Source organism: Thermomonas carbonis (genome assembly GCF_014396975.1).
Taxonomy (GTDB): Bacteria; Pseudomonadota; Gammaproteobacteria; order Xanthomonadales; family Xanthomonadaceae; genus Thermomonas; species Thermomonas carbonis.
The window spans coordinates 3,230,888-3,287,227 of sequence record NZ_CP060719.1; the positions used below are offsets into that span (position 1 = coordinate 3,230,888).

Consider the following 56,340-nt stretch of genomic DNA (forward strand, 5'->3'; position numbering starts at 1 on the left):
CCGATCGATGGTGCGATCAGGCCACCAGGCCCTGACGCAACGCGCCTGCATCCGGCTGCGCGTTGCGCAACGCGGCGATGCGCTCCTCCAGCGGCGGGTGGCTCATCAGCAGACGCTTGAGGCCGTTGCCCACCCCCCCGCTGATGCCGAAGGCCGCGACCTGCTTGGGCAGGGTGCTCTGGCCATGGGTCTGCGCCAGCCGCTCCAGCGCGGCGATCATCTTCTGCTTGCCGGCCAGCGCGGCACCACCGGCATCGGCGCGGAACTCGCGATGGCGCGAGAACCACATGGCGATCATCGAGGCGAAGATGCCGAAGATCATGTCCAGCACGAACACGCCCAAGTAGTAGCCGATGCCGTAGCCGTCGCGGTTGCCCAGGTAGCCATCGATCGCGCGGCCGATGACCCGCGACAGCACGATCACGAAGGTGTTCAGCACGCCCTGCAGCAACGCCATCGTCACCATGTCGCCGTTGGCGACGTGACTGACTTCGTGGGCCAGCACGGCCTCGGCCTCGTCGCGGCTCATCGCCCGCAGCAGGCCGGTGGACACCGCGACCAGCGCGTTGTTGCGGTTGGCGCCGGTGGCGAAGGCGTTGATCTCCGGGGCGTCGTAGATCGCGACCTCGGGCATGCCGATGCCGGCGGCCTCCGCCTGGCGGCGCACCGTGCTCAGCAGCCATTGTTCGGCCTCGTTGCGCGGGGTTTCGATCACATGCGCGCCGGTCGCGCGCTTGGCCATCCATTTGGACACCAGCAACGAAATGATCGAACCGCCGAAGCCGAACAGCGCTGCCATGATCAGCAAGCCGCCGAACTGCTGCGGGTTCACGCCGAGGATCGACATCACGATACTGACCAGCGCCAGCACCGCCATGTTGGTTGCAAGGAACAGGAATCCGCGCTTGAACATCGATCTGCCATCCTGCCGCAGGGGAGGCGCGGCCTGTTCCGGAAGTGTGGCCACGCGCCTGTAAATTCAATCTGAAGACAGACCGACCCACGATGACCCTGCCCGCCTATCGCGGCCGTTTCGCGCCCTCGCCCACCGGCCCGCTGCATGCGGGTTCGCTGCTGGCCGCCTTGGGCAGCTGGCTGCTGGCGCGGCAGGCCAGCGGTGGATGGCTCCTGCGGATCGAAGATGTGGATCCGCCGCGCGAAATCGCCGGCGCGGCCGACGGACAGCGTGCCGCACTGGCCGCCTTCGGGCTGCACCACGACGGCCCGGTCGAATACCAGAGCCGGCATGGCCATCTCTACCTGACCGCGCTGGACCGGTTGCTGACGGATGGACTGGCGTTTGAATGTCATTGCAGCCGCAGCGACCTAGCGGCGACCGGTGGCATCCATCGCCGCTGCGTTGCCGGTGCGCGGCGGCCCGATCCGGCGATCCGCCTGCGCGTGCCGGATGGTTGCGAGATCGCTTTCGACGATCTGGTGCATGGACGCGTAGTGCAGAGGGTGGATGTCGAAGTCGGCGACTTCGTCCTGCGCCGCACCGATGGCCTGTGGGCCTATCAGCTCGCTGTGGTGGTGGACGATGCCGACCAGGGCATCACCGATGTGGTCCGAGGTGCCGACCTGCTGGACTCCACGCCACGGCAACTCCTGTTGCAGCGCGCGTTGGGAGTGCCGACACCGCGCTACGCCCACCTGCCGCTCCTGCTGGGTGCCGACGGCCGCAAGCTGTCGAAGTCCTGCGCAGCGATGCCGGTCGATCCCACGGGTCCGCTGCCTGCCTTGCGAGCGTGCTGGGCCGCGCTTGGGCAAGTCGCGTTGCCGGCATCGATCGAGTCGCCTGCCGGCTTCCTCATCGCTGCGACCGATGCCTTCCGCATCGATCGGGTACCGCGCAACGCCTTGCCCGCATCCGCCGCAGCGCACAACGCTGATGCAACATCGCGCCGTTAGAATCCCGCTTCACATCTGCCACTTTTCAGGAGTTCCCCCCATGACTTCCCGCGTCGCACTCGTCACCGGTGGTACCGGCGGCATCGGCACCGCCATCGTCAAGCGGCTGGCCGACATGGGCCACAAGGTCGCCACCAACTACCGCAACGAGGAAAAGGCGCGCGCCTGGCAGGACAAGATGAAGGCCGACGGCTACGACGTGGCCCTGGTCAAGGGCGACGTGACCTCGCCCGAGGAAGCCGAGGCGATGGTGCGCGAAGTCGAATCCACGCTGGGGCCGGTCGACATCCTGGTCAACAACGCCGGTATCACCCGCGACGGCACCTTCCACAAGATGAAGGCCGACCAGTGGGGCGACGTGATCAACACCAACCTCAACTCGGTGTTCAACGTCACCCGCCCGGTGATCGAAGGCATGCGCGAGCGCAAGTGGGGCCGTGTCATCCAGATCAGCTCGATCAACGGCCTGAAGGGCCAGTACGGCCAGGCCAACTACGCCGCGGCCAAGGCCGGCATGCACGGCTTCACCATTTCGCTGGCGCGCGAGAACGCCCGCAACGGCGTCACCGTCAACACGATCTCGCCGGGCTACATCGCCACCGACATGGTGATGGCGGTGCCGGAAGAAGTGCGCGCGAAGATCGTCGCCGACATCCCAACCGGTCGCCTCGGCACCCCGGAGGAGATCGCGTATGGCGTCGGCTTCCTTGCCGATGAGCAGGCGAGCTGGATCACCGGCTCCAACCTAGATATCAACGGCGGCCACCATATGGGCTGGTGAGGGCGACGGCAGGAATCGGTCACCGGTTCCTGCCTGTGCTTGCCTGTGACAAGATCGACCCGAACCCTCAGCCGAACGCCACGGAGCCGCCATGTCCGACGCCGACCCGAACCGCCGACCGTCCAATGCCGGCCGCTACCTTTTTCTCTTCTTGTTCGGCCTGGCGCTGGGTGCAATCGGCGTGGTGATGCTTCTGCGCAGTCTGGAATCCCGCAAGACACCGCAGGATCTCTTGCCGGATGCCTTGATGCACGTGCAGCAGTGGCACATGGCGCAATTGAAGGGCGACATGGACGCGAATCGCTGCAACGCGACCGACATCCTGCCGCACCTGCAGGCGCTGCGGGTCACCGCGAATGATCTGGATGCCGCGTTCCCCGACTTGCGCGACGACACCCGCTTCACTGCCGCGAGTTCGGCGATGCGCGCCGCCACCGACAAGGCGATCGCCAACCCGCCGCTGACCTGCGATGGCCTGGGCGCGACGATGAAATCCATTGGCGAAACCTGCAAGGCCTGCCACCAGGATTTCCGCGGCTGAATCCATTGCCATGCGATACCACAAGGCCGCCTCCGGGCGGCCTTGTCGTTGGAGACTGCCGGCCATCGCATGTTGACGCCGCGTCGACGTGGGTGAATCGGCGGTGAGGACGATGCGCCTGCACCGCGCGATTGTCGGCTTCGGTTCATGCGCGGGCTCACAGGATCGGCTCGTCGCTGCAACCGCTCGACGCCCATCACCCGCTCGCCGGGAGGAGACCCAATCATGACCACTCGCAATCCTTATCTCCGCAGCATCGGCGCGGCTACGCTCGGCCTGGCCATGGCAGCCAGCATCGGCTGCGCCAGCACCGGCTCGTCCGGCTACTCCGGCGGATCCAGCTACGGCAACAACTACGGCAACACCTGCCAGAACTGCGGCACGGTCACCCGGATCAGCGTCGGCGGAAGTTCGGGCACGGCAGGCGCGGTGATCGGCGGTATCATCGGCGCGGTTGCGGGCCATGAGGTTTCCGCACAGACCGGCGGCAGCAAGGGTAATCAGAACATCTCTGCAGCAGCGGGTGCCGTCGCCGGTGCTGCCGCCGGCAACGCGATCCAGAAGAATCGCAGCGATGGTTACACCGTGCACGTGCGCATGGACGACGGACGCACCACCACGGTCACCCAGGGCGACGTGTCGGGCTTCCGCGAGGGCTCGCGCGTTCGGGTCTCCGACGGCCGCGCGTATCTGCAGTAACCCGACAACACATCTCTAACGCAGCACCGGAACGGCCCGCATTGCGGGCCGTTCGCTTGTCCGGACTCGCGTCCTTGCCGCTGCATTCCTGCAAAATGATTCCGCCCTTTCGCTGGATACATCATGGAACCGACCACCCTGTACTACGTGCTTGCCGTCCTGTTGGTCGTCATCGGCATCGCCGGGACGATCTTGCCGGCCTTGCCCGGCCTGCCACTGGTGTTCGCCGGCATGTTGCTGGCCGCGTGGGCCGGCGATTTCCAGCAGGTCGGCGTGCCGATGCTGGTGGTGTTGGGATTGTTGACCGTGTTCTCGCTGGCGGTGGACTTCTGGGCGACCGCACTCGGTGCAAGGCGCGTGGGGGCGAGCAAGCTTGCGATCATCGGTGCGATGGTCGGCACGGTCGCCGGCCTGTTCTTCGGGCCGATCGGATTGCTGATGGGCCCGTTCGCCGGTGCCATCGGCGGTGAGCTGATCCATCGACGCAGCCTGCAGAAGCAGGACCTGGGACAGGCCGCCAAGATCGGCATTGGCACGTGGTTCGGCATTCTGTTCGGCACCGTGCTCAAGCTGGCGCTGGCGTTCACGATGCTGGGCCTGTTCGCACTGGCCTGGTGGCTGTAGCGACGCGGCTTTCACGCCACGCTGAACGGATTCAGGCCAAGCTGCGCGCCCACTGGATCCCGCACGGATCGCCGCAATGCCACGACGCTGGAGCCGCAAACGCATGGCTTGGACGATTGCCATTACCGCCCTCGTGACCCTGCTCGTGGTCACCTTGGCGATGAACTTCAAGACTTCTGAAAAGACCCTGGAGCGCAAGATCGAGCATCGCTATGCGGTGGCCGATCCGCAGTTCCGCCGCGAGATGGGCGTCCTGCTCGGCCCCGGCATCATCCCCGGCAACCGGGTCGGCGACTTGCAGAACGGCGACGAGATCTTCCCGGCGATGCTGGAGGCGATCCGCGGTGCGACCACGACGATCACCTTCGAGACTTACATCTACTGGTCCGGCGATATCGGTGCGAAGTTCGCCGAGGCGTTGGCCGAGCGCGCGCGCGCCGGGGTCAAGGTGAAGGTGATGGTCGACTGGGTCGGCAGCATCAAGATGGAGGACGACCTGCTGAAGCGGATGCAGGACGCGGGCGTGGAGATCCACAAGTACCGCCCGCTCAAGTGGTACAACCTCGGCCGCCTCAACAACCGCACCCATCGCAAGTTGCTGGTGATCGACGGGCGCATCGGTTTCACCGGTGGCGTCGGCATCGCCGACCAGTGGGAAGGCCATGCGCAGGACACCGACCACTGGCGCGACCTGCATTTCCGCATCGAAGGCCCGGTGGTGGCGCAGGTGCAGTCGGCATTCAACGACAACTGGATCAAGACCACCGGCGTGGTCCTCAACGGCGCGGACTATTTCCCGCCGCTGGAACCCGTCGGCGCGATGGACGCGCACATGTTCGTGGCCTCGCCCGCCGGCGGCAGCGAGAGCATGCACCTGATGTACCTGATGGCGATCGCCGCGGCCGAGCGCAGCATCGACCTGGAGGCCGCCTATTTCGTGCCCGATCCGCTGATGATCCAGGCCCTGCAGGCGGCACGCCATCGCGGCGTGCGCGTGCGCGTGATCGTGCCGGGCAAGCACATCGACTCGGAAACGGTGCGGCTGGCCTCCAAGGCGCACTGGGGCGAGTTGCTGCTGGCCGGCGTGGAAATCCACGAATACCAGCCGACGATGATGCACAACAAGTTGCTGATCGTGGATGGATTGATGACATCGGTGGGCTCGACCAATTTCGACATCCGTTCGTTCCGGCTCAACGACGAGGCCAGCCTCAATGTCTACGACGCCGAGTTCGCCGCGCGCATGACCGAGGTGTTCGAAGCGGACCTCAAGCCGACCGTGCTGTACACCTACCAGATGTGGAAAGATCGCCCGCTGCGGCAGAAACTGGCCGAGAAGTTCATCCTTCCGATCAAGTCCCAACTCTGACGCGAGCCGATGCCGATCCTCGATCCCGACAAGCTTCCCACCGCCAGCAGCCTCGGGGAGCGCTTCATGCAGGCGCTCGAACAAGTCCAGGACAAGCTGCTGCATCTGGTCGCCAGCATCCCGCTGTTGCTGATCGCGCTGCTGATCGTGCTGTTCGCCAGCTGGCTGGGCGGCTTCGCCAGCCGGCACATGCGCATGGTGAAGCGCCTCAGCAGCAGCAATCCCTACATGGAAGGCCTGCTGCGCAGCACGGTTCGCACGTTGATCGTGCTGGCAGGCGTCGTGATTGCGCTCGACCTGCTCAATGCGACCTCGCTGGTCGGCGCGGTGCTGGGTTCGGCCGGCGTGATCGGCCTGGTGCTCGGCTTCGGCTTCAAGGACATCGCCGAGAACTACATCGCCGGCGTGCTGCTCAGCCTGCGCAAGCCGTTCTCGCCGGGCGACACCGTGCGCATCGACAGCTTCGAGGGAAAAGTGGTCGCACTCACCGCGCGCGCGACGATCCTGATGACCGCCGACGGCAACCACCTGCAGCTGCCGAACAGCGTGGTGTTCAAGTCGGTGCTGCTCAACTACAGCCGCAATCCCAAGCGCCGCTTCGATTTCGAGACCAGCGTCGACAATCGCGCCTCCTGGCATGACGCGATGGACGCCGGCATCGCCGCGATCGCGGCGATCGAGGGCGTACTGGCGGACCCGCCGCCCGGCGCGCTGATCCGGACGCTGTCCAACGATGGCGCGATCCTGCAGTTCAGCGGCTGGATCGACCAGCGCGGCAACGACCTGGCCCGGACCCGCAGCGAGGCGATGCGACAGGTACGCAACGCATTACGCAAGATCGGCATCGTCCCGCCGGAAAGCGTGCAGAAAGTCGTACTGCAACGCGGCGAGACCGACGAGCCGCACGCCCACGAAACCGCGCGGGCACGCGACACCTCGGTGGATCGCGCGCTGGATGCGCAGGTGGGCAATGCGCGGCGGTTGGAAGACGGCGGCGACCTGTTGCAGCCGCAGCCGCAGCCAGCCGCCCTGCCGCCCTGAATCAGCTGCCGTACAACAGCCAGTGTCGCGCTTCGTTCTCGTTGGAGAAGATGCGGATGGTGATGCCGCGTTCCTGCAGCATGATTTCGCCGAGTTCGCTGCCCTGGATGTCGTCGCGCAGTTCCACGAACGCGCTGCGGAAGCGGCCCATGCCGGCGGCCTCGATCCCGTCGATCACCTTCCCAAGATCCTCCAGGCCCACGGTCGAGACGAGATCCTCGAGGATCAGCATCTTGGTCGCCCCGACCGCTGCGCCCTCGGCCGCGAGCATGCGCCACATCGCGATCGAGGTGTCGACCGAGTCCGTGCCGTCGAACACGTAGGCGCGCAGGTAGCCGGGTTCGTCCTCATAGCAGACCTTGAAGTCCGGCCCGTTGACGACGCGGGTATTGCTCACGCCAGCACAACCGGGATGTTGCCGATGCTGCCCGCGGAAATCCGCGCCTGCCACTCCTTCGGACCGGTCACATGCACCGACGTGCCGCGTGCATCCACGGCCACGGTCACCGGCATGTCCTTGACCTCGAATTCGTAGATCGCCTCCATGCCGAGGTCGGCGAATCCGACCACCCGCGCCGCCTTGATCGCCTTCGACACCAGGTAGGCCGAGCCGCCGACCGCCATCAGGTACACGGACTGGTGCTTCTTGATGGCCTCCAGCGCGACCGGGCCGCGCTCGGCCTTGCCGATCATGCCCAGCAAGCCGGTCTGCGCCAGTACCTGCTCGGTGAACTTGTCCATGCGGGTGGCAGTGGTCGGGCCGGCCGGGCCGACCACTTCATCGCGCACAGGATCGACCGGGCCGACGTAGTAGATGAAGCGCCCGGCGAGGTCGACCGGCAGTGGCTCGCCCTTGTCGAGCATGTCGACGATGCGTTTGTGCGCGGCATCCCGGCCGGTGAGCATTTTGCCGTTGAGCAGCAACACTTCGCCGGGCTGGAAGGTCGCCACGTCTTCGCGGGTGAGTGCGCCCATGTCCACGCGACGCGCGTTTTGCGGGTTGTAGGTCAGCGTGGGCCAGTCCTCCAGCGACGGCGGTTCCAGCGCGACCGGGCCGCTGCCGTCGAGGGTGAAATGCGCATGCCGGGTGGCCGCGCAGTTCGGGATCATCGCCACCGGCAGGTTGGCGGCATGGGTCGGGTAATCCTTGATCTTGACGTCGAGGACGGTGGTCAGGCCGCCCAGTCCCTGCGCACCGATGCCGAGCGCGTTGACCTTTTCGTACAGCTCGATGCGCAGGTCCTCGACCCGGTTGGACGGGCCGCGTTCGATGAGCTCCTGGATGTCGATGTGCTCCATCAACGATTCCTTGGCCAGCAGCATCGCCTTCTCCGCGGTACCGCCGATGCCGATGCCGAGCATGCCCGGCGGGCACCAGCCCGCGCCCATCGTCGGCACGGTCTTGAGCACCCAGTCGACGATCGAGTCGGACGGGTTGAGCATCGCGAACTTGGACTTGGCCTCGGAGCCGCCGCCCTTGGCCGCGACGATCACGTCGAGCTTGTCGCCCGGCACGATCTTCATGTTGACCACGGCGGGCGTGTTGTCCCTGGTGTTGATGCGCCTGCCGGCCGGATCGGCGAGCACGCTGGCGCGCAGCTTGTTGTCCGGATGGTGGTAGGCGCGGCGGACGCCCTCGTTGACCGCATCTTCCAGCGAACCGGTGAAGCCTTCCCAGCGCACGTCCATGCCGACATCGAGGAACACGGTGACGATGCCGGTGTCCTGGCAGATCGGGCGATGCCCTTCAGCGCACATCCGCGAATTGATCAGGATCTGCGCCATCGCGTCCTTCGCGGCCGGGGACTGCTCGCGCTCGTATGCGGCGGCGAGGCTCCTGATGTAATCGACCGGGTGGTAGTAACTGATGTACTGGAGGGCGTCGGCGACGGACTGGACGAGGTCGTCCTGCTTGATGGCTGTCACGGATCTGGCTGGCCGGGATCGGGGGGAGGCCAATGATATCGCGCCGCCCTTTTCAGCAGCCCGCCAGAGGCGCAGGATGGGGCCTTGGCCAACGTTCTGTAGGGGGAGTGATGAGTGGCAACGACGAGGCATCCAAGCGTTTCGAGGGCATCCGCGGCATCCTCAACGATCTGCGCCTGATGCTGGGCGACATGCTGGCGATGGGCCGGCCCACCGAAGACCAGCAGATGGTCATCGAGGTGTTCTTCGGCACGATGGGCTACCTGGCGAAGGCCGACAGGCTTGTCACCAGCCACGAGTCCGACCTCGCCAACCGCTTCATGGACGAGCTGGACCTGTCGATGGCGGCGCGCCGGATCGCCTCGGAGGCATTCGAGCGCGGCATGCACCGCAACATCAACCTGCAAGGCGAGCTGCTGCGCTTCACCGATGCGCACCCGGCCGGCTCCGAGGATTCCAAGCGCCTGTACGACGTGCTGGTGCGGCTGGCGGCCTCCGACTCCAAGCTCGACCAGCGCGAATACGACGTCATGGCGCAGATCACCAAGGCCCTCGGCCTGCCGCCGGAAACCCTGTACGCACGGCTTCCGCCGCCCGTGCCGCGCTGACCGAAGCGCGTTCTTCCAAGCCCCGCACGTCGTGCCGCGCGGGGGTCGTCACAGGCTACCCCTGCGTTGACCTGCGTGCCTTCCCGAGGCACGCAGGCGCAACACGCCGATGCGCCGCGTGACACGCCTTGCACGAATGTTTCCCGCACAATCGCGGGATGCCACCACCCCTCCCCGCCGCTCAGCTCAACCTGCGCCAGCGCTTCGCCGCGATGCGCAACATCAAGCCGTTCCTGCGCGAGATCTGGGCGACCAGCAAACCATTGACCCTGGCGTCGATCGGCCTGCGGCTGGTCCGCGCGTTCCTGCCGATCGCCACGCTCTACGTCGGCAAGCTGATCATCGACGAGGCGATCCGCCTGATCGGGCTGGATGTGGGCAATGCACTGGGCGAGGCCTGGCGCTCCGGCGCACTCGACCACCTGCTTGCGCTGCTGGCGCTTGAATTCGGCCTGGCGATCGCGTCCGACCTGCTCGGCAGGCTGACCAGCTACGTCGACACCCTGCTCTCCGAACGCTTCACCAACGCGACCAGCGTGCGCCTGATGGAACACGCGGCCACGTTGGACCTGGAAGACTTCGAGGACGCCGACCTGCAGGACAAGCTGGATCGCGCGCGCCGGCAGACCATGGGACGGATGGGCCTGATGGGCCAGCTGTTCGGTCAGGCCCAGGATGCGATCACCGTGGTCAGTTTCGCGATCGGCCTGCTCGCCTATGCACCGTGGCTGATGGTGCTGCTGGCGGTGGCGCTGATCCCGGCCTTCGTCGGCGAATCGCATTTCAATGCGCTGAACTACTCGCTCAATTTCCAATGGACGCCGGAACGCCGCCAGCTGGAGTACCTGCGCCAGGTCGGTGCCAGCGTGGAGACCGCGAAAGAGGTCAAGATCTTCAACCTCAACCGCTTCTTCATCGAGCGCTTCCGCACCCTGTCGCAGAAGTTCTACGAAGCGAATGCGAAGCTGGCCGGCAAGCGCGCGTTCTGGGGCGTGCTGCTGGCCGCACTGGGCACGCTGGGCTATTACGTGGCGTATGCCTACATCGCCTGGCGCACGGTGCGCGGCGATTTCAGCATCGGCGACCTGACCTTCCTCGCCGGCAGTTTCCGCCGCCTGCGCCAGTTGCTGGAAAGCCTGCTGATCGGGTTCTCGCAAGTGGCGGGGCAGGCGCTGTACCTGGACGACCTGTATTCGTTCTTCGAGATCGAGCCCGAGATCCGCAGCATTCCCGATGCGCTCGCAGTGCCGGATCAGATCCGCAGCGGCTTCGTGTTCGACAACGTCGGCTTCCGCTACGAGGGTGCGGACCGATGGGCGCTGCGCGGCTTGAGCTTCGAGCTGCATGCCGGCGAAGTGCTGGCGCTGGTGGGCGAGAACGGTGCCGGCAAGACCACCCTGGTGAAGCTGCTGGCGCGGCTGTACGACCCGGATGAGGGCCGCATCCTGCTGGATGGCCGCGATCTCAAGGACTACGACCTCGACGACCTGCGCGCCAACACCGGGGTGATCTTCCAGGACTTCGTGCGCTACCACCTGACCGCGGCCGAGAACATCGGCGTGGGCCTGATCGAGGCGATGGGCGACCGCGCACGGGTCGAACTCGCTGCGCGCAAGGGCATGGCCGACGAGGTCGTGGCCGCCTTGCCGAAGGGTTACGACCAGATCATCGGCCGCCGCTTCAAGGAAGGCGTGGACCTGTCCGGCGGCCAGTGGCAGAAGATCGCCATCGCCCGCGCCTACATGCGCGATGCGCAGGTGATGATCCTGGACGAACCGACCGCCGCGCTCGACGCGCGTAGCGAGTTCGAAGTGTTCGAGCGCTTCAAGGAATTGTCCGACGGCAAGACCGCGGTGCTGATCAGCCACCGCTTCAGCAGCGTGCGCATGGCCGACCGCATCCTGGTGCTGGCCGACGGCAAGGTCGAGTCCAGCGGCACTCACGAGCAGTTGATGGCCCAGGGCGGACGCTATGCCGAACTGTTCGAACTGCAAGCCGCCGGCTATCGCTGAACAAGGAACCCCCAATGCACCGACTCCGCATCCTCGCCTGCTGCATCGCGATGTCGCTGACCCTCAACGCCTGCGCGCAGTCGAGCACGCCCGCACAGCCGGTGGCTTCGGCCGAACCGGCACGCACGACACCGAGCCAGGCCGGCACCCTGCAGCTGCGGCCGATTGCCTCCGGGCTGGATCACCCTTGGGCGGTCGCGGTGCTGCCGGGCGGCGACTTCCTGGTCACCGAACGCCCCGGGCGATTGCGCCGGATCGCCGCCAACGGCACGGTCTCGGCACCGATCACGGGAGTGCCGGCGGTCTTCGCGCAGGGTCAGGGCGGATTGCTCGACGTCGTCCTCGATCCTGACTTCGCAGCCAACAAGCGCATCTGGCTGAGCTTTGCCGAACCCGGCGAGGGCGATACCGCCGGCACCGCGGTCGCCACCGCAACGCTCGGCGATGCGGCCCTGAGCGACGTGCACGTGATCTACCGGCAATTGCCCAAGCTGGAAGGCGGCAACCACTTCGGCTCGCGCATCGCCTTCGATGGCAAGGGCCACGTCTTCATCAGCCAGGGCGAACGCAACGAGCGCGCGATGGCGCAGGACCTGGAAGTGCTGCAGGGCAAGCTGGTGCGGCTCAACATCGACGGCACCCAGCCTTCGGACAATCCGTTCGCCAGCGGCGTCGGCGTGCGCAGGGCGATCTGGAGCTACGGCCATCGCAACATGCAGGGCATGGCCGTGGACCCGCGCACCGGCACCGTGTGGCAGAGCGAGCACGGTCCGCGCGGCGGTGACGAGCTCAACCTGCCGCAGGCCGGCAGGAACTACGGTTGGCCGGTGATCACCCACGGCATCAACTATTCCGGCCTGAAGATCCCGGAAGCCGAGGGCAAGGCGAAAGCCGGCATGGAACCGCCGCATCACTTCTGGGAAAAGTCGCCGGCGCTGTCGGGCATGGCGTTCTTCGTCGACCGCCCGGGACATCCCTGGAACAACAGTCTGCTGCTGGGCGCGCTGGCGGACCGCAACCTGATCCGGCTCACGCTCGATGGCGACAAGATCGTGAGCGAAGAGCGCCTGCTCGGCGACCTGGGCAAAAGGATTCGCGATGTGCGGGTGGGTGCCGACAGCAAGGTCTACGTGCTGACCGACGAGGACGACGGCCAGTTGCTGGAGCTGGTGCCGCCGACCGCCGCGCCCTGAACCGGCTTTGCGCGAGGTCAAACGCCGCGCTGCGCTGCAGCGTAAAATGACGGCCTGACCCGCTTTCCCCAGACGCCCGCATGGCCTCCCCGTTCGGCACCGAGACGGTGCTCGACGTCCGTCACTGGACGGACGCGTACTTCAGCTTCACCACCACCCGCGATGACGGCTTCCGTTTCGACAACGGGCAGTTCGTCATGATCGGGCTGGAGGTCGAACAGGCCGATGGCAGCCGCAAGCCGCTGATGCGCGCGTATTCGATCGCCAGCGCGAACTGGGAAGAGCAACTGGAGTTCTTCAGCATCAAGGTGCAGGACGGCCCGCTGACCTCGCGCCTGCAGCACATCCAGCCGGGCGACTCGATCCTGATCGGGCGCAAGCCCACCGGCACCCTGCTGATCTCCGACCTGCACGCCGGCCGCAACCTTTACCTGCTCGGCACCGGCACCGGACTCGCGCCGTGGTTGTCGGTGATCAAGGATCCGGACACCTGGGAGCGCTTCGAGCGCGTGGTGCTGTGCCACGGCGTGCGCGGGGCCGAGGACCTGGCCTACCGCGACTACATCGAGCGTGAACTGCCGCAGCACGAATTGCTGGGCGACGTGATCCGCGACCGCCTGCTCTACTACCCGGCGGTCTCGCGCGAAGCGTTCGCATACAACGGTCGCGATCACCAAGGCCGCATCACCGATCATCTCGACCAGGGTCGCATCGCCGACGCATTGGGCATCGAAGACCTCGACTCTGCGCGCGATCGCGCGATGATCTGCGGCAGCCCGCAGATGCTGGCGGATTTCCGCGGCATCCTCGACCGCCGCGGCTTCGCCGCCTCGCCGCGGATCGGCACCGCCGGCGAGTACGTATTCGAGCGCGCGTTCGTCGAGAAGTGAGGCCCGCGCCAGCGTGGACGGCGCTTACTGCAGGCCGTGGCGCAACCAGAACACCGCGTCGCGCTCGTTACCGAACACGCGGATCGAGTAGCCGCGTTCCAGCGCCATCTGCTCGACGAATTCGATGCGCTGCATCTGGTCGGGACGACCTTCGACATAGGCGATGCGCACAGCTTCAAGGCCGTGCCCGTGGATGCCGGTGAAGAAGCGTTCGAGGTCGTCGTTGGTCATGACCTCCCCCTGCATCTCGTCCACCACCAGCAACTGGCTGGCACCGATGGCGCGCACTTCGGCGGCGATCCGCACCCAGTAGTCTAAGGTGACTTCCAGCCGAGTGTCCTCGCCGCCGGAGACCCAGGCGAGCAGCAGCGGCGGCTGGTGCTTGAACGTCAGCCGGTAGGCATCGCCTGGCGACGACGCCGTCATCCCAGCGCCTTCTCGATGTCGCGCGCGATCGACTCGGGCTTGTCGGTCGGCGCATAACGCTTGATCACCTTGCCATCGCGGCCGACCAGGAACTTGGTGAAGTTCCACTTGATGCCGTCGAAGCCGAGCAGGCCGCCCTTCTCGTCCTTCAGCCAGATCCACAGGGGATGCGCGTGGCTGCCGTTGACGTCGATCTTGGCGAACATCGGGAAGCTGACGTCGTAAGTCAGCGAGCAGAAGTTGCGGATTTCCTCGGCATTGCCCGGCTCCTGGTGGCCGAACTGGTCGCTGGGGAAACCCAACACCACCAGGCCCTTGTCGCCGTAATCGCGCCACAGCTTCTCCAGCCCGGCGTATTGCGGGGTGAAGCCGCATTTGCTGGCCACGTTGACGATCAACAGAACCTTGCCGCGCCAGTCGGAGAGCGGTTGCGGGCTGCCATCCAGGGCGGTGGCGTCGAAATCGTAGGCAGTGGTGGACATGAGCGGTTCGCGGTCGGGGGAATCGCGATTCTGGCAGCCTGCGCACTGACTGGGAACGCCCGATCCGCCCATCGGCGGACATTCCGACGCAATCGGACACCGCCCCTGCCATTCGTCACGCGCCCTGCCCATACCGCTGCGCTACGCTTTCCGGTCGCCAACCTGCCCGACGAGGCCCGAATGAAGCACCCCATCAGCTGCGCACTCGCGCTTGCGATCGCCACCGCTTTGGCCGGCTGCGCTAGCACCACGCCCGCCACGACTGCCTCGGAGGCCACCATGCCCGCCACCGCCGCCTACAGCGGTCCGTTCGCCGCCCCGAGCACGCTCGACCTGCACTACCCGCAGTTCGACGGGATCAAGGACAGCGACTTCGCCCCCGCGTTCGATGCCGGCATGGCCGAACAACTGCGCGAGATGGACGCGATCGCCAACAACCCGGAGGCGCCGACCTTCCAGAACACCATCGTCGCGATGGAGAAAAGCGGCCAGGTGCTGGACCGCGCGACCAACGTGTTCTTCAACCTGATCGGCACCGACAAGAACGACGCCCGCGAGAAGCTGGAGTCCGAATACGCGCCGAAGTTCTCCGCGCACCGCGACGCCATCGCGCTGAACCCGACACTGTTCGCGCGGATCAAGACGCTGCACGACGCTCGCGCCACGCTGGGCCTGGATGCCATCGACCTGCGCCTGCTGGAACGCCGCTACACCGACTTCGTTCGCAGCGGCGCGGCGCTGAACGACGTGCAGAAGGCGCGGATCCGCTCGATCAACACCGACCTGTCCAAGCTGGGCACCCAGTTCAACCAGAACGTGCTGGCCGAAGTGAACGATTCCGCCATCGTGGTCGACAGCCGCGACGAGTTGAAAGGCATGGGCGAGGAACAGATCGCCGCCGCTGCAGAGGCTGCAAAGGCGCGCAAGCTCGATGGAAAATACGTGATCGCCCTGCTCAACACCACCGGCCAGCCGGCCGAGGCGCAGCTCGAGAACCGCGCCCTGCGGGAACGCCTGCACAAGGCCTCGGTGGCGCGCGGCAGCCGCGGCAACCAGTGGGACAACACCGGCATCGTCTCGCAGGTGCTGAAGCTGCGCGCCGAGCGCGCGAAGCTGCTCGGCTACGACACCACCGCCAACTACGTGCTGGCCGACGAAACCGCGGCCAACCAGGACAACGCCAACCGCCTGCTGCGCCAGCTCGCGCCAGCCGCGGTGAGCAACGCGCGGCGCGAAGGCGCCGACCTGCAGGCGATGATCGACGCCGACCAGAAAGCCAAGGGCCAGCCGTCGTTCCAGCTGGCGCCTTGGGACTGGGCCTACTACAGCGAGAAGGTGCGCGCGCAGAAGTACAGCTTCGACGAGTCGCAGCTCAAGCCCTACTTCGAGATGCAGCGCGTGCTCGAGGACGGTGTGTTCTTCGCCGCCACCAAGCTGTACGGCATCACCTTCAAGCCGCGCACCGACCTGCCGAAGTACCACCCGGACACCTGGATCTACGACGTCTACGACAAGGACGGCAGCCTGCTGTCGATCTTCATCTGGGATCCGTATGCGCGTTCCTCCAAGCGCGGCGGTGCGTGGATGAATACCTACGTGGCGCAGTCCGACCTGACCGGCGACAAGCCGGTGGTGGCCAACCACCTCAACATCCCCAAGCCGTCGGCCGGCAAGCCGACACTGATGACCTGGGATGAAGTCACCACCACTTTCCACGAGTTCGGCCACGCCCTGCACGGCTTCTTCCAGGACGTGCGCTATCCGTACTACTCGATGAACGTGCCGCGCGACTTCGTCGAATATCCGTCGCAGGTCAACGAGATGTGGGCCGACTGGCCGAGCGTGCTGGGCAACTACGCCAAGCACTACGAGACCGGCAAGCCGATGCCGAAGGAGTTGCTGGACAAGGTGATCGCCGCGGCCAAGTTCAACCAGGGCTTCGCCACCACCGAATACCTGGAAGCGGCGATGCTCGACCAGCGCTGGCACCAGTTGCCGGCCGACCAGATCCCCGCCGCCTCCGGCGTGATGGCATTCGAGGCACAGGCCCTGAAAGCCGATGGCTTCGATTACGCGCCGGTACCGCCGCGCTACAAGACGCCCTATTTCAGCCACATCATGGGCGGCTACGCGGCCGGCTACTACGCCTACATCTGGTCGGAAGTGCTGGGCGCGAACACAGAGCAATGGATCCGCAACAACGGCGGACTGACCCTGCAGAACGGCGACCGCCTGCGCAAGTTCGTGCTGGCGCCGGGCGGCGAGATCGAAGCCGGCAAGCTGTTCCCGAACTTCGCCGGCTACGAAGCGAAGATCGAGCCGCTGCTGGAGAAGCGTGGCCTGACCGCGAAGTAAGCGCTCGCAATCGCTGCGAAAACGCCGCCGATCGGCGGCGTTTTCGTTTGCGCGATTAGGCTCCCGGTGTTGGCGGATCGGCTGGCGAGTTCAGCAACAGGCGCAGATCATCCAGCCAGTTCGCATAGGCCTTCTGCTGCGTATTTTCCGGCTGCCGCAAAATCCACGCCGGATGCACGGTCGCGAACGCGCGGGTGCCGTCGTGCAGAGTCTGCCAGGTGCCGCGTTGCTCCATCAGCCGGAAATCCTTGCCGAACACCGCAAGCGCCGCGGTGCCGCCCAGGCACACGATGAGCTGCGGTCGCACGCGTTCGATCTCGCCCGCCAGCCAGCTGCGGCAGGCCTGCACATGCGAGGCCTCGGGATTGCGATGCAGCCGCTGCTTGCCCCGTCGCTCGAAACGGAAATGCTTCACCGCGTTGGTGAGATACAGCTGCGAACGATCGATGCCGAGATCGGCCAGCGCGCGATCCAGCAACTTGCCCGCCGGCCCCACGAATGGCCGGCCGGAGAGGTCTTCCATATCACCGGGCTGCTCTCCCAGCACGAGGATGCGCGCGTTCTCCGGCCCTTCGCCGAAAACAGTCTGCGTAGCCGGTTCCCACAGCGGACAGGCCCGGCAGCCCTGCGCCGCCTTGCGCAGCGACGCCAGTGACTCATCGCGGAGATTTTCGTCCGTTGGTTCGGCAACGACCGGCGCGGGAATGCGACGACGCGGCGCGGCATGTTCGCGCTCGGCCATCTTGCGCACGCGCACGCCGGCACCGTTGATGAGCGATGGCAGCAAGTGCGCTTCCGGCAGATGTTTCCAGTAACGCAGCGGCATTTCCTGGCGCATCATCCGCGGATTGAGCCGCGCCGGATTGAAGATGTTCGAGTAATAGGTGCGCCACAGGTCGTCGCCTGCATCGAAGGCGGGCGCATTGTCCGGTGCACCGCCCGGCCCGAAGCTCAACGACTCGCCATCCCACAACGCACTACCCTCCGGCGTGAGGATCGCCCAGCGCATGCCGGCGAAGCGGCGCGCGAAGAACGGCGCGACCCGTTGCAGGATGTGATGCCCCGGCTCGAACCAGGCGATGAAGTTGTCGTGCTCGCCCGGGACTTCGCGGAAACGCACGAAGGCCTTCATCTTGTGCGCATCACGGCGGACCTCCTGCGCCAGCTGCATCGCACGGCGAGTATCGGCGTCGGTCGGTGTGCCCAGCACATGCGGCTCGTCGTGGGCGACGCGCCACAGCAGCCGATACAGCAGGCCATGCCGTTGCGAGTCCCGATGGCAGAGCACGGTTTCGGCAATGCCGAGGAAGCCACTGGGCACGCGCGGCGACGCCCGCAGCGCCGGCGCTTCGCGCACGTCGGGCAACGCGAGCAAGGCCTGCTGGCTGCCGGCCTCCCAATCGAGGTACTCGGGCGCGACCTCTGCGCGCAGCGCTGCGCGTGCCGCCTCGCGAAACGCATCGATCGACCACGCCGGCTCTACCGCCGCCGACCACATCATCGGCGCCCACTCATCCGAACAGATCGGCCTGGCGCGGCTTCGGCGCGAGTCGCGCGCGCAACGCATCGGGATCGTCGAGCCGCTGCCGCGGATGGTGGTCGATGGTGCTGATGAAGGGCATCAGCTTCACCATCGGCGCGCGCAGCCGGGCGATGTCGGCCAGTCGCAGCCGCGTGTGCCGCCGCGCCATCAGCACGCGCTTGACGTTGCGCACGCCCAACCCCGGCACCCGCAACAGGGTTTCCTTCGGCGCGGTGTTGAGGTCGACCGGGAATGCCTGCGGGTGGCGCAGCGCCCACGCGAGCTTGGGATCGACATCGAGGTCGAGCATCCCGCTGGCCGACGGCGGCGCGATTTCCTCGACCTTGAAATCGTAGAAGCGCAGCAGCCAATCGGCCTGGTAAAGCCGGTGCTCGCGCTGCAACGGCGGCGCGATCACCGGCAACGCCGACGAGGCATCCGGGATCGGGCTGAAGGCCGAGTAGTACACGCGGCGCATGCGGTAATCGCCGTACAGCCGGTCGGACGCCTGCAGGATCGCGCGATCGTTGGCACCGTCCGCGCCGACGATCATCTGGGTGCTCTGCCCCGCCGGTGCGAAGCGTGGCGGCTTGGCCTTGCGCGTCGGCGTGTCAAGGCCGGCATTCGCCGGCTTGCGCGCTTCCTTCGCTTCCTCGATCCGCCAGCGCAGTTGCCCCATCGCGCTGCGGATGCCGGCCTGCGACTTTTCCGGGGCGAATTGCTTGAGGCCATCTTCGGTCGGCAACTCGACATTGATCGAAAGCCGATCCGCATAGCGGCCCGCCGCCGCCAGCAATTCCGGCGACGCATCCGGGATGGTCTTCAGGTGGATGTAGCCGGCGAAGCGATGGTCCTCGCGCAGGCTCCGCGCGACCTCGACCAGCTGCTCCATCGTGTAGTCGCCGCTGCGGATGATCCCACTGGAGAGGAACAAGCCTTCGATGTAATTGCGCTTGTAGAAATCGAGGGTGAGCCGCACGACCTCGTCCGTCGCGAAGCGCGCACGCGGCACGTTGCTGGACACGCGGTTGACGCAATAGGCGCAGTCGAACACGCAGAAATTCGTCAGCAGGATCTTCAGCAGGGACACGCAGCGACCATCGGGCGTGTAGCTGTGGCAGATGCCCATGCCCTCGGTGCTGCCGATGCCGCCGGTCTTGCTGGAATTGCGCTTGTTCGCGCCGCTGGATGCGCAGGAGGCGTCGTACTTGGCGGCGTCGGCGAGGATCGCCAGTTTCTTGATGGTTTCCACGCCGAAAGCATGACCGAATCGCGTCGCAATCCCTGCGATGGCCGGTCAGCAAGCTGAATCATTCATCGCTTGGCCTGCACGCGCGCGCCCCCATCTTTAGACCAATGCCAGACCTTGTCGTCCTCCGCCCCGAAGGCCTGTATTGCCCGGCCGGCGATTTCCATATCGATCCGTGGCGACCTATGCCGCGCGCGGTGATCACCCATGGGCACAGCGACCATGCGCGGGTCGGCATGGGCGAGTACCACGCGGCCGCGCCGGGCCTGCCGATCCTGCAGTGGCGGCTTGGGGATCAGCAGTATCACCCGCACGATTACGGCGCGCCGTTCATGCTCGGCGATGCGCGCGTGTCGCTGCATTCGGCCGGCCACGTCCTCGGCAGCGCGCAGGTGCGGATCGAAGTCGATGGCGAGGTCTGGGTGGCCTCCGGCGATTACAAGCGCCAGCACGATCCAAGCTGTGCACCGTTCGAGGTCGTCCCCTGCGACGTGTTCATCACCGAAGCCACCTTCGGCCTGCCGATCTACCGCTGGCCGGACACCAGCGAGGTCGCCCGCGACATCGTCGCCTGGCGCGACGAATGTGCGGCGCGCGGCGAAACTGCGATCCTCTACTGCTACGCATTGGGCAAGTCGCAGCGCCTGCTCGCCGAGTTGGCCGCGCATACCGACCGCCCCGCCTTCCTGCACGGCGCCATCGAGGCCGGCACCGCGATCTATCGCGAAGCCGGCATCCCGATGCTGGAGACCCGGCGCGTGGCCGACGAAGCAAAGGGCAGCGACTTCGCCGGCGAGCTGGTGCTGGCCCCGCCCTCCGCCGCAGGCAGTCCGTGGATCCGCCGCTTCCGCCATGCGCAGCAGGGCTTCGCCTCGGGCTGGATGCGGATTCGTGGCAATCGTCGCCGCCGCAACTACGACCGCGGCTTCGTGGTCTCCGACCACGCGGACTGGCCCGACCTGCTGCGCACCGTGCGCGAGACCGGCGCGCGTCGGGTGATCGCCACCCATGGCGCCACCGATGCCCTCGTCCGCGCGTTGAACGATGACGGCATCGACACCGGCGTGTTCAAGACCGACTTCGGCAGCGAAGACTGATGCGCCGTTTCACCGAGTTGTTCACACGGCTGGATCGCAGCACCGGCACCGGCGACAAGCGCGCCGCGCTGGTGGACTACTTCCGCGATGCGCCGCCTGAGGATGCTGCGTGGGCGCTGTGGTTGCTGGCCGGCGAAAAGATCGGTGGAGCCAAGGCACGCATCGCCGGCAGCGCAGAACTGCGCGCGTGGTTCGCCGAGGAAAGCGGCACGCCGGCGTGGCTGGTGGACGACAGCTACGACGCCGTCGGTGACCTCGCTGAAACCCTCGCGTTGCTGCTGGACGATCCACTCGAGAATGCGGCCGACGCGCCGTTGCATGCGTGGATCGAACAGCGCGTGCTGCCCGTCGCCAATGCGGAGGAAGCGACACGCCGCGCGATGGTCGTCGAGGCCTGGCGCACCTTGCCGTTTGCCCAGCGCTTCGTGTTCAACAAATTGCTGACCGGCGCATTGCGTGTCGGTGTGTCGCGCGGACTGGTGCAGCAGGCGCTCGCCGAAGCCTCGGGCGTCGATATCGCGCTGATTGCCCAGCGCATGCTCGGCGACTGGTCGCCGACGCCAGAGTTACTGCAACGCCTGACCTCGCGCGAGGCGCAGCCGGGCGATGCCGCATCGCCCTATCCGTTCTTCCTTGCCTCGCCGCTGGAAGCGGACCCGGAGACGCTTGGCGCGATCGGGGACTGGCTGCTGGAATGGAAATGGGACGGCATCCGCTTGCAACTGATCCGGCGCGCGGCAGACACCGCGTTGTGGTCGCGCGGCGAGGAACGCCTGGACGGGCGCTTCCCCGAGATCGAATCCGCACTCGCCACCCTGCCTCGCGACGCCGTGCTCGACGGCGAATTGCTGGCGTGGCGCGACGGCGACATGCCGATGCCGTTCACCGCCTTGCAGACCCGCATCCAGCGCCGCAAGCCCGGACCCAAGACGCTGGCCGATACGCCGGTGCGCGTGCTCGCCTACGACCTGCTGGAACTGGACGGAGAAGACCTGCGTGCGCGTCCGCTGGCCGAACGTCGCGCCTTGCTGCAGGAACTGCTGGCAGCACACGGAGATCCGCGGATCGTGGTCTCTCCGCGTATCGAAGCGGCTTCCTGGACCGATGCCGCTGCGCTGCGCGGAGGCAGCCGCGCGCGCGGCGTCGAGGGCCTGATGCTCAAGCGACTCGCCGCGCCCTACCAACACGGCCGCAAGCGCGGCGACTGGTGGAAGTGGAAGATCGATCCGCTGACCATCGATGCGGTGCTGATCTATGCGCAGGCCGGCCACGGTCGCCGCAGCACGCTGTACACCGACTACACCTTCGCGGTCTGGGACGGCGAGGCGCTGGTGCCGGTGGCCAAGGCGTACTCGGGGCTGGACGACAAGGAAATCCTGCAGCTCGACAAATGGATCCGCGGCCACACCACCGAGCGCTTCGGACCGGTGCGTGCGGTGACGCCGCATCACGTCTTCGAACTCGGGTTCGAGGCGGTGAATCGTTCGGCGCGCCACAAGTCCGGGATCGCGGTGCGCTTCCCGCGGATCCTGCGCTGGCGCCACGACAAGCCGATGCAGGAGGCGGACCGCCTCGAGACCTTGCAGGCACTGGCGCGATGAAGGCGACCGTGCGTCCGCGCGCGCCATTCGACGCGCCGCTGGCGGCATGGTTTGCGCAACAAGGCTGGAAGCCCGCGCCGTTCCAGCGTGCCGCGTGGCGGCATTACCTGGCCGGACGCGATGGATTGCTGGTGACGCCGACCGGCAGCGGCAAGACCCTCGCTGCATTCGGTGGCCCGCTGCTGCAGGCGCTGCGCGATCCGCCCCCACCCAAGCGCAAGCGCGGCGAGATCGTGACTGCACGCACCCGCGTGCTGTGGATCAGCCCGCTGCGTGCCTTGGCGAACGACACCACCCGCGCCTTGCGCGAACCCATCGCGGCGCTCGACCTGCCGTGGACGGTGGCGATGCGCACCGGCGATGCCAGCGCCCGCGACAAGCGTCTGTCGCGCACCGGCCAGGCCGACGTGCTGGTGATCACCCCGGAATCGCTCGCGCTGTTGCTGTCGTATCCGGAGACCGGGGCGCAGTTGCAGGGCCTGCGCTCGATTGTCGTCGACGAGTGGCATGAACTGCTCGGCAGCAAACGCGGTGTGCTCCTGCAGCTGTGCCTCGCGCGGTTGCGGGCGCTGGCACCGGATGTGCGGACATGGGGCCTGTCGGCGACCTTGGGCAACCTGCCCGAGGCGCGCGATGCCTTGCTGCCGCACTCGCCGGATGCACCGATCATCGACGCCGCGAAGCCGCGTTCGCTGAGCCTGGAAACGTTGCTGCCGGGCGCCGGCGAACGCTTCCCGTGGGCCGGTCACCTGGGTCTGTCGCAACTGCAGCGCGTGGTCACGCGCCTGCAGGACGTGCGCAGCACCCTGTTGTTCGCCAACACCCGCTCGCAGGCGGAGTTGTGGCACAAGGCGTTGCAATCCGTGTGGCTGGACGATCCGGCCACGCTCGCCCTGCACCACGGTTCCATCGACCCGAAACTCCGGCAAGCCGCCGAGCAGGGCCTGCGCGACGGCAGCGTGCGTTGCGTGGTCGCGACCTCCAGCCTCGACCTCGGCGTGGATTTCCCGGCGGTCGACCAGGTCATCCAGATCGGCAGCCCGAAGGGCATGGCGCGGCTGCTGCAACGTGCAGGTCGCGCACGCCATCGCCCCGGCGAGGCCGGCCACATCCTGTGCGTGCCGACGCACGCGCTGGAACTGGTCGAGTACGCCGCCGCGCGCAAGGCGTTGCTGGCCGGCCGCGTTGAAGCGCGGGTGCCCCCGCGGCTGTCGCTGGATGTGCTCGCCCAGCATTGCGTGACCCTGGCGCTGGGCGGCGGGTTCGACGCGGATGCATTGTTCGCCGAAGTGCGCGGTACCCACGCATTCGCGGCACTCGATACCGCGACCTGGCAGGCGGTGCTGGACTTCATCGTGCAGGGCGGCAAGGCGCTGGCGCATTATCCCGACTATCACCGCGTGGTCCGCGACGACGCCGGCGTGTATCGCGTCGTCGATCGCAAGCAGGCGTTCCGGCATCGGCTATCGATCGGCACCATCACCAGCGATGGGCATGTGTCCGTGCAATTCGCGAAGGGCGGGCGCCTGGGCGCGGTGGAGGAAAGTTTCATCGGCCGCATGCGTCCCGGCGACCGCTTCCAGTTCGCCGGCAAAACCCTGGAACTCATGCAGCTGAAGGACATGACGGCCTACGTGAAGCTGTCGAAACGCAACGACGGCATCGTGCCGCGCTGGCAGGGCAGCCGGATGCCGCTGTCGAGCATGCTGGCGGAAGCCGTGCAGGCCACGTTGGCCGGCCCGCGCGACACGCCGGAACTGCGCGCGGTCGCGCCGCTGCTGGATACGCAGGCACGGCTGTCGGCGCTGCCCACGCCGGACACGCTCCTGGTCGAGCAGCTTTCCACGCGCGAAGGCTGGCACCTGTTCCTGTATCCGTTCGCCGGGCGTGCCGTGCACGAAGGCCTGGCCGCGCTGCTCGCACTGCGCTGGGGGCGCCTGCAGCCCAACACCTTCGCGTTCGCGGTAAACGACTACGGCTTGGCGATCACCGCGCAAGCCAAGCATCACCTGGACGAATCGCAGCTCCGCTCCTTGCTCACGGAAGACGAGCTGCTGGAGGATCTGCAGGCCAGCCTCAACCTCGCAGAGATGGCACGCCGGCAATTCCGCGACATCGCCCGCGTGTCGGGCCTGCTGTCGCCAGCGTTGCCCGGTCGCGCGCCGCGTTCGATGCGCCAGTTGCAGGCGTCCAGCGGCCTGCTGTTCGACGTGCTGTCGCGTTTCGATGGCGATCACCTCTTGCTGGAACAGGCGCGCCGCGAAGTGTTCGAGGCGCAACTCGACGTGCAAGCGCTTCGAAAGACGCTGGCCGATTGCGCGACCCGAACCTTGCTGATGCAGCAACCGGCATCGCTCACCCCGCTGTCGTTCCCGCTATGGGCGGAGGCGATGCGCGGCAGCCTGAGCACGGAGGACTGGGGCACGCGGATGCGGCGCGCCGCGGACGCATTGGAGCGCACGCATGCTTGAGACGCTGGACATCGAGCTCGCCGGCGAGCCAGTGCGCCTGCTTGCGGATCGCGCGATGTACTGGCCCGCGCGGCGGAGGTTGTTCATCGCCGACCTGCACCTGGGCAAGGCCGATACGTTCCGTGCTGCCGGCATTGCCTTGCCGCGCGGCGGGACAGCGCTCGACTTGAGCCGCATCTCCGCATCGGTCGATGCTACCGGTGCGACCTCGGTTTGGGTGCTGGGCGACATGCTGCACGGACGCGCCGATCTGTCGTCGTGGCGCGCGGCATGGGAGGACTTTCGCAAGCTGCATCCGCGCTTGTCGATCGCGGTGGTCGATGGCAACCACGACCGCGCGTTGCAACAGGCCCGCCTGGACATCGAGCGCTTGGGCGATGCGGTGCACGATGGCCCATTCGTGCTGCGCCACGACCCGGCGCTGGATCCGCGCGGCCATGTCCTGTGCGGGCACCTGCATCCGGTGCTGAAACTGCCGGGGCAGCCGCGCACCCAAGCGTTCTGGTTGCAACCGGGCTGCACGATCCTGCCGGCGTTCTCGGCATTCACCGGCGGATACCTACTGCGGCTCGGCGAAGGAGATTCGGCGGTTCTGTGCAACGGCAGCGCACTGCTGGCGGTCGGCGCGCACTGACCTCAGCCGTCGACCGGCACCTGCATCGCGACCTGCGCGTGCGACAACAAACGTGGATCGCGCAGCAGGCGCTGTCGTGCAGCATCAGCATCCGTCGGCGACAGCGTCACCAACAGTTCGACCTTCGACGCCAGCTTGCGCGCCACCGGCACACCATCGCGCAACAGCAGTCGCGCACCCGATTGGCGCGGGAGTTTCTCGCCCGGCAGCAGGGTGCCCACCAGGTTGAGCGGATCGCTGGCGGCGACCACGATCCACTCGCCATCCTTGGGTCGGTTACGGATTTCGCGCAGGCCGGCCACCGCTTCCGGCAAGGCGAATTGCTCGCCGGCGATCCCGGCCACGAAACGCCCGCCGCGTATTTCGCCGCGCGCCTCCATGCGCCGGTACACCCGCGCCAGTTCACGCCATGGCGGCAGCCACGCGGCTTCGCGTTCGAGGATTCGCCATGCCACCACACCGTAACGACGCAACAGCACCTGCGCCACGTACTCGACGGCGTCGGCATCGGGCGCGCCGGTGGCGGCACGCGCCAGGCTCCAGCGGCCGGCGTCGCGGATGCCGGAGATCGCACCGCGACGCATGCGTCGGCTGCCGGGGTTGGGCCGTTTGCCCTGCGGCAACAGCAATGCACGCAGGCCCGCGTAGCTGTCGCAGTGGGCGATGCCGCGTGCGACCAGTTCGGCCAGCGCCTCTTCCAACTCGACGTGCAGCAGGCGGCACGCATCCAGCAACTCGTCGAAGAACGACGCGCCATGCAAGCACAAGGCATCGACCACCAACTGTGCGCGCGAGGAAATCCCGTCGCTGTTGGCAGTGGTGCCGGCAATCGCGGCCCAGCGTGGCAATTCGCGACGCGGCACCAGCACCAAGGGCGTTGCCCGCACGGGCGCGCGGCCACCCTTGCCGGTATCGGTACCCGCATGCATGCGCAACCGCGCCCACGCGATCCGACCCGCGCTGCACTGCGCATCCAGCCAGTCGATGCCGTAATCGGCCAGGCGCGCCGGCAACACTTCCGCTTCCCAACTGCCGGCCGCGGATTCCCAGCCTTCCAGTTGCGCCAGCACGCTGGCCAGCGCGTCCGGCCCGCGCAGGCGGCTGCGCGCGGACAGATGCTGCCAGTCGCACAGGAAGCGCATCGCGTCGGCCAGCGGCACCGGTTCGATCTCGCGGCGCAACCGGCCCAGCGTATTGCGATGGATGCGCGCCAGCAGGTGGCGCTCGCACCATTGTTCGCCGACCAGGGCTGGATCGAAGCTGCCGCGCATCGCGGTGCCTTCCACTTCGAGTGCGGCGAGTGCGCATTCGATGTCGTTCACCGCGACCTGCAGCACTGCGGCAAGATCGAGCGCTCGTATCGGCCCGCTTGCACTCAAACGTCCGCGCACCATTTCACGCACGGCGTCTTCGCGCGCTGCCGGCACTGCGCAGCCGGGTATCGCTTCGATCGGTGGCGCGAGCACTGCATCGGCATGCAGCATCCACAATTGCGGAAGGCGCTCCACTGCGGTCCACAGCCCGTCGCCGGCCAACACGCAGGTCGCACGTCGGCCGGCCGCCAACGCATCGAGCAAGCGTGTCCATTGCGATGCGGCGGCTTCGGCAGTGGTGATGACGCCGAGTTGCATCAGTGCCTCGTGCATCTCGTCGGCGTTGCGCACATCGGGCCACGCGTCCTCGCGCACGCCAGCGATCGCGCCGGCATCGAGCAAGCCAAGATCGCGCACCGAGGCACCATCGCCGAATCGCCGGGACTGCACCGCCTGCGTGCGGCGTTCCTCCAGCGGCGCATCGTCCAGGAACGCATACGGCGCGGCATTCAATGCCTCCGCCGCGAACGGGCTGGGCGCGGTGAGGTCGCGGGCGACGATGTCGATGCTGCCGCTCTCCAGTCCGCGCAGTACGTCCAGCCAGCCTTCCGCATCCATCGCCTCGCACAGGCAATCGACCAGCGCCTGTTGCACCAGCGGATGGTCGGGCACCTGGCGGTCGCCGACGATGTTCTCGAGGCAGGCGACCTGATCCGGAAATACCGTGGCCATCAGGTCTTCGGACTTCATCCGTTGCAACTGCGGCGCGACTTTCTTGCCGCCTGAGAAACGCGGCAATGCCAATGCGGTGCTGGCGTTCCAGCGGAAGCGTGTCGGAAACAGCGGTGCGTCCAGCAAGGCCTGAACGAGAATGTCACGGGCGGTATTCGAATGCAGGAACGAGGCCACGTCGAGCAGCGGGAAACTGTGGCTGGTGGACAGCGACAGCACGATCGCGTTCTCGGTCGCGGCGGCCTGCAGCTCGAAGTTGAAGCTGCGGCAGAAGCGCTTGCGCAATGCCAGGCCCCAAGCCTTGTTGATGCGGCTGCCGAACGGTGCGTGGATCACCAGGTGGGTGGAACCGGCTTCGTCGAAGAAGCGTTCCATCGCCAGTTGGCGTTGCGTCGGCAGCAGGCCGAAGCCGGCGATCTGCGATGCGCAGTAGTCGAGCAATTGCCGCGCCGCTTCGCTTGAAAGTCCGACATCCCCGACAAGCCAGCGCAGCGCACTGCCCTCGCCTTCCGCCAACTTCGCTTGAATCTCCTCGCGCAAGCGTGAGACCGCATGCGACAGCGCATCGGTGCGGCCCGGTGCCTCGCCCAGCCAGAACGGGATCGACGGCGGCGCGCCCTGCGCATCCTCCACTCGCAAGCGTCCCGGTTCGATGCGCAGGATGCGGTAACTCGCATTCCCCAACTGGAAGATGTCGCCGGCCAGACTCTCGATCGCGAAGTCTTCGTTGACCGTGCCGATGCCGACGCTTTCCGGTTCCAGCAGCACCGAGTAATCGCCGACATCGGGAATCGTTCCACCACTCTGGATCGCGACCTGCCGCGCGCCGCGACGGGCACGCAATTGCCGGTTGACGCCATCGCGATGCACCCATGCGCCACGCGTGCCGAAACGGCTGGCGTAGCCTTCGGCCAGCATCTTCAGCACGCCGTCGAACGCCTCGCGGGTGAGCGCGCGATACGGCCATGCGCGTCGCAGCATCGCGAACAGCGCGTCCTCGTCCCAGTCGCGGCTGGCGACTTCGGCCACGATCACCTGCGCCAGCACGTCCAGCGGCGCTTCCGGCATCGGCATGCGATCCAGCTCGCCGCGGCGCACGCCGTCCAGCAGCGCTGCGCATTCCATCAGGTCGTCGCGGGTGGTCGCGAACAAGCGGCCCTTCGGAATGCCGCCAACATGGTGACTGGCGCGACCGGCGCGTTGCAGGAACGCGGCGATGCTGCGCGGGCTGCCGAGTTGGCACACAAGATCCACGTCGCCGATGTCGATGCCCAGTTCCAGCGACGCGGTCGCCACCAGCACTTTCAACTCGCCGCGCTTCAGGCGTTGCTCGGCATCCAGCCGCAATTCCTTCGACAGCGACCCGTGGTGCGCGGCCACGTGCTCCTTGCCGAGTCGCTCGCTCAGGTGACGCGCGGCACGCTCGGCCATGCGGCGCGTGTTGACGAACACCAGCGTCGTGCGATGTTCCTCTGCCAGCGCCTGCAGCCGGTCGTGCACCTGCTCCCACTGCTCGCCACTGGCGACTGCGCTCAACGGCGACAGCGGCAGTTCCAGCGCAAGGTCGCGCGGCTTGTCGTGGCCGACGTCGACGATCCGGCAATCGGGCTGGCCGTGTGCATCCACTCGCGTGCTGCCCACCAGGAAACGCGCGGCGTCCTCGATCGGCTTCTGCGTTGCGGACAATCCGACGCGGGTTGCACGGTGCCCGACCAGCGCATCCAGGCGTTCCAGCGACAGCGACAAGTGGCTGCCGCGCTTGCCCGGCAGCAACGCATGGATTTCGTCGACGATCACCGTGCGCACACCACCCAGCATCGTCCTGCCGGACTCTGAGCCCAGCAGCACGTACAGCGATTCCGGCGTGGTCACCAGGATGTGCGGCGGTCGCTTGCGCAAGGCCGCGCGCTCGGCCTGCGGCGTGTCGCCGGTGCGCACCGCCGTTCTGACGTCGACATCGGGCAATGCTTGTGCGGCCAGTGCCTCGCGGATGCCGGCCAGCGGCGCTTCAAGGTTGAGGTGGATGTCGTTGGACAGCGCCTTCAGCGGCGAGACGTACAGCACCAGCGTGGTCTCCGGCAGCCCATGCGCTAGCCCCTCTCGCACCAGCGCATCGATCGCGGCGAGGAAGGCGGTGAGCGTCTTGCCAGAGCCGGTGGGGGCGGCGACCAGGGTGTCGCGGCCCGACGCGATGGCGGGCCAGGCCTGCTGCTGGGCCTCGGTGGGCGCGGGGAATGTACGCGCGAACCAGTCGGCGACCGCCGGGTGGAAGGCATCGAGCACCGAGGGAACGGGAGGTCGCGCGGGCATGCCCGGATTATCCGCCCCATCGCCATGGCTGCCACGCGCGGTGCGAAACGAGGGACTGAAATCGAAGCGGATCTGCGCGTTCACCCGCGCAGCCTGCGCAAGTGCCGTCTCAGGCGGTGAGACCGGTCAGCCGGCGCGGAACAACGGCTTGTAGTCCGGCGCAACCAGCGGCAGCAGCACCTGCGCGGGCACGTCCACGCTGCGGGTGCCGTCCGAATACGGCCCGACCTGCGCTGGCGGGAACACGAATCGCAATGCACGGATGCTCCCGTCGGCGTTCATCACCGGCTCGAAGCGGGCGAAGTTTTCAGCGCTCGGTGCGGTGCCGCCTTCGATCATCCTGCTGCCGCTGCGCAGCATCTGGGCACGCTCGTCGCCTTCCAGCGCATCCTCGTCCAGTTGCTGGGACAGGGCGGTCATCAACTGCTCGCGGGAATAGTCGGACACCGTCTTCCAGCCCGCCGCATCGACGATCAGCTGTTGCGCAGCGAGCATCTCGTTGCGCTGCGGCAGCCAGACGAAACGCTGGACGAGCGGATTGCCATGCGCGCCGCCGGTGTAGCTGCTGCCATCGGCCGCCGCCGCCACGATCCGCGGGGTATCCACCAGACCGGTGAACTGCAGGCTGAGGTCATAGGGTGCGCTGGGCTTGCGGCCCTGCAGGCCGGCGACCGCCTGCATCAATTCGGCGCGGGCGGATTCGGCGTAGGCCTGCAAGGCCTGCGCAAGCATCGGGTGCCTGCCGATGCCCTGCGGATAGCTGATGCCGACGATGTAGTCGGGCTTGGTCTCGATCACGTCCTGCAACGCCACCGGGGCGGCTACCGCACCCGGTGGCTGCGCATCCGGACTGGTGGCGGAGGGCGTGGGCGGCGCGTCCTCGCGGCCACAGCCGGCGATCAGGACAAGCACGAATGCGAAGGCGAGCGCGAAGGTCGGGGAGCGGCGGATCATGGGCAGTCGGGCGAATCGGGGGATGGGACCGGACGGCCTGCATGATGCCTGATGAGCGGTCGCGTGGATGCAGTTGTTTCGATGCGGCAAGCGACACGCATAAAAAAACCCGGCCGAAGCCGGGTTTCCTTGCGCGATGCGCGGGCGACTTACGCTGCCTGCACTTCGTCGGCCTGCAGGCCCTTCTGGCCTTGCACGACCTTGAAAGTCACCTTCTGGCCTTCCTGCAACGACTTGAAGCCGGTGCCCTGGATCGAGCGGAAGTGGACGAAAACGTCCGGGCCGCTTTCCGGGGTGATGAAGCCGAAGCCCTTGGCGTCGTTGAACCACTTGACGGTACCAGTCTGACGATCCGACATGTTGTATTACTCCTAGAACAGTTTGAAATGGTGACACGACCCGCCGGAAAACCGGAACCAAGCCGCGACTGTCGAGCAAGGGGTAACGCACACGATGTAGCGGATCACTCGGATCTACCGCATCGGGTCACGATGTACCGTGATCCCGCTTGAAACAGTGGGCGCACCATAACCTGTTTTTGGGCACAAATGTGAATGGCCCGGAATTTTTTTTGCGGCTGCTCGGCCGCCTCCGGAAAGCGCCTACCAGTCGGTCTGTTCCGGCAACAGACCGCGCAATTCGGCGTCTGTCAGGTTGCGCCATTGGCCCGGCTTGAGATGCCCCAGCTTCACGTTGCCGATACGCACCCGCAGCAACTGCTTCACCCGGTAGCCGAAATGCGCCGCCATCAACCGGATCTGCCGGTTCAGGCCCTGGGTCAGCACGATGCGGAAGCCCTGGCTGCCGAGCTTGCCGGTTCTGCAGGGCAACGTGGCCTCGCCGTGGATCGGCACCCCGCCGCGCGCCATCGCCCGCAGGAATTCCGGCGTCACCGGGCGGCTCACGGCGACCAGGTACTCCTTTTCCAGCTTGTTCTCCGCGCGCAGGATCCGGTTGACGATGTCGCCGTTGCTGGTCAGCAGGATCAGGCCCTCGGAATCCTTGTCCAGCCGGCCGACCGGGAAGATCCGCTGCGCGTGATCGACGAAATCGACGATGTTGTCCTTGACCCCGGATTCGGTGGTGCTGGTGATGCCGACCGGTTTGTTCAGTGCGATGTAGACGTGCCGGCGCTGGCCCTTGGCCGCGGTGCGCGCCACCAGCGAATTGCCGTCGATCAGGACTTTGTCGCCCTCGCCGAGCTCGGCACCGATGCCGGCGCGAACGCCGTTGACGGTGACTCGCCCCTCGCCGACCAGGCGGTCGGCCTCACGGCGGGAGCAGAAGCCGGTGTCGGCAATGAATTTGTTGAGGCGCATGGGCGGGCATTCTACCCGCCGGGCACGCGGCTCAGGCGCGGAGGCCTTGGTATTCCGGGTGCTTGCGCATCCAGGCATCGGCATACGAGCAGCGCGGATCGACGGTCAGGCCTTCCGCCTTTGCATGTTCGACCGCGGCGCGAACCAGGTCGCCGGCGATGCCGCGTCCACCGATGGCCGGCGGCACGATGGTGTGGGTGATCACCAGCGCGTCGCCCTCGCGTTCGTATTCGAGGTATCCGGCCTGGCCATCCACCTCGGTGGTGAAGCGCTGGCGCGCGGGATCGTGGGCGATGTCGGTCATGGCGTCTTCCAGTCAGGGAGTACCGGATCGAAACAGAGTTTGCGTGAAGTGCCCGAGAATGCGCGGCTCCAGCAGCACGGTGAACAGCAGGCCGTAGGCGGCGCCCCACAGGTGCGCGCTGTGGTTGACGTTGTCGCGGCCGCGGCGGTCCATCCAGATGCTGTAGGCGACGTAGAGGATCGCGAACAGGAAGGCAGGAATCGGCACCGGGATCGGAAAGATGATCAGCGTGGACCACGGATCGAACAGGATGAAGGCGAACAGCACCGCCGAGACCCCGCCGGACGCCCCCAGGCTGCGGTAGTTCGGATCGTTGCGATGGGTGATGTAGGTCGGCAGGATCGAGACGACGATCGCCGACAGGTAGAACAGCACGTAGCCGACCGGGGTGATCATTTCCGAGAACACCCGCTCCACCGCGGTCCCGAACGACCACAGGGTGATCATGTTGAAGATCAGGTGCATCCAGTCGGCGTGCACGAAGCCGTAACCCAGCAGGCGGTCGTACTGCTTGTGCCGCTCCAGCGCCGGCGGCCACAGGATCATCCGCTCCAGCAGCGCGCGGTCATTGAATGCGCGCCACGACACCAGCACGGTCAGGGCGACGATGACGATGGTCAGCGACAACTGCATGGCTCAGGCCACCCGGTAGTTGTCTTGCATCGGATATGTCCGCGCATACGCGGCGAATGCGAGCGCCGCCACGAAGGCGAATCCGGCGAAGAAGAACATCAGGAAAGCGGGCTCGCTCAGCCCGGTCTGACCGATGAACGCCTTGAAGCCGTCGTTGCGGACACCGGCATTGGTGAGCAGTACCCACAGGCTGCCGAAGGTGCTGGTGAGATACCAGAACGCCATGATCACGCCCTTCATTGCGTGCGGTGCCTGGCTGTAGGCGAACTCAAGCGCGGTCGCGGACACCAGCACCTCGCCGAAGGTCAGCAGCAGATACGGCAGGCTCTGCCATGCCAGCGACACCTGCGCGCCGCCATCGATCCACAGTTGCAGCAAACCGGCCACGATCCACGAGACGCCGGATATCGCGATGCCCCAGCCCATCCGCTTCAGCGCGGTCACCTGCATGCCCATCCGCCGCAGCGCCGGATACAGCACGAGGTTGTTGAACGGAATCAGCAGCATCACCAGCAACGGGTTCAGCGCCTGCATCTGCGCGGCTTCCTTGACCAGCCAGCTCGGCCACCACCACTGGTCGTGCGGCACCGTCATCGCGTTGCCCTGGATGATCCAGGTCGAGGCCTTCTGGTCGAACAACGACCAGAACGGCGTGACCAGCGCGAACACGATCAGGATCCGCAACACACCGCGCACGCCATCGACGGCGATGTCGGGATGCACGCCGCGGGCGCGGTCCAGTTGCAGCGATGCGCCCCAGCCGCCGAACGCGATCAACACGCCCAGCGCGAGGCAGGCGGTGATGACGAAGCCGAACGATTCCGGCCAGAACGCCACCGGCGCGCCGACGGCCTTGAGCGCCCACAGGGCCAGCATCGCCACCGCCACCGAAATGCCGGTCCAGGCGATGGTGGTGCCGGCATTGCCCTGCCCCGGGCGGCGCTCGCGCAGCGCGGTGCGCACCACGTTGAGGAAGGAGTGCGGATCCGCCTTCGACGGCGGCACGTTGACGTACTTGTGGCGACCCAGCCAGAAGATGAAGGTGGCGATGAGCATGAGCACACCGGGCACGCCGAACGCCACCGCAGGCCCGTAGTTGCGCAGCAGCAGCGGCGCGAACAGCGACGCGAAGAACGAGCCGAAATTGATGATCCAGTAGAACCCGTCGAAGACCAGCTTGGCCTTGTCCTTGTTGCTCTGGTCGAACTGGTCGCCGCAGAAACTGACCACGAGCGGCTTGATGCCGCCGCTGCCAAGCGCGATCAGGAACAGGCCGGTGTAGAAGCCGTTCGCATTGCCTTCGAACAGGGCCAGGCAGGCATGGCCGGCGCAGTAGATCAGCGAGAACCAGAGGACGGTGTTGTACTTGCCGAAGAAGCGGTCGGACAGCCAGCCGCCCAGCAGCGGGAAGAAGTACACGCCGATCACGAACGTGTGGAAGATGTCCTTCGCCGCGCCTTCCCGATCCGGCCCCTGCGGCAGGTAGCCGAGCAGGATCGAGCTGATCAGGAACGGCACCAGGATGTTGCGCATCCCGTAGAAGCTGAAGCGCTCGCAGGCCTCGTTGCCGATGATGTAGGGGATCTGCCGCGGCATGCGCGAGGTCGGGGCGGTCTGGTTCATGCGTGGCCTTGGTGTGCTAACCCGGGAAGCCTAACCGATCCGGCCCTCAGGCCCATTCGGTCAATCCTTCGCGCGCATACAGGGTCGTGAAGGACGGCAGCGCCTTCAACCTGTGCGCCAGCGCAGCCAGGTGCGGCCATTCCATCGCCGGCTTCGGCATGTTGCGCGACCAGCGCATCAGCATGACCAGGTAGAAGTCGGCGACGCTGAGGTCATCGCCCAGCAGGTACGGGCCGCGTGCCGCGAGGTGGCCGTCGATGCGCTGCCATTCGGCCTCGATGCGCGGCGCACAATGCGCGCGAATCGCGTCCGCATTCGTTTCGCCGGCCGGCTCGCCGGGATACCACCACTGCCGGAACAGCGGCTGCACCATGTTGGCCAGGTTGAACATCCACTGCAGGTAGTCGCCGCGCTTCGCATCGTCGAAGGCGGGTGCCAGTCGCGCGTCGGGATTTCGCTCCGCAAGCAGCATCGCCAGCGCGGCGGCTTCGTACTGCGGTTTGCCATCGATCACCAGCGTCGGCACCACGCCATTCGGGTTCAACGCCAGGTACTCGGGCGACTTCTGCACCTTCGCGGCGGTATCGACAAGATTCAACCGATGTGGCACGTCGAGTTCGATCAACAGCCAGTGGACGAGGAAACTGGCGGCGCCCGGCGCGTAGTACAGGGTCGTGTCCATCGATGATCCTTGGGTGGCGATGGCGGATTTTCGCATGCTCCTGCAATTGCCTGCGGCATGACCATGGGCAGGCACGATGGACACGACGCGGCGGTTACCATCGGGCGATCCACCGGAGACCTGTCGATGCATTCGTCCCTGCTCCAGCGCACCTTGCTCGCCACCGCCCTGCTCGCTTCCACTGCCGTTGCCCTTGCCGCCAGTCCCGCATTGAGCACGGTCGCCGAACGCAGCGGTTTCAAGCAGACCGGTCGCTACGACGAGGTCATCGCACTCTGCGATGCATTCCAGCAGGCCTTCCCGCAAGCGGTGCGCTGCTTCAGCTTCGGCACCACGCCGGAGGGCCGGCCGATGAAGGCACTGGCGATTTCCACCAGCGGCGCGCTGGATGCGAAGACCGCGCGGGCGCGCGGACTGCCGGTGGTGCTGGCGCAGGGCGGCATCCACGCCGGCGAGATCGACGGCAAGGACGCCGGCTTCTGGCTGGCGCGCGACCTGCTGCAGGGCAAGACCGGCAAAGGCGTGCTGGACAAGACCGTGCTGCTGTTCGTGCCGGTGTTCAACGTCGACGGTCACGAGAATTTCCGCGCCTGGAATCGTCCCAACCAGCGCGGTCCGGAGCAGATGGGCTTCCGCGTGACCGCGCAGCGCTACAACCTCAATCGCGATTACGCGAAGGCCGACAGCGCGGAGATGCAGGCGATGCTGGGCCTGATCAACCAGTGGGATCCGCTGGCGATGCTCGACCTGCATGTCACCGACGGCGCCAAGTTCCAGCACGACATCTCGATCACCGGCGAGCCCACCAACTCCGGCGACGAAGGCCTGCGCGAAGCCGGCAACGCGCTGAAGGACGGCATCATCGCGAGACTCGCCACCCAGGGCAGCACGCCGGTCGGCTTCTACCCGAGCTTCGTGGAGGACGACAATCCTGCGTCCGGTTTCGTGCACGGGGTGAGCACGCCGCGTTTCTCCAACGGTTATTTTCCGCTGCGCAACCGCATCGGCATCCTCGTCGAAACGCATTCCTGGCGCACCTATCCGGAACGCGTGCGCAGCACCTACAACACGGTGCTGGGTGCGCTGGAACTGACGGCCGCGAACGGCACGCGCTGGCTGCAACTCGCGCGCGATGCCGACGAGCGTGCGGCGAAGTTGGGCGGGCAATCGATACCGATCGATTACAAGGCCACCGAGAAAGTGCGCACCATCGATTTCCTCGGCTATGCCTACACGCGCACTCCCTCGGAGATTTCCGGTGGAACCATGACCCGCTACGACGAAACCACGCCGCAGGTGTGGAAGATTCCGCTGCGCGACGAAATCGTGCCCGCCACCACGATCGTCGCACCGAAGGGCGGTTACCTGGTGCCGCAGCCGTACGCGGTCGCAGTGGCGAAGCAGTTGCTGGTGCATGGCATCGGCTTCCGCGTCCTGACCACGCCATTGCGCGATGAGAATGCGCAGGCGTTCGTCGCGGATGCCGTGCAGTTCTCGCCGACGTCGGTCGAAGGCCACCAGCGCGTCAACCTAACCGGCACATGGACACCGCAGGTGGCGAACATCGCCTCGGGCGGCCTGTTCGTGCCGATCGCGCAGGCGAATGCGCGCTTGCTGGTGAACATCCTGGAACCGACTGCCGGCGATTCGATGGCCGCGTGGGGCGCGTTCAACAATGCGTTCGAGCGCAAGGAATACATGGAAGGCTACGTCGCCGAGGAACAGGCTCGGCTAATGCTTGCGAAAGACCCGGCGCTGAAGGCGGAGTTCGAGCGCAAGCTGCGCGACGAACCCGACTTCGCCAGGAGCCCCGCGGCGCGCCTGGATTTCTTCTATCGCCGCCACTCGGCCTGGGACCCCGGCACCAACCGCTATCCGGTGCTGCGGACCGAGACGGCCTACTGATCGCCACCCCGGGCCATCCGGCAAGCGGGGGGCCGGCGACGCCTCGGCCATTCCGATCGCCAGTGCCACGGCGTCTTCGCTGCAGGCATCGATCCGGGCATCGCCGGCCTTGGCTTGCGCACCGAAAGCAACCGGGCGCATCCTGCCGGGGCAATGCCTCGTCGGACAGGAGGGCAAATGGCCCGGGACGAACGCCGCACTTCGCCGCAACGACCCTGCAGGGAGCTGCGTCGGCAACTCAACGAATCGCAGCTCGACACACTCGGCCAGTTGGAACGCTATGGCTGGGAGTTGAAGTTCGTGCGCCGACCGCTGTTCCAGCCGGTGATCCCGGTGTTGTTCGACCCGGATCGCCACGGCTACGCAATCCTGGAAGAGGACGGTTCGCTCAACGAGCATCCGCCCTTCGTGATCCGCCCGCACTGACCATGCAGGCAAGGCGCAAACGCAATCCGCTTGGCTGGCTGCTGCTCGCCATCGCCTTGGTCGCGGCCTGGCAGCTCTGGCCGGCCCGGGATGCCGCCCAGAACGAGCCGGCGTTAGCGCCGGCGCCACGCGAGGCCAGTGCACCGCAGTCGATGCCGGCATCGCCTGCGCTCGCCGAAGTCCGCGCCGATCCGGCTCCGGCATTGCCGGATTTCCTGCCGGCGGAAGCGCATCGCACCATCGCACTGATCCAGCGCGGAGGCCCGTTCCCGCATCGACAGGATGGCGGCGTGTTCGGCAACCGCGAGGGCCATTTGCCGCGCCAGCCAAGCGGCTGGTACCGCGAATACACGGTGGACACGCCCGGCCTTGGCCATCGCGGCGCACGCCGCATCGTCACCGGTGGCCAGCCACCGCGCGAGTGGTACTACACCGACGACCATTACGACAGTTTCCGTCGCTTCGACCCAGCCGGAGGCCCGCCATGACCGACACCGGCATCGAACTCGACCTGGGCGATCCGTTGTTGTCGGGGGTGTTCTTCGTCACCGCAGACGACATCGCCACGCTCGATCACGCCGTGCACGATGCCGGCCTGCTCGCGCGCCGGATCGACCTGGGTACCTGCGCCGACAAGGCAGGGCTGCTGGCGCGCATGACCCAGGCCATGGCCATCCCCGATGACCGGGGACGCAACTGGGATGCGCTGGCCGACAGCCTGCGCGACCTCTCCTGGCTGCCCGCACCCGGCTACGCCCTGCTGTTCGACGACGCGCACCGCCTGCGCGATGGCGACGAAGCGAGTTTCGACACCCTGCTTGCCTTGCTCGAAGAAACCGCCACCGACTGGGCCGCGCAGGAGGTTCCGTTCTGGGCGTTCCTGTCGCTGCCGGACAGCGAATTCGAGGTTGTGCCCGATTGAACCGGGTTCGGGTCTCCTCTTGGCCCCCGACCGATCGAACAACAAAAAACCCGCATCGCTGCGGGTTTCTTGCTTGCTTCGTGGTGCCCAAGAGGGGACTCGAACCCCTACGACCTAAATCGCTACCACCTCAAGGTAGTGCGTCTACCAATTCCGCCACCTGGGCAAATCCGTTGCGGCTGTCGCCGCGCACCGCATTGTAATGCCGATCAACCGCCCTGCGCCGGAGTAGCCGACGGTGCCGGAACCGGTGCGTCCGGCGCCGGTTGCGGCTGGGCCTGCGTAGCCTCGGGCTGCGTGTAGTCCGGTGCGGCGACCGGGATGACCGGTGCCGGGGCCGATTGCGCGGGCTGCGCCGGCGCGGTCGGCAGCGCAGGAACCGGCTGTGCCGGAGCCGCCTGGCCCATCACGCCCAGGTCGGGCTTGGCATCCAGCTCGCCAACCGCACTCTTGCTGGCGTACATGGCCATGCCCATGCTGATCACGAAGAACAGCACGCCGAGCCACTTGGTGCTCTTGGTGAGGAAATTCGACGAGCCGCGCGAACCGAATACGGTGGAGGAAGCACCGCCGCCGAAGCCGGACCCCGCCTGCGCGCCCGAGCCGCGCTGCATCAGGATCAGCACGACCATCGAGATCGCGACCAGCACGTACACCACATTGGTCAGTTGAAGCCACATCGTGAATCGTTCCGTTTGTCGGTCAGGCCGCCGCAGCGGTTGCGATGGCCAGGAAATCCGCGGCCACCAGCGAGGCGCCACCGATCAGTCCGCCGTCGACGTCGGCCTGTCCGAACAGGCTGGCCGCGTTCCCGGGCTTGACGCTGCCGCCATACAGGATGGGCAGCGAGCCGGCGATTGTAGCATCGTGTGCCGCGACCTCGCCACGGATGAAGGCGTGGACCGCCTGCGCCTGCTCGGGGCTGGCGGTGCGGCCGGTGCCGATCGCCCAGACCGGTTCGTAGGCGACAACCGCATTGGCGAAGGCGGCGACCCCGACTCGCTCCAGAACCGGACGCAGCTGACTGGCGATCACCGCTTCGGTCTTGCCGGCCTCGCGCTGCTCCAGGCCCTCGCCCAGGCAGAGGATCGGGCGCAGGCCGGCGTTGATCGCCGCCTGGAACTTCAATGCCACCAGCTCGCTGCTTTCCGCGTGGTACTGGCGGCGCTCCGAGTGCCCGACCAGGCCGTAGCGTACGCCGACATCGACCAGCATCGAGGCCGAGACCTCGCCGGTGTAGGCACCCTGCTCGTTGCTGCTGACATCCTGCGCGCCGAACGCCAGCGGCGTGCCCTCGAAGTCCTCGATCAGGTCGCCGATGTAGGGCAGCGGCGGCAGGATCACCAGTTCCACGCCTGGAGTGGGCATGGCGGCGATCTCGGCGACCAGCGCGGTGGCGAAGGCGCGGGTGCCATGCAATTTCCAGTTACCGGCGACGATCTTGCGGCGCATGGCGTGACCCTGTCGGTGCGGGCCCGAAGTTTACCAACCGGGCGGGTGCGGCCGTATAGTCGCGCCGATGAACCGCCCCTTCCCGCCGCTGCGCATGTTGCCGTATCGCAAGCCGACCGAGGGCCGCGACTACTGGCTGTTCGACGAGGTCCTGCCGAATGCCACCGAGGTGCGCGGGCGCTGCATGGCCAAGCAGGATTGGGCGCTGGGCTTCCCGCGCACCCAGGAGACGTGGCCGGGACGCCGCGCGATCCCGGCGCTGGAGGCGGCGGAACTGGCGACGGTCGAGGACAAGGTCCGCCAGGCGACCGGCACGAAGCAGCTGTGGGTGCAGGGCACGCCCGAGGGCAAGACCCTCAATCACAATTGCGTGCAGGTGGTCGGCGAACACGAGTCGGGTGCCCGCCCGCACACCGACTCCCGCGCGCTGTGCCGTTACGCCGGCGTGCTGTACCTGACGCCCGATGCACCCGAACACTGCGGCACCAGCTTCTATCGCCAGCGGATGCCGAACGGCCAACTCGGCGGCAACACCGTCAACAAGCCGCACGACAACCTGGTGCAGGCCTTGGGAACCCGCTTCTTGCCGCCCGACAGCTTCGTCGAGGACGTTCGCATCCCCAACAAGTTCAACCGCCTGATCGTGTACAGCTCGGCGATGATCCACAGCGCCACCGCCTACTGCGGTAACGTGCTGGCCGACGAACGGATGGCTGCGGTCTTTTTCTGGATGGGCGTCTAGACACGCCGCGAACGACGTGCCGTGACCGCGCGCTACTTCAGCTTGATCTCGCGCAGCCGTTCTTCGAGATAGCCCTGCGCGGTGATCGGCTCCGGGTAACGACTCGGGTTGTCCGCGGTGATCGTGGACGGCAGCACGTCGATCAGGAAATCCGGGTTCGGGTGCAGGAAGAACGGCACCGAGTAGCGAGGCTGGCGCGCCGCCTCGCCGGGAGGATTGGTGACCCGGTGCGTCGTCGACGGATACACATGGTTGGTCAGGCGCTGCAGCATGTCGCCGATGTTGACCACGATGGTGTCGGCGTCCGAGGTGAAGGGCACCCACTCGCCCTTCTTCGACAGCACTTCCAGTCCGGCCGCGCTGGCACCCACCAGCAGTGTGATCAGGTTGATGTCCTCGTGCGCACCGGCGCGCACGTTGGGGATGTCGTCGGTGGTGATCGGCGGATAGTGGATCGGGCGCAGGATCGAGTTGCCGAAGTCGGTCTTGTCGGCGAAGTAATCCTCCGCCAGGCCGATGTGCAGGGCCAGCGCCGACAGCACCTGCGAACCCAGCGCATCCAGCGATTCGTACAGGCCATAACCGACCCGCTGGAACCCGGGCACTTCCTTCGGCCACAGGTTCGGCGCCATGTCCTCTGCGTACTTCGAATCGCGCGGGATCTCGCGGCCGATGTGCCAGAACTCCTTGAGGTCGGAATACTTCGCGCCTTTTGCGGTCTCGACCCCGAACGCCGTGTAACCGCGCGCGCCGCCGCCGCCCGGCACGTGATACGCGCGCTTGGCGTCTTCCGGCAACGCGAAGAACGTCCGGAAGGTCTCGTAGGCCTCGTCGATCTGAGCCTGCGGGATGCCGTGGTTGCGGATGCCTGCGAAGCCCCATTCGCGATAGGCCGCGCCGAGTTCGTCGATGAAGGCCTGGCGGTCTTCCGGCGACGCCGGATGGGTGAAGCGGCGGATGTCGAGGGTCGGGATCTGGCTGGTCATGTCGGTCGCCTTAAATTCGATCTTTCACTTGCCGTTCGTCCGGGATGACTCAGTTCGCGGCGTTACGCACGGCCGCGGCCAGCGTCTCGAGGGTAGCGTCGACCAGCGTGGCATCGTCTGCCTCGACCGTGACCCGCACCACCGGCTCGGTGCCGGACGGACGCAGGAAGGCACGACCGCGACCTTCGACCGCGCGCAACGCCTCGGTCAGCGCCGCCTGCACGCTTGCGGCCTCGGCCGGTTTGGCGTTGCCCTGATAGCGCACGTTGACGGTCTTCTGCGGCACCTTGTGCAGGCCTTCCAGCGCCTCAGCCAGGCCGATTCCGCGCCGCTGCAGCACTTCCAGCACCTGCAACGCGCTGACGATGCCGTCGCCTGTACTGGCGCGATCCAGGCACAAGAGGTGGCCACTGGCCTCGCCGCCGAGCACGCCATCGTTCGCCAGCAATTGCTGGTGGACGTAACGGTCGCCGACCTTGGCGCGGATGAATCCGATCCCGCGCGCGGCCATCGCCTGCTCGAAGCCGTAGTTGGTCATCAGGGTGCCGACCACCGGGCCGCGCAGGCGGCCGGTGTCCTGCCAGTCGCAGGCCAGCACGTACAGCAGGTCGTCGCCGTCGCGTACGTTGCCCTGCGCATCGACGAACAACACGCGATCGCCGTCGCCGTCGAAGGCGATGCCGAGATCCGCGCCGGTCTCGCGGACCCGCGCGGCGAGCAGTTGCGGATGGGTGGAACCCACGCCTTCGTTGATGTTGAGGCCGTTCGGATCGATCCCGATCGCATCCAGGCGCGCGCCGAGTTCGCGCAACACCAGCGGCGCCAGCTGGTAGGTGGCACCGTTCGCGCAATCGACCACGACGCGCATGCCGCCAAGGTTGAAGCCCTTCGGCACCGAATTCTTGCAGGCCTCGACGTAGCGCCCGATGGTGTCGCGGGTGCGCACCGCCTTGCCGAGCTGTTCGGATGGCACGGTGCTGAACGGCTGGTCGAGCGCGGCCTCGATGGCGAACTCGGTGACATCGTCGAGCTTCTCGCCCTGCGCCGAGAAGAACTTGATGCCGTTGTCGTGGTGCGGGTTGTGCGAGGCGGAAATCACGATGCCGCCGTCGGCACGCATCGAATGGGTGAGATGCGCGACGGCGGGCGTCGGCATCGGCCCCATCAGCTGCACGTCCACGCCAGCGGCGACCAGTCCGGCCTCGAGTGCGGCTTCGAACATGTAATTGGAGATCCGGGTGTCCTTGCCGATCACCACGACGGGTTTCCGCCATTCCTGTCCCGCACCAACGGCGGCGACCAGCGCGTGACCGTAGGCGTTTCCCAGCCGCAGCACGAAATCGGCCGAGATCGGCCCCTCGCCGACACGGCCGCGGATGCCATCGGTGCCGAAGTAGCGGCGCGTGCTCATGCGGCCTCGACGTCGTCGGCGGGTGCCGGCTGCTTCATCAGCATCGCAAGCAAATGCGCCAGGCGATCGCGCATTTCGCGACGGTCGACGATCTGGTCGACGGTGCCGTGTTCCAGCAGGAATTCGCTGCGCTGGAAGCCTTCCGGGAGTTTCTCGCGCACGGTCTGCTCGATCACGCGCTGGCCGGCGAAGCCGATCAACGCTTCGGGCTCGGCCAGGTTGATGTCGCCAAGCATCGCGAAACTGGCGGACACGCCGCCGGTGGTCGGATGGGTCAGCACCGAGATATATGGCAAGCCCGCCGCGCGCAGGCGACCCAGCGCCGCCGAGGTCTTGGCCATCTGCATCAGCGAAAACAGGCTTTCCTGCATGCGTGCGCCGCCGCTGGCGGAAAAATTCACGAACGGACAGCGCAGTTCCAGCGCGCGTTCCGCGGCCAGGGTGAAACGCTCGCCGACCACCGAGCCCATCGAACCGCCCATGTAGGCGAAATCGAATGCGGCGGCGACCAGGTCATGGCCCTTCAGCTTGCCTTCCATCGCGATCAGCGCATCGCGCTCGCCGGTGGACTTCTGCGCGGCCTTGATGCGTTCGGAATATTTCTTCTGGTCCTTGAACTTGAGCACGTCGGTCGGGCCGAGTTTCGCCCCGATCTCGTGCCCGAGCCCATCGTCCAGCAACGCCGCCAGCCGCGCGCGCGCGCGGATCGGCATGTGGAAATTGCACTTCGGGCAGACCTCGAGGTTTTCCTCGAGCTCGGGTCGATAAAGCACCGCGCCGCAGCGCTCGCACTTCTCCCACAGGCCTTCCGGCACGCTGCGCTTGCGATCCACCCCGGTCTCGGTGCGGATGCTCGCGGGCATCAATTTCTTAAGCCAGCTCATTCGGTTCGTTCACCGCAGTTGTGGGCCGCCGGAGCCCCGCCGCGTGCAGGCGCAGATACCGGTGGCGCAGTCTAGCTCAGGCCGGGACCGCGACCAGTTCGTCGAGGGCCTGTCGCAACGGACGCAGGAACGCGCCCGCGCGTGCGGCGGCGTCATTCGCGTCGGCGCTTTCCGCCAGCACGGAGACCAACGCACTGCCGACCACCACACCATCGGCGTGCACGGCCATCGCAGCGGCGCTGGCGGCATCGCGGATGCCGAAACCGGCATACACCGGCATCGACGCCATCGCGCGCAAGTGGCGCAGGCGCTGGCCGGCTTCGGCCACGTCCAGCCCGTCGGCACCCGTCACGCCGGCAAAGGTGACGTAGTACAGATAGCCCTCGGAATGCGTGCACAGCCGCTGCAGGCGCGCTTCCGGGGTAGTCGGCGAGGCCAGCGAGATCAACGTCAGCCCGTGGCGCGAGAACGCGGCGCGGTATTCGTCGGCTTCTTCCGGTGGCAGGTCGACCAGCAGCACGCCATCCACGCCAGCGTCCGCAGCGGCAGCGGCAAAGCCGGCGGCACCGCGGATCTCGACCGGGTTCAGGTAACCCATCAGCACCACCGGCGTGTCCGCATCGACTTCACGGAACTGGCGCACCGCCTCCAGCACGTAGGCCAACCCGGCACCACGGGCCAGCGCGCGCTCGGAGCTCCGCTGGATCACCGGGCCATCGGCCATCGGATCGGAAAACGGCACGCCCAGCTCGATCACGTCCGCACCGGCCACAGCCAGCGCGTGCATGACCGGCACGGTCGCATCCAGCGACGGATCGCCGGCGCTGATGAACGGCACCAGTGCCTTGCGGCCGGACGTGCGAAGCGCGTCCAGCCTTGCCTGCAGCCGGGTCACTCGTTCGCCGCGGCAGCCGGCGGCACCGCACCTGCGGCGGCCACGTAGTCGCTTGCCGGGGTCTGCACAGCGGCATTGCCGACCTGCACGCCGGCAGCGGCGTATTCGGCGGCCAACTCGGATTCGCCGACGTCGATGCCGCGTTCCTGGCCCATGCCGTCCAGGTGCTCGTTGAGCATGCGGCGATACATGGTGGACATGTAATCGAGGAAATCCTTGCGCTCGCCGGCGGCGTGGATCGGCTTCACGCTGACCAGGTAAACATGCGCGTTGAAGCGCGCGGCCGCGTACATGCTGGCCAGGCTGATGCGCTTCTCGCCATACTCGCGGGACTGCTTGTTGGTCAGTTCCAGGTATTCGTTGACGCAATCGAAGAACTTCGGATCCGGTCCGTTCCGGGTCTGTCCGGCGGTGTCGGCCGCAGCCTGGGTCTGTTGTTCGTCGGCCATGGCCGTACTCCTTTGTGGTGTGTTTTCGCAGCCGGACATTGTCTCCCAAGCGGCCTGTCGAGGCCAGTTCAGGGGCAAATCGCCCTGAACGACCTTGGTCGCTCCAGGTCCGCCCCTTCTCTCAGAGGTCCATGCCATCGCGTGCGGCGATGGTGTGCACGTCCTTGTCGCCGCGGCCGGACAGGTTGCACAGGACCAGCGCGTCCTTCGGCAACTCGCGCGCCAGCTTGATCGCCTGGGCGATGGCGTGGCTGGATTCCAGCGCCGGCAGAATGCCTTCGGTGCGGGTCAGCCTGTGGAACGCCGCCAGTGCTTCGTCGTCGGTGATACCGACGTATTCGGCGCGGCCGCTGTCCTTCAGGAACGAATGCTCCGGGCCAACACCGGGATAGTCCAGGCCGGCCGAGATCGAATGGGTCTCGATGATCTGGCCATCGTCGTCGCAGATGACGTAGGTGCGGTTGCCATGCAGCACGCCGATCCGCCCGGCCGACAGCGAGGAGGCATGACGACCGGTCTCGATGCCGTCGCCCGCGGCCTCGGCACCGACGATGCGCACGTCGCCATCGTTGAGGAAGGCGTGAAACAGCCCGATCGCGTTACTGCCGCCGCCCACGCAGGCGGTGATCGCGTCGGGCAAGCGACCGTACTCGGACAGCATCTGTGCTCGCGCCTCGCGGCCGACCACGGCATTGAAGTCGCGGACCATGCGCGGATACGGATCCGGGCCAGCGACCGTGCCGATGATGTAGAAGGTGTCCTGCACATTGGTCACCCAGTCACGCATCGCCTCGTTGAGCGCGTCCTTGAGCGTGGCCGAACCGCTGGTCACCGGCACCACCGTCGCCCCGAGCAGTTGCATCCGATGGACGTTGATCTTCTGCCGCTCGATGTCGGTGGCGCCCATGTACACCACGCACTCCAGGCCCAGCCGCGTGGCCACGGTCGCGCTGGCCACGCCGTGCTGGCCGGCGCCGGTCTCGGCGATGATCCGGGTCTTGCCCATCCGGCTGGCCAGCAGGGCCTGGCCGATGGTGTTGTTGATCTTGTGCGCGCCAGTGTGGTTCAGGTCCTCGCGCTTGAGCAGGATCTGCGCGCCGCCGTTCTCGCGACTCAGGCGCTCCGCGTGGTAGATCGGGCTGGGCCGGCCGACGTAGTGCTGGAGGTCTTTCTCGAACGCGGCAATGAAGGCCGGATCGACCCGCGCCGCATCGTAGGCGGCCGCCAATTCTTCCAGCGGGCCGATCAGGGTTTCGGCGACGAAGCGGCCACCGTGGCGGCCGAAATGGCCTTGCGCATCCGGATACGCGTTGAAGTCGATGGGGTCAGCGACCGCAGGCATTGCATTCCCCGATGTCGCCGTTGTCGCCAAGTTCGATGCAATCCGCACGCCGCACTTCCTCCACGAAGCGGCGCATGAGTGCGCCATCCTTGATCCCGGGTTCCAGCTCGATGCCGCTGGCGACATCCACGCCCCACGGCGAGGCCGAGCGGATCGCCGCATACACATTGTCGGCGCTGAGTCCGCCGGCGAGCACATAGGGTTTGCTCATGTCGTCCGGAATCGCGGCGATGTCGACCCGTTCGCCACTGCCGCCCGGCTGGCCGGACGCATGTCCGTCGAGCACGAAGCCCGCGGCATGCGGGTAACGCGCGTGCAACACACGCCCGCTGAGGCCGGCTTCCGCGCCCTTCAGGCCGATGCCCTTGAGGTACGGCAGACCGAAGCGGCGGCAGAACGCATCGTCCTCGCTGCCGTGGAACTGCAGCAGGGTCGGCCGCGCATGCGTGATCGCGTCGCGGACTTCGCCGGCGCTGTTGTCCATGAACAGCGCCACCGCATCGACCAGCGGCGCCAATGCTTCACGCAGGGCGCGCGCCGCTTGCGGCTCGATCCGTCTCGGGCTGCGCCCGGCGAAAATCAGGCCGACCGCGTCCACGCCCAATTCGCCGGCCAGGCGCACGTCGCCGGCGCGGGTCAGGCCGCAGAACTTGATGCGGGTGCGGAACAACGCGCGCTTCATCGGCGGCCCTTCAGCTGGAGGTGTCGTCGCCGCAGACGTCCTGCGGCAGTCCCCATTGTCGCGGATAACGCGGCCCGAGGAACAGCAGTCCGGCCGCCGGCGCGGTCGGCCCTGCCACGCTGCGGTCGCGCCCTTCCAGCAGTTCGGCGATCCACTCCACCGGCCGCTCGCCGCGCCCCACCAGCAGCAGCGAGCCGACGATGTTGCGGACCATGTGGTGCAGGAACGCATTTGCCTGTACTTCGACGTGAAGCTCGTCGGCGTGGCGGGTCACCACGATGTCGTGCAGGTCGCGCCGTGCATGCCCGGCCTGGCACTGGATGCTGCGGAATGCGGAGAAATCGCATTCGCCGCGCAAGGCTTGCGCAGCTACATGCATGGCATCGGCATCCAGCGGCATCCGCTCCCAGCTCAGGTACTGGCGTTCCAGCCCGGGCCGGGTGCCGCGATTGAGGATGCGGTAGCGGTAACGACGCGCGCGCGCGGCGAAGCGCGCACTGAAATCGTCGGCGACCGGCACGCACCAGCGCACGGCCAACGCGGCCGGCAGGTTGGTGGTGGTGCCCAGCACCCAACCGCGCTCATCGCGGACGGCGTCGGTGTCGAAATGCACGACCTGGCAACGCGCGTGCACCCCGGCATCGGTGCGGCCCGCGCACACGGTGTCGATGCGCGCATCGGCCACTTTCGACAACGCGATTTCCAGCGCGGTCTGCAGGCTGCCATCCGCTGCGTGGGTGCCGGCCGGGCTCAGCCGCTGCCAGCCGGAGTAGCCGCTGCCGTCGTATTCGAGCCCCAGCGCGAAACGCATCCGCTTGCCGATAGGCCTCAGCCGATCTCGCGCAGCAGGCGCGCGGCCTCGGTGCGTGCGACCGGATCGGCATCGTCGAGCAATTCGCGCAGCAACTGCTTCGCCGAGTGATCGTCGCCGATGTCCAGGAAGGCACGCGCCAGCTTCATCCGCTGCTCCGCGCTGGCCTGCGGCACCGGCACTTCGGGCTCGGGCAGTTCATCCTCGACCGGCATGAAACGCGGCGCGGCCTGCTCGACGGGAGGCGGCGGCACGAAGGCTTCGGTCTTCACCCAGCCGGAATGCCAGGCGGGAGTTTCCACCCGCTCGCTGCTGGGAGGCACGTCAGCGAGGTCGATGGTCGGCACCGGCTGCGCGTCGGCAACCGCTGGCGGCGTTTCCGGCTCGGTGCTTGCGGCATCGGCATCGGCATGGACATCGGCGTGCGACTGCGTATCGACGGTGCGTGGCGCATCGGGATCGGCCGACGGATGCACCAGGCTGGCGGCAAGCGCTTCGCTGTCGAAACTGCTGCGGCGCGGCGCGGGGGCCGGCTTGCGACGACCGAACAGCAGCCATCCCAGCAAGGCCACTGCAGCCAAGCCCAGCCCGCCCCAGATGTAGGGCATCGGGTTGGACGCACTGGCGGCGGCATCCTGGCTGGCCGGGACCTCCGTGCTGGCCTGCGGCGCGGCCTGCGTGGTGGCGGGCTTGACCGCGGCAGTGGCGGCGCTGGCGGCGGCCTTGTTCGCCTCGGCCAGTCGCTGTTGGGCGGCGGCCAGTTCGCTGTCCTTGAGCGACAGCAACTGCTGTTGGTCCTGCTTCAACTTCTCGAGTTCGGCCACCCGCTCCTTGAGCTCGCCGATCTCGACGGCCTTGGCGGCGATGTCTTCGTCTTTCTGCCGCAATTGTTGCTGGAGCATGCTGCCCTCGCCTCCGGCGATGGTACCGGATCGTGTTCCTGTGGCCTTGCCCGGTGCAGCGGGCGGGATGATCTGCAAACGCGCTTCCTGGCGACGCGCGGGCGCGGCCTGGCGGGGCGGCGTTGCCGGTTTCGGTTTGGCCGCGGCGACCGTCGTGGTGGGCGCGGGCGCTGCATCCGGAGCGGCCGCGCGGGGTGCACGCGTGGGCGACGCGGCATCCGCGGTGGCGATCTCGGGCTGGCGCACCGGGCGGCGCGCCTGTCGCCATTGCTGCATCTGCTGGCGCACCACCTGCCCGGCTTCGTCGGCGCTGACGCTGCCGAGCTCGTCGCTTCCGGGAACCCGCAACACCGAACCGCGACGCAGCCGGTTGATGTCATCGCCCAGGAAGGCATCCGGGTTGGCCCGCAGCAGCGCGAGCATGGCCTGGTCGAGGCTGTAGCCCGATGGCAGGTCCAGCTTGCCGGCGATCTTCGACAGCGTCTCGCCTTGCTTGATCGGACCGTATTGCGCGGCCGCAGGTGCTGGCGCTGCGGCGATCGGAGCCGGTGCGGCAGCCGGTGGTGGCAGCGGTGCGATGGCGATGGGCGACGGCGCAGGTTCCGGCCGTGCCTCGGGAACCGGTGGTGGCTCGGGGGTCGGCGTGGCCACCACCGGCAGCGGAACCGGCCGCTGAACCACGTTCGGTGCCGGCGACACCGGCGCCTCGATCGCCGGTTGCAGCGGCGCACTCGCGGTGTTCGGGGCTTCGACCAGCGCCGAGTATTCACGCACCAAGCGGCCTTGCCCCCAGTCGACCTCGACCAGGAAATTCAGCACCGCCTGCTCGACCGGACGGGTGCTGGTGACCCGGATCACCGGCCGCCCGCGGGCATCGCTGCCCAGGCTGAACTGCAGGTCGGCGGCCACGCCGCTGGGCGGGGCCAGGCCGACCCGGCGGAAGGTTTCCGGCGAGGCCAGCCGCGCCTGCAGCGCTTCCAGTTCGCCCGGGGTGGTCGAGATGATCGGGATTTCCGCGACCAGCGGCTGGTTGCGCCGCGACTTGACCTCGATCTGGCCGAGGCCGAGCGCCCACGCATTTCCCGCCGCCAGCAGCAGCGCGGTGGCGATCGCCGCCGTTCGCAATGTCCTGATCACGCCTGCTCCCGCCCCCATCATCGCGACGACTCTAGCCGCGCTCAGCCTTCGGCGGCAACAAGTTCCGCAATCTGCACCGCGTTGAGCGCCGCGCCCTTGCGGATGTTGTCGGACACCACCCACAGGTTCAGCCCGCGCGGATGCGAGAGATCCTCGCGGATCCGACCGACGTAAACCGCATCGTTGCCGGACGCATGGGTGACCGGCGTCGGATAGCCACCAGCCTTGCGCTCATCGACCACCACCACGCCCGGCGCGCCTTCCAGCAGCTCACGCGCCCGGTCCGCTGTGAGCTTGTCGCGGGTCTCGACATTCACCGCTTCGGAATGGCCGTAGAACACCGGCACGCGCACCGCGGTCGGATTCACCTGGATGGCGTCGTCACCGAGGATCTTGCGCGTTTCCCATACCAGCTTCATCTCTTCCCTGGTGTAGCCGTTGTCAAGGAAATCGTCGATGTGCGGGATCAGGTTGAAGGCGATCTGCGCGGAAAACTTCTTCGGCTCGATCTCCTGGAAATTGAGCAGCTGGCCGGTCTGCACGCCGAGTTCTTCCAGCCCGGAACGACCGGCGCCGGACACCGACTGGTAGGTGGCGACGTTGATGCGCTCGATCCCGGCCGCATCATGGATCGGCTTCAGCGCCACCATCAGCTGCATGGTCGAGCAGTTCGGGTTGGCGATGATCCCGCGCGGGCGGTTGCGCACGGCTTCGGGATTGACCTCGGACACGACCAGCGGCACGTCGTCGTCGTAGCGGAAGGTCGAGGAATTGTCGATCACCACCGCGCCGGCAGCGGCGAACTTCGGCGCGTATTCCTTGCTGGTGGCGCCGCCCGCGGAAAATAGCGCGATGTCCACGCCGGTCGGATCGAAGGTGGCCAGGTCCTGCACCACCAGGTCGCCGTTGCCGAATGCCACCGTGATGCCGGCGGAACGCTCGCTGGCCAATGCGATCACTTCGCTGGCCGGGAAGTCGCGCTCGGCGAGGATCGACAGCATCACTTCGCCCACCGCGCCGGTTGCGCCCACCACTGCCACCTTGAATTGCTTGCTCATTGCTTCTCGTGTCCTGGAATTGCGGCGCGGATCGTCGCGCTGCGGGAAAGTCGGAATGGGTTGCTTGCGTGTCCGCTGCGGCGCGCTGCTGCCCGTGGGGGCGTAGCCGGCGGCGCGCCGCTATCGTTTCGCGTCGGTGGTAATCGAGCCGGGAATGCGCGGCGAGACATCGCCCACATCGCTGCACTGCGCGCGATGGCGCAACGCCTGGTCCATCAGCACCAGCGCCAGCATCGCCTCGCAAATGGGCGTCGCGCGGATGCCCACGCACGGGTCGTGGCGACCGGTGGTGACGATGTCGACCACGTTGCCATCCGCATCCAGCCCATCCACCGGCAGGCGCAGGCTGGAGGTCGGCTTGAACGCCACCGAGACCACCACCTGCTGGCCACTGGAAATGCCGCCGAGGATCCCGCCCGCATGGTTGGAGAGGAACCCATCGGGCGTCATCACGTCGCGATGCACACTGCCCTTCTGCGCAACACTCGCGAAACCGTCGCCGATCTCCACGCCCTTGACCGCATTGATCGACATCATCGCTGCGGCCAGGTCGCCGTCGAGCTTGCCGTACACCGGCTCGCCCCAGCCCGGCGGCACGCCGTCGGCGACCACGGTGACGCGCGCGCCGACCGAATCGCCGGACTTGCGCAGCGCGTCCATGTACGTTTCCAGCGCATCGACCTGCGCGGCATGCGGCCAGAAAAACGGATTGGCCTCGATGACGGACGCATCGAACCCCTGCGGTGCGATCTCGCCCAGCTGCGACAGCCAACCGTAAACGCGCACACCATGCCGATCCGCCAGCCACTTCTTGGCGATGACGGCGGCCGCTACGCGCATCGTGGTCTCGCGCGCACTGCTGCGCCCGCCACCCCGCGGATCGCGGATGCCGTACTTCTGCCAGTAGGTGTAGTCGGCGTGGCCAGGCCGGAACTGCGCGGCGATCTTGCTGTAATCCTTGCTGCGCTGGTCGGTATTGCGGATCAGCAAGGCAATCGGTGTGCCGGTGGTGACGCCCTCATACACGCCGCTGAGGATTTCGACCTCGTCGGCTTCATGCCGTTGCGAGGTATGCCGCGACGTGCCGGTCGCGCGCCGCGCCAGATCGTGCACGAAATCTTCAGGCGCGATGGCGATGCCGGGCGGGCAGCCATCGAGCACGCAGCCGATCGCCGGCCCGTGCGATTCGCCGAAGGTGGTGACGCGCAGCAGGTGGCCGAAAGTGTTCAAGCGCGCATGTCAGAACAGACCGGCGCCCGGAGCGACACGACCGGCATCGCGTGCATTCGCCAGCCTGGCGATGCGGTCGTGGTGCGCGATCAGGTCGGCGCATTCGGCCACGAAGATGCCCATCTGCCCGACCTTGAACTCGACCCAGGCCAGCGGCAGTTCCGGCAAGAGCTTGACCAGCGCTTGTTCGGCCTCGCCGACCTCACAGATCAGCAGGCCATCGCGATCCAGGTGCAAGGGCGCATCGCGCATGATCCGCAGCGCCAGGTCCAAACCATCATCGCCCGCCCGCAGGCCCAGTTCCGGCTCGTGCGCGTATTCGCGCGGCAGCGCGTCGGTCTCGTCGTTGGTGACGTAGGGCGGATTGGTGACGATCAGGTCGTAGTGCTCGCCCTGCAGGCCGGAGAACAGGTCCGATTTCACGAAGCGGACGTTCTGCACATGGAGGCGCTTTTCGTTCTCGGCGGACAGCGCCAGCGCGTCATCGCTGATGTCGGCGCCGTCCACGTGCCAGTCGGGATTGTGGTGGGCCATCGCGATGGCGATGCAGCCGGATCCGGTGCACAGATCGAGCGCGCGACGCACTTCGCGGTCGCCGAGCCAGGGCTGGAAGCCGGATTCGATCAGCTCGGCGATCGGCGAGCGCGGCACGAGGGCGCGCTGGTCCGACTTGAAGCTCAGGCCGGCGAACCAGGCCTCGCCGGTGAGGTACGCGGCCGGGATGCGTTCCTCGATACGACGCAGGAACAGGCGCAGCACGTCTTCCTTTTCGGCCTCGGTGATGCGGGCATTGCCGTACGCCGGCGGCAGGTCATGCGGCAGGTGCAGCGCGTGCAGGGTGAGCTGGGTGGCTTCGTCCAGCGCGTTGTCGTAGCTGTGGCCGAAGGTCAGGCCCGCCGCGTTGAACCGGCTTGCGCCGTAGCGGATCAAGTCGATGATCGTCTGCAATTCCTGGGACATGTGCGGCCACGCGCGTGCAAGGCCGTGAAGTATAGCGGCGACGCCCCGCTATCATGGCCGGCCACCCCCATTCCAGACGCTCATGTCGAAACGCACTGCCCTGCTGTTGCTGGTGGCCTGCCTGGCCGGAGGATTGGGCCTGTGGGCCTCGCAGCGTTTCCATGGCCCCGCCGCGCCAACGCTACCTGCCGTCAAGGCCGTGACGTTGCTGCCGAACCCACGCGTGCTGCCGGCGTTCTCGCTGCAGCAGTCGGATGGCACCGCACTCGACATCGACGATCTCAAGGGCCGCTGGACGGTGGTGTTCCTGGGCTTCACCCACTGCCCGGACATCTGCCCGACCACGCTGGCGCAACTGGCGGCGGCGCAGAAGCAATGGGCCACGCTGCCGGCCGCATCGCGCCCGCGCGTGCTGTTCATTTCGACTGACCCGGAACGCGATACCCCGAAGCTCACCGGCGATTACGCGCATGCCTTCCATCCGGACACGCTGGCAGCAACCGGGCCGATCCCGCAACTGGAGGCGTTCACCCGTTCGCTGTCGCTGGTGTTCATGAAGGCGCCGGGTCCCAGCGGCGATCCGGATGACTACAGCATCGACCACAGTGCCGCCTTCGTGTTGCTGGATCCGCAAGCGCGGATGGCCGGCGTGGCGCAGCCGCCGTTCGACATCAAGGCGATCGCGACCGACCTCGAATCCTTGACCAAGGCCATGCCGTGAGCCCGTTGACCGCCCTGACCTACGTCCTGCCGCACCGTTTGCTGTCTTCGATTGCGCGGTCGCTGGCGTACTCGACGCGCCCCGCCACCAAGCAATGGTTGATCGACACCGTCACCCGCAAGTTCGGCGTGGATCTGTCAGAAGCGGCCGAGCCCGACCCCACCGCGTACCCCACCTTCAATGCATTCTTCACCCGCGCACTGAAACCCGGTGCGCGCGTGCTGGATACCGATCCGCGCGCATTGCTGATGCCGGCCGACGGCCACGTCAGCCAGTGCGGCGACATCGTCGATGGCCGCATCTTCCAGGCCAAGGGCCAGTCGTTCACCGCCGCCGAATTGCTGGGCGATGACGAGGCGGCGAAGCCCTTCGCCGATGGCGTGTACGCCACCGTGTACCTGTCGCCGCGCGACTACCACCGCGTGCACATGCCATGGACCGGGACCCTGCGCGAGACCGTGCACGTCCCGGGCCGCTTGTTCTCGGTCGGCACCGATGCGGTGGCCAGCGTGCCGCGGCTGTTCGCCCGCAACGAGCGCCTGGTCTGCCACTTCGATACCGACTTCGGGCCGATGGTGTCGGTGATGGTCGGCGCGCTGCTGGTGTCCGGCGTGGAAACCGTGTGGAGCGGCGTGGAGATTCCGGCCTACGGCGATCGCATCACCCGCAAGGACTATCGCGGCAAGGGCATCACCCTGGAACGCTTCGCCGAGATGGCGCGCTTCAACTACGGCAGCACGGTGATCGTGCTGCTTCCGAAGGGCGTGGCAGCGCTGGATCCGGCGTTGAAGGCGGAGACGCCGGTGCGGTTGGGGCAGCGGCTCGCAACGCGGCTGACTTAGGCCGTCATCCCGGCGAAAGCCGGGATGACGGCAACACAGCCTCACCCCTTGCAGCCCGCCAGCGTCAGGCTCTGCCCCGGCCGGATCGCGTACTTCGGTGCCTTCAGCTTGTTCGACTTGGCCAGGTCGCCCAGATCGCAATCGAACCTGCGGACGATGGCCGACAGGGTCTCGCCGCGCTTCACCTTGTGGGTCTTCGGTTTCGCCGGTTGCGGCTTCGGCTTGGCCGGCGGCGCGAATTGGGTGGGCGCTGCGCCGGAGGCATCGGCACCGGCGCTGGCTTCACCGCTCGCGCTGGTCATCGGGCCAATCCGCACCAGCGCGGATTGCACGTTGCTGGCCACCAGTTGCTCGGCCAGTTGCAGGCGCTGGCCGCGGGTGCAGTAGCGGTTGTACAGCGAGGCGATGCGGGTGGTGGCATTGAGCGTGGTGCCGACAGGCATGGTGCTGTCGGCGCTCCAGCGCGGGTTGAGGTTGCGCAGGGCACGCATGTAGCCGTCGCGCGAGCCGTAGTTGCCCAGGCAGATGGTGAGTTCGTAGATCGAGGCCGGCTGCTGCAGGCGGATCACCGCCGGCCGCGAGTTCACCTTCGGCCAGCGAATGCCGTATTCCTTCGGGTGCAGGAACAGCCACGCCGCAGCAACCACCATCGGCACGTAGTCCTTGGTCTCTGCCGGGAACTGGCTGTAGACATCGGCGTCCCAGAAACTGCGGCCGCCACTGCCGCGGTAGACGCGCAAGGCACGGCCCTCGCCACCGTTGTAGCCGGCCAGCGACAGCTCGATGCTGTTGTCCAGCTGCGCCATGCGCTCGACGAGGTACTGGGCTGCGGCATCTGCCGAAGCGGCGGCGTCATAACGCGTATCGAAGCCAGTGCCATCGTTGCCCAGGCCGAAGCGGCGACCGGTGGCCGGCATGAACTGCAACGGGCCGATCGCGCCCGCGCGCGACCCCACGTGCACCTTGCCGTTGGATTCCTTGGCCAGGATCCCGAACAGCAGTGCCTCCGGCAAGCCATTGCGCTTGAACGCCGGCGACATCAGGTGCTGCATGTAGCGGTAGTTCTCGTAGCTGTCCATCAGCGACGGGCGCATGTCGGTCAGCCAGCGGCGGATGCCGGCCTGCACCGCCGGATTGAACTGGACCATGCGCACGAAGCGCTGGCCTTCCTCGCTCAACAGCGCAGCCGCATCGGCGCTTCCCGGCACGTAGTCGGTGGCCAGGTCGGCCTCGTCGATCGGGTCCTCGTCTTCGCTGCCCGGATCGCCCTCGCCGTCCTGC

The 56,340-nt window shown here is 67.0% G+C and carries 53 protein-coding genes and 1 tRNA gene (1 of these 54 running past the window's edge); 23 read left to right on the forward strand and 31 right to left on the reverse strand.

Annotated elements, in window-relative coordinates; genetic code table 11:
• Positions 1-16 precede the first annotated feature (16 nt).
• Positions 17-913 carry a protease HtpX gene (gene htpX / locus H9L16_RS14935; protein WP_187552432.1) on the reverse strand — a complete coding sequence of 299 codons (897 nt, stop codon included), beginning with the start codon at positions 911-913 and terminating at the stop codon, positions 17-19.
• A 92-nt stretch (positions 914-1,005) separates the two neighbouring features.
• On the opposite strand from htpX, the gene gluQRS reads away from it, so the two are divergent.
• The 7 genes from gluQRS (at position 1,006) to H9L16_RS14970 (ending at position 6,966) form a co-directional block, all read left to right on the forward strand.
• Entirely contained in the window at positions 1,006-1,911 is a 906-nt protein-coding gene (gene gluQRS / locus H9L16_RS14940; protein WP_187552433.1) for a tRNA glutamyl-Q(34) synthetase GluQRS, read from the forward strand.
• A gap of 40 nt (positions 1,912-1,951) precedes the next feature.
• Positions 1,952-2,692, forward strand: coding sequence for an acetoacetyl-CoA reductase (gene phbB / locus H9L16_RS14945; protein WP_187552434.1), 741 nt, complete (start codon positions 1,952-1,954; stop codon positions 2,690-2,692).
• A 91-nt stretch (positions 2,693-2,783) separates the two neighbouring features.
• On the forward strand, positions 2,784-3,233 hold the full coding sequence (locus H9L16_RS14950) for a cytochrome c (RefSeq protein ID WP_187552435.1): 450 nt from the start codon (positions 2,784-2,786) through the stop codon (positions 3,231-3,233).
• 225 nt (positions 3,234-3,458) lie between these two features.
• Positions 3,459-3,932 (forward strand): glycine zipper 2TM domain-containing protein, encoded by a 474-nt coding sequence (locus H9L16_RS14955; protein WP_187552436.1) that lies wholly within the window; start codon positions 3,459-3,461, stop codon positions 3,930-3,932.
• Positions 3,933-4,055: 123 nt separating this feature from the next.
• The gene (locus H9L16_RS14960; RefSeq protein ID WP_187552437.1) at positions 4,056-4,556 is read left to right on the forward strand and encodes a DUF456 domain-containing protein; all 501 of its coding nucleotides are present in this window, start codon (positions 4,056-4,058) and stop codon (positions 4,554-4,556) included.
• Between the two features lie 103 nt (positions 4,557-4,659).
• Positions 4,660-5,925: a phospholipase D-like domain-containing protein gene (locus tag H9L16_RS14965; RefSeq protein WP_187554220.1), complete on the forward strand. Its 1,266-nt coding sequence runs from the start codon at positions 4,660-4,662 to the stop codon at positions 5,923-5,925.
• A 9-nt stretch (positions 5,926-5,934) separates the two neighbouring features.
• Positions 5,935-6,966, forward strand: coding sequence for a mechanosensitive ion channel family protein (locus tag H9L16_RS14970; protein ID WP_187552438.1), 1,032 nt, complete (start codon positions 5,935-5,937; stop codon positions 6,964-6,966).
• 1 nt (position 6,967) lies between these two features.
• Here H9L16_RS14970 and H9L16_RS14975 read toward each other — a convergent pair whose 3' ends face one another.
• Entirely contained in the window at positions 6,968-7,363 is a 396-nt protein-coding gene (locus H9L16_RS14975) for a hypothetical protein (RefSeq protein WP_187552439.1), read from the reverse strand.
• Positions 7,360-8,892, reverse strand: coding sequence for a fumarate hydratase (locus tag H9L16_RS14980; protein ID WP_187552440.1), 1,533 nt, complete (start codon positions 8,890-8,892; stop codon positions 7,360-7,362). The genes H9L16_RS14975 and H9L16_RS14980 overlap by 4 nt, the downstream gene beginning before the upstream one ends.
• 110 nt (positions 8,893-9,002) lie before the next feature.
• Here H9L16_RS14980 and H9L16_RS14985 point away from each other — a divergent pair, with 110 nt between their 5' ends.
• From H9L16_RS14985 to H9L16_RS15000, 4 genes are all read left to right on the forward strand, one after another.
• Positions 9,003-9,500 (forward strand): TerB family tellurite resistance protein, encoded by a 498-nt coding sequence (locus H9L16_RS14985; RefSeq protein ID WP_187552441.1) that lies wholly within the window; start codon positions 9,003-9,005, stop codon positions 9,498-9,500.
• A gap of 158 nt (positions 9,501-9,658) precedes the next feature.
• Positions 9,659-11,512: an ABC transporter ATP-binding protein gene (locus H9L16_RS14990; protein ID WP_229796482.1), complete on the forward strand. Its 1,854-nt coding sequence runs from the start codon at positions 9,659-9,661 to the stop codon at positions 11,510-11,512.
• 14 nt (positions 11,513-11,526) lie between these two features.
• A complete protein-coding gene (locus H9L16_RS14995) occupies positions 11,527-12,705 on the forward strand; it encodes a PQQ-dependent sugar dehydrogenase (protein WP_187552442.1) in 1,179 nt (392 codons plus the stop codon).
• Between the two features lie 80 nt (positions 12,706-12,785).
• Positions 12,786-13,595, forward strand: a complete 810-nt coding sequence (locus H9L16_RS15000; RefSeq protein WP_187552443.1) for a ferredoxin--NADP reductase — start codon at positions 12,786-12,788, stop codon at positions 13,593-13,595.
• Between the two features lie 24 nt (positions 13,596-13,619).
• Here the strand turns inward: H9L16_RS15000 and H9L16_RS15005 are convergent, their stop codons facing one another.
• Together H9L16_RS15005 and H9L16_RS15010 are read right to left on the reverse strand one after the other, a co-directional pair.
• Entirely contained in the window at positions 13,620-14,021 is a 402-nt protein-coding gene (locus H9L16_RS15005; protein ID WP_187552444.1) for a hypothetical protein, read from the reverse strand.
• Positions 14,018-14,503, reverse strand: a complete 486-nt coding sequence (locus H9L16_RS15010) for a glutathione peroxidase (protein WP_187552445.1) — start codon at positions 14,501-14,503, stop codon at positions 14,018-14,020. Before H9L16_RS15010 ends, H9L16_RS15005 begins: the two co-directional genes overlap by 4 nt.
• Before the next feature lie 180 nt (positions 14,504-14,683).
• On the opposite strand from H9L16_RS15010, the gene H9L16_RS15015 reads away from it, so the two are divergent.
• On the forward strand, positions 14,684-16,858 hold the full coding sequence (locus H9L16_RS15015; RefSeq protein ID WP_187552446.1) for a M3 family metallopeptidase: 2,175 nt from the start codon (positions 14,684-14,686) through the stop codon (positions 16,856-16,858).
• Positions 16,859-16,913: 55 nt separating this feature from the next.
• Here H9L16_RS15015 and H9L16_RS15020 read toward each other — a convergent pair whose 3' ends face one another.
• Together H9L16_RS15020 and H9L16_RS15025 are read right to left on the reverse strand one after the other, a co-directional pair.
• The gene (locus tag H9L16_RS15020; RefSeq protein ID WP_187554222.1) at positions 16,914-18,356 is read right to left on the reverse strand and encodes a UdgX family uracil-DNA binding protein; all 1,443 of its coding nucleotides are present in this window, start codon (positions 18,354-18,356) and stop codon (positions 16,914-16,916) included.
• A gap of 13 nt (positions 18,357-18,369) precedes the next feature.
• Positions 18,370-19,632 (reverse strand): putative DNA modification/repair radical SAM protein, encoded by a 1,263-nt coding sequence (locus tag H9L16_RS15025; RefSeq protein WP_187552447.1) that lies wholly within the window; start codon positions 19,630-19,632, stop codon positions 18,370-18,372.
• A gap of 104 nt (positions 19,633-19,736) precedes the next feature.
• Between H9L16_RS15025 and H9L16_RS15030 the strand changes: the two genes are divergently transcribed.
• From H9L16_RS15030 to pdeM, 4 genes are read left to right on the forward strand one after another with little or no spacing between them, the layout of a single operon-like run.
• A complete protein-coding gene (locus H9L16_RS15030) occupies positions 19,737-20,726 on the forward strand; it encodes a ligase-associated DNA damage response exonuclease (RefSeq protein WP_187552448.1) in 990 nt (329 codons plus the stop codon).
• Complete coding sequence (locus tag H9L16_RS15035; RefSeq protein WP_187552449.1) at positions 20,726-22,327, forward strand: ATP-dependent DNA ligase; 1,602 nt, start codon at positions 20,726-20,728, stop codon at positions 22,325-22,327. The genes H9L16_RS15030 and H9L16_RS15035 overlap by 1 nt, the downstream gene beginning before the upstream one ends.
• Positions 22,324-24,798 carry a ligase-associated DNA damage response DEXH box helicase gene (locus tag H9L16_RS15040; RefSeq protein WP_187552450.1) on the forward strand — a complete coding sequence of 825 codons (2,475 nt, stop codon included), beginning with the start codon at positions 22,324-22,326 and terminating at the stop codon, positions 24,796-24,798. Before H9L16_RS15035 ends, H9L16_RS15040 begins: the two co-directional genes overlap by 4 nt.
• Complete coding sequence (gene pdeM, locus H9L16_RS15045; RefSeq protein WP_187552451.1) at positions 24,791-25,432, forward strand: ligase-associated DNA damage response endonuclease PdeM; 642 nt, start codon at positions 24,791-24,793, stop codon at positions 25,430-25,432. The genes H9L16_RS15040 and pdeM overlap by 8 nt, the downstream gene beginning before the upstream one ends.
• A gap of 2 nt (positions 25,433-25,434) precedes the next feature.
• On the opposite strand, the gene H9L16_RS15050 is transcribed toward pdeM, so the two are convergent.
• From H9L16_RS15050 to H9L16_RS15085, 8 genes are all read right to left on the reverse strand, one after another.
• Positions 25,435-29,787, reverse strand: a complete 4,353-nt coding sequence (locus H9L16_RS15050; protein ID WP_187552452.1) for a DEAD/DEAH box helicase — start codon at positions 29,785-29,787, stop codon at positions 25,435-25,437.
• A 126-nt stretch (positions 29,788-29,913) separates the two neighbouring features.
• Entirely contained in the window at positions 29,914-30,741 is an 828-nt protein-coding gene (locus tag H9L16_RS15055; RefSeq protein WP_187552453.1) for a DUF3298 and DUF4163 domain-containing protein, read from the reverse strand.
• A gap of 149 nt (positions 30,742-30,890) precedes the next feature.
• The gene (locus tag H9L16_RS15060; RefSeq protein WP_187552454.1) at positions 30,891-31,100 is read right to left on the reverse strand and encodes a cold-shock protein; all 210 of its coding nucleotides are present in this window, start codon (positions 31,098-31,100) and stop codon (positions 30,891-30,893) included.
• Positions 31,101-31,343: 243 nt separating this feature from the next.
• Positions 31,344-32,060 (reverse strand): pseudouridine synthase, encoded by a 717-nt coding sequence (locus H9L16_RS15065; RefSeq protein WP_187552455.1) that lies wholly within the window; start codon positions 32,058-32,060, stop codon positions 31,344-31,346.
• A gap of 31 nt (positions 32,061-32,091) precedes the next feature.
• Positions 32,092-32,364 carry a GNAT family N-acetyltransferase gene (locus tag H9L16_RS15070; RefSeq protein ID WP_187552456.1) on the reverse strand — a complete coding sequence of 91 codons (273 nt, stop codon included), beginning with the start codon at positions 32,362-32,364 and terminating at the stop codon, positions 32,092-32,094.
• Between the two features lie 12 nt (positions 32,365-32,376).
• Positions 32,377-32,997: a rhomboid family intramembrane serine protease gene (locus tag H9L16_RS15075; RefSeq protein WP_187552457.1), complete on the reverse strand. Its 621-nt coding sequence runs from the start codon at positions 32,995-32,997 to the stop codon at positions 32,377-32,379.
• A 3-nt stretch (positions 32,998-33,000) separates the two neighbouring features.
• On the reverse strand, positions 33,001-34,620 hold the full coding sequence (locus H9L16_RS15080; protein WP_223158155.1) for a POT-type proton-dependent oligopeptide transporter: 1,620 nt from the start codon (positions 34,618-34,620) through the stop codon (positions 33,001-33,003).
• A gap of 46 nt (positions 34,621-34,666) precedes the next feature.
• Entirely contained in the window at positions 34,667-35,302 is a 636-nt protein-coding gene (locus H9L16_RS15085; RefSeq protein ID WP_187552458.1) for a glutathione S-transferase family protein, read from the reverse strand.
• A gap of 126 nt (positions 35,303-35,428) precedes the next feature.
• Here H9L16_RS15085 and H9L16_RS15090 point away from each other — a divergent pair, with 126 nt between their 5' ends.
• The 4 genes from H9L16_RS15090 (at position 35,429) to H9L16_RS15105 (ending at position 38,555) form a co-directional block, all read left to right on the forward strand.
• Positions 35,429-37,207: a M14 family metallopeptidase gene (locus tag H9L16_RS15090; RefSeq protein WP_187552459.1), complete on the forward strand. Its 1,779-nt coding sequence runs from the start codon at positions 35,429-35,431 to the stop codon at positions 37,205-37,207.
• 177 nt (positions 37,208-37,384) lie between these two features.
• Positions 37,385-37,633, forward strand: coding sequence for a hypothetical protein (locus H9L16_RS15095; protein ID WP_187552460.1), 249 nt, complete (start codon positions 37,385-37,387; stop codon positions 37,631-37,633).
• 2 nt (positions 37,634-37,635) lie between these two features.
• On the forward strand, positions 37,636-38,121 hold the full coding sequence (locus H9L16_RS15100; protein ID WP_187552461.1) for a guanyl-specific ribonuclease: 486 nt from the start codon (positions 37,636-37,638) through the stop codon (positions 38,119-38,121).
• Positions 38,118-38,555 (forward strand): barstar family protein, encoded by a 438-nt coding sequence (locus H9L16_RS15105; protein ID WP_187552462.1) that lies wholly within the window; start codon positions 38,118-38,120, stop codon positions 38,553-38,555. Before H9L16_RS15100 ends, H9L16_RS15105 begins: the two co-directional genes overlap by 4 nt.
• Before the next feature lie 81 nt (positions 38,556-38,636).
• Here H9L16_RS15105 and H9L16_RS15110 read toward each other — a convergent pair.
• The 3 genes from H9L16_RS15110 to tpiA form a co-directional block, all read right to left on the reverse strand.
• Positions 38,637-38,721 (reverse strand) — tRNA-Leu (locus H9L16_RS15110).
• Positions 38,722-38,764: 43 nt separating this feature from the next.
• A complete protein-coding gene (gene secG, locus H9L16_RS15115) occupies positions 38,765-39,235 on the reverse strand; it encodes a preprotein translocase subunit SecG (protein ID WP_187552463.1) in 471 nt (156 codons plus the stop codon).
• 22 nt (positions 39,236-39,257) lie between these two features.
• On the reverse strand, positions 39,258-40,007 hold the full coding sequence (tpiA, locus tag H9L16_RS15120) for a triose-phosphate isomerase (protein ID WP_187552464.1): 750 nt from the start codon (positions 40,005-40,007) through the stop codon (positions 39,258-39,260).
• Positions 40,008-40,074: 67 nt separating this feature from the next.
• Here tpiA and H9L16_RS15125 point away from each other — a divergent pair, with 67 nt between their 5' ends.
• The gene (locus H9L16_RS15125; RefSeq protein ID WP_223158156.1) at positions 40,075-40,749 is read left to right on the forward strand and encodes a DUF6445 family protein; all 675 of its coding nucleotides are present in this window, start codon (positions 40,075-40,077) and stop codon (positions 40,747-40,749) included.
• A 32-nt stretch (positions 40,750-40,781) separates the two neighbouring features.
• Here the strand turns inward: H9L16_RS15125 and H9L16_RS15130 are convergent, their stop codons facing one another.
• From H9L16_RS15130 to prmB, 12 genes are all read right to left on the reverse strand, one after another.
• Complete coding sequence (locus H9L16_RS15130) at positions 40,782-41,735, reverse strand: isopenicillin N synthase family dioxygenase (RefSeq protein ID WP_187552465.1); 954 nt, start codon at positions 41,733-41,735, stop codon at positions 40,782-40,784.
• Between the two features lie 49 nt (positions 41,736-41,784).
• A complete protein-coding gene (gene glmM, locus H9L16_RS15135; RefSeq protein ID WP_187552466.1) occupies positions 41,785-43,146 on the reverse strand; it encodes a phosphoglucosamine mutase in 1,362 nt (453 codons plus the stop codon).
• Positions 43,143-44,030, reverse strand: coding sequence for an acetyl-CoA carboxylase, carboxyltransferase subunit beta (gene accD, locus H9L16_RS15140; RefSeq protein WP_187552467.1), 888 nt, complete (start codon positions 44,028-44,030; stop codon positions 43,143-43,145). Before accD ends, glmM begins: the two co-directional genes overlap by 4 nt.
• Before the next feature lie 76 nt (positions 44,031-44,106).
• A complete protein-coding gene (gene trpA, locus H9L16_RS15145; protein ID WP_187552468.1) occupies positions 44,107-44,925 on the reverse strand; it encodes a tryptophan synthase subunit alpha in 819 nt (272 codons plus the stop codon).
• Positions 44,922-45,374 carry a DUF3144 domain-containing protein gene (locus tag H9L16_RS15150; protein ID WP_187552469.1) on the reverse strand — a complete coding sequence of 151 codons (453 nt, stop codon included), beginning with the start codon at positions 45,372-45,374 and terminating at the stop codon, positions 44,922-44,924. The genes trpA and H9L16_RS15150 overlap by 4 nt, the downstream gene beginning before the upstream one ends.
• Positions 45,375-45,495: 121 nt before the next feature.
• On the reverse strand, positions 45,496-46,716 hold the full coding sequence (trpB, locus tag H9L16_RS15155; RefSeq protein ID WP_187552470.1) for a tryptophan synthase subunit beta: 1,221 nt from the start codon (positions 46,714-46,716) through the stop codon (positions 45,496-45,498).
• Positions 46,700-47,398, reverse strand: a complete 699-nt coding sequence (locus tag H9L16_RS15160) for a phosphoribosylanthranilate isomerase (RefSeq protein ID WP_187552471.1) — start codon at positions 47,396-47,398, stop codon at positions 46,700-46,702. Before H9L16_RS15160 ends, trpB begins: the two co-directional genes overlap by 17 nt.
• Positions 47,399-47,408: 10 nt before the next feature.
• Positions 47,409-48,209 carry a tRNA pseudouridine(38-40) synthase TruA gene (truA, locus tag H9L16_RS15165; protein ID WP_187552472.1) on the reverse strand — a complete coding sequence of 267 codons (801 nt, stop codon included), beginning with the start codon at positions 48,207-48,209 and terminating at the stop codon, positions 47,409-47,411.
• 17 nt (positions 48,210-48,226) lie between these two features.
• Positions 48,227-50,248, reverse strand: a complete 2,022-nt coding sequence (locus H9L16_RS15170) for a FimV/HubP family polar landmark protein (protein ID WP_187552473.1) — start codon at positions 50,246-50,248, stop codon at positions 48,227-48,229.
• A 41-nt stretch (positions 50,249-50,289) separates the two neighbouring features.
• Positions 50,290-51,306 carry an aspartate-semialdehyde dehydrogenase gene (locus tag H9L16_RS15175; RefSeq protein WP_187552474.1) on the reverse strand — a complete coding sequence of 339 codons (1,017 nt, stop codon included), beginning with the start codon at positions 51,304-51,306 and terminating at the stop codon, positions 50,290-50,292.
• A 120-nt stretch (positions 51,307-51,426) separates the two neighbouring features.
• Positions 51,427-52,536, reverse strand: coding sequence for a chorismate synthase (gene aroC / locus H9L16_RS15180; protein ID WP_187552475.1), 1,110 nt, complete (start codon positions 52,534-52,536; stop codon positions 51,427-51,429).
• A gap of 9 nt (positions 52,537-52,545) precedes the next feature.
• Positions 52,546-53,496, reverse strand: coding sequence for a 50S ribosomal protein L3 N(5)-glutamine methyltransferase (gene prmB / locus H9L16_RS15185; protein ID WP_187552476.1), 951 nt, complete (start codon positions 53,494-53,496; stop codon positions 52,546-52,548).
• 82 nt (positions 53,497-53,578) lie between these two features.
• On the opposite strand from prmB, the gene H9L16_RS15190 reads away from it, so the two are divergent.
• Together H9L16_RS15190 and asd are read left to right on the forward strand one after the other, a co-directional pair.
• Positions 53,579-54,217 carry an SCO family protein gene (locus H9L16_RS15190; protein WP_187552477.1) on the forward strand — a complete coding sequence of 213 codons (639 nt, stop codon included), beginning with the start codon at positions 53,579-53,581 and terminating at the stop codon, positions 54,215-54,217.
• Complete coding sequence (gene asd, locus H9L16_RS15195) at positions 54,214-55,059, forward strand: archaetidylserine decarboxylase (protein ID WP_187552478.1); 846 nt, start codon at positions 54,214-54,216, stop codon at positions 55,057-55,059. The genes H9L16_RS15190 and asd overlap by 4 nt, the downstream gene beginning before the upstream one ends.
• A 41-nt stretch (positions 55,060-55,100) precedes the next feature.
• On the opposite strand, the gene H9L16_RS15200 is transcribed toward asd, so the two are convergent.
• A protein-coding gene (locus H9L16_RS15200; protein WP_187552479.1) for a transglycosylase SLT domain-containing protein crosses the window boundary here: on the reverse strand, positions 55,101-56,340 show its 3' portion. The gene runs 308 nt beyond the window's last position; 1,240 of the gene's 1,548 nt are visible here — the last part of the coding sequence; the start codon falls outside the window, past its right edge; the stop codon is at positions 55,101-55,103.

What these genes read in the sequence shown, in the direction of transcription:
- H9L16_RS14965 (WP_187554220.1), top strand. Translation starts at nt 4,660, where the DNA reads ATGGCTTGGACGATTGCCATTACCGCCCTCGTGACCCTGCTCGTGGTC.
- H9L16_RS15085 (WP_187552458.1), bottom strand. Translation starts at nt 35,302, where the DNA reads ATGGACACGACCCTGTACTACGCGCCGGGCGCCGCCAGTTTCCTCGTC.
- H9L16_RS15150 (WP_187552469.1), bottom strand. Translation starts at nt 45,374, where the DNA reads ATGGCCGACGAACAACAGACCCAGGCTGCGGCCGACACCGCCGGACAG.
- H9L16_RS15070 (WP_187552456.1), bottom strand. Translation starts at nt 32,364, where the DNA reads ATGACCGACATCGCCCACGATCCCGCGCGCCAGCGCTTCACCACCGAG.
- H9L16_RS15000 (WP_187552443.1), top strand. Translation starts at nt 12,786, where the DNA reads ATGGCCTCCCCGTTCGGCACCGAGACGGTGCTCGACGTCCGTCACTGG.
- H9L16_RS14950 (WP_187552435.1), top strand. Translation starts at nt 2,784, where the DNA reads ATGTCCGACGCCGACCCGAACCGCCGACCGTCCAATGCCGGCCGCTAC.
- glmM (WP_187552466.1), bottom strand. Translation starts at nt 43,146, where the DNA reads ATGAGCACGCGCCGCTACTTCGGCACCGATGGCATCCGCGGCCGTGTC.
- H9L16_RS15190 (WP_187552477.1), top strand. Translation starts at nt 53,579, where the DNA reads ATGTCGAAACGCACTGCCCTGCTGTTGCTGGTGGCCTGCCTGGCCGGA.
- H9L16_RS15005 (WP_187552444.1), bottom strand. Translation starts at nt 14,021, where the DNA reads ATGACGGCGTCGTCGCCAGGCGATGCCTACCGGCTGACGTTCAAGCAC.
- accD (WP_187552467.1), bottom strand. Translation starts at nt 44,030, where the DNA reads ATGAGCTGGCTTAAGAAATTGATGCCCGCGAGCATCCGCACCGAGACC.
- phbB (WP_187552434.1), top strand. Translation starts at nt 1,952, where the DNA reads ATGACTTCCCGCGTCGCACTCGTCACCGGTGGTACCGGCGGCATCGGC.
- truA (WP_187552472.1), bottom strand. Translation starts at nt 48,209, where the DNA reads ATGCGTTTCGCGCTGGGGCTCGAATACGACGGCAGCGGCTACTCCGGC.
- H9L16_RS14995 (WP_187552442.1), top strand. Translation starts at nt 11,527, where the DNA reads ATGCACCGACTCCGCATCCTCGCCTGCTGCATCGCGATGTCGCTGACC.
- prmB (WP_187552476.1), bottom strand. Translation starts at nt 53,496, where the DNA reads ATGTCCCAGGAATTGCAGACGATCATCGACTTGATCCGCTACGGCGCA.
- htpX (WP_187552432.1), bottom strand. Translation starts at nt 913, where the DNA reads ATGTTCAAGCGCGGATTCCTGTTCCTTGCAACCAACATGGCGGTGCTG.
- H9L16_RS15050 (WP_187552452.1), bottom strand. Translation starts at nt 29,787, where the DNA reads ATGCCCGCGCGACCTCCCGTTCCCTCGGTGCTCGATGCCTTCCACCCG.
- H9L16_RS14985 (WP_187552441.1), top strand. Translation starts at nt 9,003, where the DNA reads ATGAGTGGCAACGACGAGGCATCCAAGCGTTTCGAGGGCATCCGCGGC.
- H9L16_RS15090 (WP_187552459.1), top strand. Translation starts at nt 35,429, where the DNA reads ATGCATTCGTCCCTGCTCCAGCGCACCTTGCTCGCCACCGCCCTGCTC.
- H9L16_RS14990 (WP_229796482.1), top strand. Translation starts at nt 9,659, where the DNA reads ATGCCACCACCCCTCCCCGCCGCTCAGCTCAACCTGCGCCAGCGCTTC.
- secG (WP_187552463.1), bottom strand. Translation starts at nt 39,235, where the DNA reads ATGTGGCTTCAACTGACCAATGTGGTGTACGTGCTGGTCGCGATCTCG.
- H9L16_RS15020 (WP_187554222.1), bottom strand. Translation starts at nt 18,356, where the DNA reads ATGTGGTCGGCGGCGGTAGAGCCGGCGTGGTCGATCGATGCGTTTCGC.
- H9L16_RS15055 (WP_187552453.1), bottom strand. Translation starts at nt 30,741, where the DNA reads ATGATCCGCCGCTCCCCGACCTTCGCGCTCGCCTTCGCATTCGTGCTT.
- gluQRS (WP_187552433.1), top strand. Translation starts at nt 1,006, where the DNA reads ATGACCCTGCCCGCCTATCGCGGCCGTTTCGCGCCCTCGCCCACCGGC.
- H9L16_RS14955 (WP_187552436.1), top strand. Translation starts at nt 3,459, where the DNA reads ATGACCACTCGCAATCCTTATCTCCGCAGCATCGGCGCGGCTACGCTC.
- H9L16_RS15175 (WP_187552474.1), bottom strand. Translation starts at nt 51,306, where the DNA reads ATGAGCAAGCAATTCAAGGTGGCAGTGGTGGGCGCAACCGGCGCGGTG.
- H9L16_RS15035 (WP_187552449.1), top strand. Translation starts at nt 20,726, where the DNA reads ATGCGCCGTTTCACCGAGTTGTTCACACGGCTGGATCGCAGCACCGGC.
- H9L16_RS14960 (WP_187552437.1), top strand. Translation starts at nt 4,056, where the DNA reads ATGGAACCGACCACCCTGTACTACGTGCTTGCCGTCCTGTTGGTCGTC.
- H9L16_RS14970 (WP_187552438.1), top strand. Translation starts at nt 5,935, where the DNA reads ATGCCGATCCTCGATCCCGACAAGCTTCCCACCGCCAGCAGCCTCGGG.
- H9L16_RS15105 (WP_187552462.1), top strand. Translation starts at nt 38,118, where the DNA reads ATGACCGACACCGGCATCGAACTCGACCTGGGCGATCCGTTGTTGTCG.
- tpiA (WP_187552464.1), bottom strand. Translation starts at nt 40,007, where the DNA reads ATGCGCCGCAAGATCGTCGCCGGTAACTGGAAATTGCATGGCACCCGC.
- H9L16_RS15030 (WP_187552448.1), top strand. Translation starts at nt 19,737, where the DNA reads ATGCCAGACCTTGTCGTCCTCCGCCCCGAAGGCCTGTATTGCCCGGCC.
- H9L16_RS15095 (WP_187552460.1), top strand. Translation starts at nt 37,385, where the DNA reads ATGGCCCGGGACGAACGCCGCACTTCGCCGCAACGACCCTGCAGGGAG.
- H9L16_RS15080 (WP_223158155.1), bottom strand. Translation starts at nt 34,620, where the DNA reads ATGAACCAGACCGCCCCGACCTCGCGCATGCCGCGGCAGATCCCCTAC.
- H9L16_RS15060 (WP_187552454.1), bottom strand. Translation starts at nt 31,100, where the DNA reads ATGTCGGATCGTCAGACTGGTACCGTCAAGTGGTTCAACGACGCCAAG.
- pdeM (WP_187552451.1), top strand. Translation starts at nt 24,791, where the DNA reads ATGCTTGAGACGCTGGACATCGAGCTCGCCGGCGAGCCAGTGCGCCTG.
- trpB (WP_187552470.1), bottom strand. Translation starts at nt 46,716, where the DNA reads ATGCCTGCGGTCGCTGACCCCATCGACTTCAACGCGTATCCGGATGCG.
- H9L16_RS15040 (WP_187552450.1), top strand. Translation starts at nt 22,324, where the DNA reads ATGAAGGCGACCGTGCGTCCGCGCGCGCCATTCGACGCGCCGCTGGCG.
- H9L16_RS15100 (WP_187552461.1), top strand. Translation starts at nt 37,636, where the DNA reads ATGCAGGCAAGGCGCAAACGCAATCCGCTTGGCTGGCTGCTGCTCGCC.
- H9L16_RS15010 (WP_187552445.1), bottom strand. Translation starts at nt 14,503, where the DNA reads ATGTCCACCACTGCCTACGATTTCGACGCCACCGCCCTGGATGGCAGC.
- H9L16_RS15130 (WP_187552465.1), bottom strand. Translation starts at nt 41,735, where the DNA reads ATGACCAGCCAGATCCCGACCCTCGACATCCGCCGCTTCACCCATCCG.
- H9L16_RS15065 (WP_187552455.1), bottom strand. Translation starts at nt 32,060, where the DNA reads ATGCGCCTCAACAAATTCATTGCCGACACCGGCTTCTGCTCCCGCCGT.
- H9L16_RS15015 (WP_187552446.1), top strand. Translation starts at nt 14,684, where the DNA reads ATGAAGCACCCCATCAGCTGCGCACTCGCGCTTGCGATCGCCACCGCT.
- H9L16_RS15125 (WP_223158156.1), top strand. Translation starts at nt 40,075, where the DNA reads ATGAACCGCCCCTTCCCGCCGCTGCGCATGTTGCCGTATCGCAAGCCG.
- H9L16_RS15160 (WP_187552471.1), bottom strand. Translation starts at nt 47,398, where the DNA reads ATGAAGCGCGCGTTGTTCCGCACCCGCATCAAGTTCTGCGGCCTGACC.
- H9L16_RS15075 (WP_187552457.1), bottom strand. Translation starts at nt 32,997, where the DNA reads ATGCAGTTGTCGCTGACCATCGTCATCGTCGCCCTGACCGTGCTGGTG.